We start from the raw sequence: 56914 nt of genomic DNA on the forward strand, positions 1-56914 counted from the left end.
CAGTCGCTGGACAAGCTGCTGCCCATGATCGACTGATCAAACGGGTCGTAATCCAAACGCAAAGGGCGCCAAACCGGCGCCCTTTTTTGCGGTGCGTCGGATGGCCGTTCAGAAACCGATCTGGCCGGTTTCATCGTGAATCACCGCGTCCACGTCGATCTCCACCATCAGACCGGGTTGAGTCAGACCTGCCTGAACGGCGGTCAGGACCGGGTCGATACCCTTGAACACCTCGCCATGCACGCGGGCGAACTCACCTGCCTTTGACAAATCGGTCAGATAGGCCCGCACCCGGCCCACATGGCGCAGCTCGGCCCCCATCTGATTTAGCGCGTCTTCGGTGCGGGACAGGATATAGCGCGTTTGCGCGCCCACATCGCCGGGCGCATGGATGCGGCCCGTGGGTTCGATGGCCGTCGTGCCCGCGACCCAGACAAACGGGCCTATGCGTTTGGCGCGGGAATACGAGGCGACCTCTTCAAACCGTCCGCCGGATTTCCAGATGCGCACCGTCACAGGCCCAGCCTCAGCCGGATGGCATCCGCAGCCGTTTGCAGCGCCGCCTGTTCCGAGGGCGTCAGGCGCAGTTCCTCGACCTCGACCAACCCACCCGCGCCAAGATGGGCGGGCACGCCCAGCACCACGCCATCAATGCCATATTCGCCCTGCAGCATGACCGAGACCGGAACCGGCCCGGTCCGTGCACCCCGGATGTGGTCAATCAACTCGATCGAGGCATGGGCCGGGGCAATCGTCGCGGACCCCGATTTTTTTAGCGCCACAACCTGCCCGCCCCCGGTGATGGCATCCTGCACGCAGGCATCGATCTGTTCGGGGGACAGAAATACATCCAGCGGACGGCCCTTGATGCGGGCGCGGCTGGGGATCGGGGCCATCTCATCGCCATGGCTGCCAAGCGTAAACGCCTCGACGTCCGCAGGCGTGACACCGGCGGCCATCGCCAGTGCGTTGCGGAACCGGCTGCTGTCCAGCGTGCCCGCCATGCCCAGCACCCGTTCGCGCGGAAAGCCCGTGGCGCGCAGCATCTCGACCGTCATTTCGTCCAGCGGGTTGGTGACTACGATCACGATGGCATCGGGGGCGGCGGACCGGATCGCCTCAGCCGCCTGACGGATCACGCGGGCGTTCACGTCGATCAGATCGGCGCGGCTCATGCCCGGACGGCGGGCGCGGCCTGCGGTGACGACGACAACCTCGGCCCCGGCCACCAGATCCAGCGATTCTCCGCCGGTACACCGGGCACGGGCCCCGGTGATGCCGGATGTGTGGTTGAGGTCCAGCGCGGTCGAGGCCGCCAGCCCCGGCGCGATGTCGATCAGCGCAATCTCATCCGCGACATCCGCCATCGCCGCCAGATGCGCGATATTGCCGCCAACGCCCCCGGCCCCCACCAGCGCCAGTTTGCCCAGCCTGCGCGCCTTGCGCGGCGCGCGCGAAGGGGCGACCCATTTGGGTGAGCGGCGATAGAGCACCCGGCGCATTGATACCGCACCATCGGTGCGCGGCGGTTGTGGGCGTTCCAGCGGCCCATCCACCAATGTGATGCCCACCCGTTCCGCCGTTTCGCGGGCCAATGCAGTCACGATGTCACCGGGCAAAACCTCGAACACGATCCTGCCGCGGCGGCGGGCGTCTTCGACCGCGTCCGAACCTATGACGCGCGGGGTGGCCATTAGCCAGCCTGCCCGTCTACGGCCTCAATGGCGCGGGTGGCGGCCTCGACAGCGGTTTTGACCGAGTTTTCCGAACCAGAGATGAACAGACGCCCGAACCGCCCCACCGCACGCACCTCGACAATGTCGATCTCGGCGGCTTTTTCGGCCTCATTCGCGGCGATTGAGATATAGGCGGCGGGCGCGCATTCCACGATACCCAGCGTTTGCCCAGGCACGATCAACGCCCCTTTGCGCCATTTGTTCAGCAATTGCGCCTGATAGGGTTCGACGCTGGTGATGATCTGCGTCGAACTGATTGCGGGCTTCAGCCGGTCCGACATCGACGCGCCCAGTTCCGCCAGCATCGCATCGCGCGCGGCGGACACTTCGGCATTCGAGGGCGAGCGCAGGATGAAAAACCCGAACTCGCGTTCCACCATCTGCGTCGTCGCCTCGACCGAGGATGCCTTGAGCGCCCGGTCGATCAGCGAGAACACCCCGTTGCCCGGCGCAAACTCACCAATCAGCACGGTGTCGCCGGACAAGGGCACCGAGCCCTGCACCGTCGCGCCGTTATAGGCGGCAAATTTAGGTTGCAGGTTGTCGATCTGCATCAGCGCCCGGATGGTGATCTCGCTCATGCGCCATACTCCTCGTAAATGTCGCGCCAGGGTCTGCTTTCGTAGGCGACCCGCTTGATATTGATCAGATGCAGGGCCGTGACATTGTCAGAGGTGATCGAGCCCGACCACGTGCCCGTGCCCAGCATGAAGGATGGTTCCAGATCGGTGGAATAGCCCATGCCCCCCATGATCCCCGGCGTGTTCACCAGCACCCGGCCCGTGGGCACGGTTGAGAACCGGGCCACCACCTCGGGGTCATCGGAATGGATGACCGAGGAATGGCCCCAGCCTTCGAATTTGGCGATGGATTGCGCCAGCTCGATACCGTGATCGGTGGATTTCGCCTCATAAAACGCCAGAACCGGGTTCAGCTTTTCCGCCGAAAGCGGGCGGTGCCAGCCCACTTCAACCTCTTCCGACACCAGACAGCGGGTGCGCGGCGGGATCGAAAATCCGGCGGCATCGGCCAGCGCCTGCGGGCTTTGCCCGACCCGTTCCGGGTCCATCATCTGCGCGCCCTTGAAGATCACTTTGGCCAGCCGGTCGGCCTCGGCCGGGGTGCAGAAATAGGCCCCTTTGAGTTTCAGTTCATGCCGCAGGTCGCGTGCGATTTCGGGGTCGGCGACCACCGCCTGTTCGCTAACGCAGGCGGTGCCATAATCGAAGCTTTTTGAGGTCACGATCATCTCGGCCACTTCGGCCAGAACGCGGGCTTTGGATTTATGCACATAGCAGGGCACATTGCCCGCCCCAACTGCCAGCGTCGGCTTGCCGCTGGAATAGGCGGCCTTGACCATCGCAGGGCCGCCCGTTGCCATCACGACCGAGGTGCGGCGGTGTTTCATCAACTCGGCTGTGCCCTGAATGGTCACCGCATCAAGGCACTGGATCAGCCCCTTGGGCGCACCCATCTGCTCGGCCACGCGGGCCATGATGCGCACGGTTTCGATCCCGCATTTCACGCCGCGCGGATGCGGGGCGCAAACGATGGCATTGCCCGCCTTCACCGCCGACAGCACCTTGTAGATGATGGTCGAGGTTGGGTTCGTAACCGGGATCAGCGCGGCCACCACGCCCATCGGTTCACCAAAGGCGGCGACCTTGGTGGCATCGTCGCGCCAGAGCAGGCCAAGGGTGGTCACGTCCCGCAGATAATCCGCAACCGACAGGGCGTTGAACAGGTTCTTGACCCGCTTGTCGGGCACATTGCCATACCCGGTTTCCTCGACCGCCAGTTGCCCCAGCCGTTCAGCCTCGGGCTCGATGGCGCGGGCCATGGCATCGACGATGGCATCCACCTGCGCCGGGTCGGTGCCCAGAAAGGCGCGGTAGGCCTCGAACGCGGTTTCAGCAGCGCGGCGCGCGGCAGCGATGGAGTTCAGGTCAGCGTCCATCACGCGCCTCCGGTGGCTATGGTGTCAAAGATGCGGCGGGCCTGATCGACGTCGCCTGCAGATACCCCGATCGTTTCCAACCGACGACCTGCGGCGGCCACGTCCGCGCCCAGTATCCGGTCGGACATGGCGATCAGGCTGCTGGTCAGCGGCGTCGGAATGCCTGCCAGTTCCCCGGCCGACACAAGCGGCACCAGCGAGCCCAGCACCCCGTCGCGCATCAAACCGCGCGCGGCCTGCTGATCCGGGATCGGACGCGCACCGGCGCCCCGCTCGGCCCCGGCAAAGGTCGAGACCCAGTCTTCGGTCTGCGGCAGGTTGCGTACACCAAAGGCGGCGGCTATGCGCCGCCTCTCGTCGGCAAGCCCGTGAATCACCGCCATCTGGTCGGCACCGATCAACGCGGCAAAGGTCTGGTTCTCCGCAAGCGGAACACCACCCATCGGCACGGTGGGACCGCCGGTGCCCATCGCCGCACCGCCAAGGATCAGCGCCGGGATCTCAACGGCGGCAGACAGGTCACTGAACCCCGATGCCAGAACCGACTCGACCGGGTGCAGGTTCGGCAGGTAGCGCGACAGCGCGTCCAGGACCTGATCGCGCCCGCGCGGCAAGGTCGCCGCAGCCATCGGTGCGGCCTGCGAAAGCGTCAGGCCCGACCCCTCGGCCCGGTACCAGTAAGGCAAGCCCTGAACTTCGACCAGCGTGACATCGGCGGTGCATCCCCCGATCCGCAGCAGCCAGGCGGTTTCAACCGCACCCAGCGACCGGCCCGGCACCAGAACCAGTATCTGCCCGTCGCTCAGGTGATCGGCCAGCACCATGGCATAGGTACGTTGCTTGTGGATCGGACCGGTCAGGAAAATCGCCTGAGCGTCCCGCACCGCCGCATCCAGTTCCGCCGTGGTGCGCACCGATGGCCCGTCGCGGTCCACCTGATAGGTGCCCACCGGCCCATCGCCCTGAATGCCGATGCCCGAGGATTGGGCCAGCAAGGCCAATTCGGCCCCATATGCCGAAAACAGGGTGACCTCGGCCCCTTCGGCCAGACACAGCGCCGCCAGCAGGCGGGCGTCCGGCCCGCCGCCCAGAACGCAAATACGGTCGAGCCGAGGCGGCTCGGGCGCGTCCCGCGTGGCGCCGCGTGTCACGGCGCGGGTGAAATCCTCGAATCCGGCTGACATGAGACCTCCTCAGACGGGATCAGGCCGTCGATCCGGAACCGAGGCTGTCGATGATCCCCTCAAGCTCGTCATGAGGGCGGGCGATGACGTGGACCGAGACCACTTCGCCGACCTTGTTGGCCGCTGTCGCGCCCGCGTCGGTGGCCGCCTTGACCGCGCCGACCTCGCCGCGCACAAGCGTAGTGACCAGCCCGCCACCGGCCTTGGTCTGGCCCACAATTGCAACGCTGGCCGCTTTGACCATCGCATCCGCCGCTTCGATTGCACCGACCAGACCCCGGGTCTCGATCATGCCAAGGGCCATCTGCCCTGCCACTGGTTTCGCCATTTTCTGTTCCTCCGAAGATAAAAGTTCCGCGTGTTGTGACTCAGGTGATCGAAACGCGATCCACCACTGCGACGATGGCCAGATCGACCGGAGCCGTGGACAGCCCCGCAGCCATGCGCGCCGCCGATCCGGTGACAAGCAGCACCGTGTCGCCGACCCCCGCGCCGCAGGTGTCAACCGCCACGCGCGCCGGGTCGATCAGTTTGCCCTTGCCGTCGACCAGATCGGTCAGCAGCAGTTTCGACCCCACCAGCTTGGCGTCCTTGGCGGTTGCCGTGACAGTTCCTGCGACCTTGCCCAGATGCATCAGAGCGTCCTCAGATAGCGGTCCAGTTCGACCTGCGTGACCTGCTGGTTGAAGAAATCCATCTCACGCTCGGCCTGTTGCACCACCAGTTGCCACTGCATCTCGCCCAGCACATCGCGCAGCCAGTCCGAGCCCTGCGCCAGCGCGATGGCCGTTGGCAGATCGGTCGGGATCGGATCGCCGATACCTTCTTCATAGGCGTTTCCGGGTGTGGGATCGGTGGGGGTCAGCCCCTGTTCGATCCCGTCCAGTCCGGCTGCAATCTCGGCGGCGAGCAGCAGATACGGGTTCGCATCCGCCCCCGCATCGCGCTTTTCGACGCGCACGGCACTGTCGGAGCCTTCGATCACCCGAATGCCCACGGTGCGGTTGTCATAGCCCCAGCTGGTGTTGATCGGGCAGAACGTATAGGGCTGCCGACGCCGATAGCCGTTGACCGTCCCGCCGCCGCAAATCGACATCTCGCACATGCGCTGTTGCAGACCGGCGATGAAGGATTTTCCGGTGTCGTTGATCTTTCCATTGTCGGCAAAGACGTTCACGCCATCCTTCCACAGTGAATAATGCGTGTGGAACCCGTTGCCGGACTGATCGAAAAACGGCTTGGGCATGAAGGTCGCCAGATAGCCATGGGCAATGCCCAACTGGCGGATCAGGGATTTGAACAGAACCACGCGATCCGCCGCCGCGAGGGCTTCGCCATAGCGGATATTCACCTCGATCTGACCGGCTGCGTATTCCGGGTTCGACTGTTCGATGGGAATGCCGCATTCGTTGATCTGCTGGCGGATCGGGCCGACGATATGTTCCATCCGGGCCGCGCGGCCCAGGCCATAGACCTGAATGCCGCTGTCGCGCGGCTGGCCGGTTTCGGGGTCCAGCAGGTAGAACTCCAGCTCGGTGCCCACATTGACCTCGAACCCCATGTCGCGGGCGCGGTCGACCTGACGGACCAGAGCCTGACGGGGATCGATCGGCACCGGCTTGTGATCCATACCCTCGGCGCGGCCAAAACAGACCGCCACGCCGGGTTCCCACGGCACCGGCACGGGCTGCGTCATCGGGAACACATGCATGTCCGGATAGCCATTGTCGAAATTGACATAAGGCGTGTCCCAGACATCGCAGGTCATGTCGATGGCCAGCAACGCAATCGACAGCGCATTGCCGCTTTGACAGACGTGATCCCAATGGCTGGCTGGAATGCGTTTGCCCCGCATGATGCCGTTCAGATCACCCACACCCAGAATGACGGTATGTATGCCCTCGGGCAGTTCAAACCCCGAACTCATTTGCGCGCGCTCCCTGTTTTTGGCTTTATAATTGCTGTATTCTGTATACAGTATTCACAAAGCCAGCCCGGAAACAAGGAAAATCTGCGCCATGTCCAAAAGCTCTGTCATCGTTGTCGGGGGTGGTATTGCCGGGGTCATGACGGCGCTGACCCTGCAACGGCGCGGCGAGGCCGTGACGCTGATCGACCGGTGGGAACCGGGACATTCCCGTGCATCTTCAACGGATTACAACCGGGTGATCCGCGCCATTTCCGGGCGGGACGAGTTCTATACGCGGTGGGCGCGCGAAAGCCGCCTGCGGTGGCTCGAGCTGCAGGCCGAGAGCGGGCAGAACCTGATGTATGAATGCGGCGCGCTGATTCTGGCGACCGGCGGGCATTGCGACTGGGAAGACGCCACAGCCGAAACCTTCGACCGGGTTGGCGTGCCCTATTACAAGTTTGCCCGACAGGACATCGAGGCCCGGTTTCCGCAATTCCGGGTGCCTGATATCGACTATGCCCTGTTCGAGCCCGAGGCCGGGATGCTGATGGCCCATCGCTGTGTGCTGACCGGGCTGGACCTGTTCCGCCGCGCGGGCGGCACCGTGCGGCGCGGCCGCGTCACCACCGACGGGTCCGAGCGTCCGATGCTGGACGGCAAACCGCTTGAGGCCGATCTGATCGTCATCGCCACCGGCCCCTGGATGGCGGATATGTTCCCCAAAACGATCAAGCCGATCTCGACCGTGGTTGGGGTCAATGTCCTGTATACCTCGACCCCCGACGGGTCCGAGGATTTCGACATGAGCCGGATGCCCTGCTGGATCGATCACGGGCAGGGCTCGTTCGGGCTGCCGTCCTCTGAAGGGTCGGGCGTCAAGGCGGCGGTGGTGATCCCGGACAAGATCGATCTGGACAATGACGAACGGCTGATCCGCCGGGAAACGCTGGGCCGCACCCGCAGCTACATCCGCCACCGCCTGCCGGGGCTGGTTGGGCAACGGGTGGTGGATTCCAAGTTCAACCAGATCATCCTGACGCCTGACACCCATTTCATCGTCGACTGGCACCCCGAGCATGACAACGTGCTGTTCGCCGGTGGGTGTTCGGGGCATCTGTTCAAACATGCCCCGGTGTTCGGAGAGTTCGTGGCAGGCGTAGGACTAAAGGATTTCGGCACCGCCGACCGGTTCAGGATCGCGGGACGCAGAAAGCTGAGCCCCAAGGAAAGCCCCAGCGGGCGTTAACCCGGTTAGTCTGGCCTGTAGGTTCCGTGAAACAGATCAACGGCCTGAGACACCGCCAGATCCAGGGGCACGTCGCTGCTGTGCAGATCGGCCAGACCGGCATCAGCTTCATCCCCGGTCAGGAACACATCGCGCCCGCGCTGGAACAGATCGCGCAGCTGGGCGGCCTGGTATTCGGGATGAAACTGCACCGAACGCGCCGGGAAGTCATAATCCAGCGCCCCAACCGGGCAGTGGCTGGCCGACCCGGTCACCCGCGCGGAAGGCGGCACCTTCGTCACTTGGTCCTGATGCCAGACATAGGCGTCCACATGATCGCCGCCATATTCAAAGCGCCGTGCGCCGACGATATTGCCAACCGCCGCCTTCTCGGCTTTGCCGCCATAGACATCAGCCATGATCTGATGCCCGAAACAGATGCCAAAGACCGGCTTTTGCCCGGCTTTGCACTCCACCAAAAACGCCCGCAAGGGCTGCATCCAATCGGTGTCGTCATAGACCCCAAACTCCGAACCTCCGACGATGACGCCATCGAAATCCTCAAGCGCGGGCAGTGGCGCGCCGTCCACCACGTTGGTTGCGGTAAACCGTGCCTCGGGCAGATGTGGCGCAAGCCAGTCGCGGATCTGCTGCGCGGTACGCGGCAGACCCTGCAACAGCGGCAGCGGATGGCCGGTCAGTTCAAGAAGTGCAATCCTCACCAATCAAACGCGCGGTCGATCCCGGCCATCTTGACGCCGGTAAAGGCCGACGCCTCAAAGCTGAGCGCGCGCAGGTCTTCGACCTCCAGATTATGGACCGAGGATTTGCCGCAGGCCTTGGCCAGTGCGGTGATCTCCATCGTCATCGCGGTCAGATAGCGGGCGATGCGCTCGGCCCCGGCATGGGGGTTCATGCGCGCCTCAAGGTCCGGGTCCTGTGTGGCCACACCCACCGGGCAGCGGCCCGTATGGCAGTGGTGACAAGCACCCGGAGAGGTGCCCAAAGCGGTGTAATCCTCAAGATAGCGCGGGCTGTTGCACCCCAGCGCCACCATCGCCGCGTTGCCGATCATCACCGCATCCGCGCCCAAGGCCAGACATTTGGCCGCGTCCACACCCGACCGGATACCACCGGCGGCCACAAGGGACACTTTGCCGGTCATGCCGCACTCGTCCAACGCCTCGCGCGCGGCGCGAATGGCGCTCATGGTCGGGATGCCGGTGTGGTTCAGCAGCAGTTCGGGCGAGGCCCCGGTGCCACCCTCGGCCCCGTCCACCACAACCACATCCGCGCCCGCTTTGGCGGCCACGGCGACGTCGAACCGGGGGCGGGTTGCGCCCATCTTGATGAAGATTGGAACCTGATAATTCGTCGCGATCCGCAATTCCTCGATCTTCACCGCAAGATCGTCAGCCCCAAGGAAATCCGGGTGCCGGATGGTCGAGCGTTGATCGACCCCTTCAGGCAATGTCCGCATCTGGCTGACACGCGGGCTGACCTTCATACCCAGCAGCAGGCCACCGGTTCCCGGCTTGGCCCCCTGCCCCACCACGATCTCCAACGCATCCGCTCGGCGCAGATGGTCCAGATCGACCCCATAGCGGGCGGGCGACATCTGATAGAGCAGACGTTGCGAGGCTTCGCGCTCTTCCTCCAACATGCCGCCTTCGCCGGTGCAGGTCATGGTGCCCACTTTCGAGGCCCCATAACCCAACGACGCCTTGGCCGAGGCCGACAGCGCGCCGAAGGACATGGAGGCGATGTAGATCGGGATTCTCAGCTCCAGCGGACGTTCGACCAATCCGCGTCCGCCCCCCAGAACGGTGGTGGTGTCGCAGCTTTCACGATAGCCTTCCAGCGGCAAGCGAGTCATGGTCGCGGGAACAAATGTCAGGTCGTCAAAGGTCGGCATCCGCTTGTTGAACGTGTTGTATCCGCGCACCTGATACCGGCCCAACTGCGCTAAGGCGTGAACCTCGGATATCGCCTCGGGCGTCCAGCGGGTCGATCCGCCTTCGTCATATGAGGAGGGCACACCCGCCGGGCGGCCCTCGATTGCGCCTGCGTCGCGGAACCGGATTTCTTCCTCGGGGGCGACATCGAATGGATACTCATAGGGTTTACTCAGATCATGAGCCATGCGCTTGCGTCCCTGCTTTCAAAATACCAAAGGCGTTGACCGGAAACCATCTTGCGCCAGTTCCGGGAGCTGTCGACCAGACCGAGCGGGTCGAGGATCGCGTCGACCTCGGCCACTTCCTCGGCGGTCGGTTCAATCACGTTGACATCGACGCCGACGCTGTCGACCTCGCCCGCAACCCAAACCTCACCTTCCCACAAAGCATCAGCGCAGGACTCGCCTGCCCCGCCCAATGCGATGATCCGCCCGGAATGGGCCATGAAGCCCGATTGATAGCCGATCTTGCCCTCAACCACGATATTGCCACCCTTCATGGCAACACCAACACGCGGCCCGGCATCGCCCTTGACGTGGATCGTGCCGCCAATCATCGCCGCCCCGCAGGACATCCCCGCATAACCGCCAACGGTGATGTGGCCCTTGGCCATGCCTTCCCCCACGGCCCAGCCGCAATTGCGTTCGATGGTGATATTGGCCCCGGTATTCAGCCCGCCGCAGTAATACCCAACCGAGCCTTCAAAGGTGATGTCCACATTGTCCGGCAGGCCCACGCCCAGATTGTGCCGGGACAGCGTATCAACCACCCGGATCGGACGGCCTGTGGCACAGGCGGCCATGATGTCCCGGTTCACCTCGCGGATATGGCGCTTGCCAACCTCGATAACGATCTCATCCATCTGTGCTGCCACCTCGCTCATGCCGCCAGGGTCCGGTTGCCGACGCCCCAGATGCCGGTCAGCGAGGGGCCGTCATAGTTGATCACGTCACATTCCTCGGTCATCACCCGGCGCACCGCCTGTTCCTCGGTCGCGGCGGCCAGATCGCCGTTGCGGTTGACGACGACCAGCGGCTTCATCGCAAAGCGATCCTTGGCAAAGCCGATCCCGTCCGGCGTGGCGATCATATAGGTAAAAACCCCGTCGATCGAGGTGATCGACTTTTTCAGCGCCTGCTCCATCGTCAGGCCCGCTTTCATCTGGTCGCTGACCCAGACCGCGATCAACTCGCTGTCATTCTCGGTCAGGAACCGATAGCCCGCGCGGGTCAGCCGGTCGCGCCATGTGAAATAGTCGGTGATCTGCCCGTTATGGACAATCGCCACATCCGAGAATGGGCGTGCCCAGAACGGGTGCGAAGCATTGGGCAGAACCGAGCTTTCCGTCGCCAGTCGCGCATGGCCCAGCCCATGAGTGCCGATCATGTCGCGCACGCCGTGCTTTTCGGCCACTGCCTCAGCACCACCGATATCCTTGATGATCTCAAGGCTGCGGCCACAGGACTGGACCTCGATCCGGTCGGTCAGTTCATCGGCATCTGCGACCCAGGCCTGCAGGTTCGACGGGTCCGAGATCTCGATCCGAAAACAGTAGTGGCGGTTTTCATCCGTCACGATCCGGGGGTCGGACAGAAAGCTGCTGCCATGTTCACGCAGAACGGATTCAAATGCGGTCAGGTCCGCATCCTGCCGGGATTTGTCAAACCCCATGCCGCGCAGGACATACCCGGTCTCGCGTGGCACGCCATAGACAGCAAACCCGGTGCTGTCCGCGCCCCGGTGTTCCTGCGCATCCATCAGGTCAACCAGATCCGCACCAACCTTGCCGGGCGCGGCCAGTATCCTGCCAGCTATTCCACACATGAAGAGCTCCCTGTTCAATCGCGTCTGTATACTGTATACAGTACACGAGTAATAGCAACCCTATTCGCCTTGGCACCTGTTGGATTTTTGAATACAGAATTCAAAAGACAGAAAGAGAGGCTGCGAGTGGCTCTGAAACAAATAAAGACACAACGCCGACGGCTGGCGGATGAGGTCTACGATCAACTGGTCGAAGCGATCATGAGTCGCGAGATCACGACCGAGGACCGGCTGGTGCAGGAAAAACTGGCCGCCGAACTGAACATCAGCCGCACCCCCGTGCGCGAGGCCTTGATGCGGCTGGAAACCGAAGGCGTGCTTGAGGTTGCGGCCAGCGGCGGTTTTCGTCTCGCCCAGATGGATCGGAACGAGGTCCGGCAACTGTATCAGGCGCGGGCCGCAATCGAAGGGCAGGCAGCTCGAATTCTGGCCGTTCACGCCGAACCGGACGTGCTGAACCGACTGCGAGATTTAATCCGCCGCGAAGAGGATCTGACAGACCCGTCCACCCGCGACTATTTCATCGCCAACCGCCGTATCCACCGGGCCTTCATGGTCGAGGCGGGCAACAAGTTCCTGTTGGACATGTTCGACATGATCTGGGGCAAGGCGATGGCGTTTCATCTGTTTTCGGCCATTGAAAACGTCGATATTTCAAAGTCCCTGGGAAACCATCTGATGCTGGTCGACGCCATTGCTTCGGGTGACGCGACCGAAGCGCTTGAAACCTTTACCGCACATATTCAGGCCGGTTTTGATCTGCAGATCGAAGGGCTAAAGGAAGAACACAAAAGTTAAAGCCGGTGACGGGCAGTCCAGACGGCCAGCCCGTCCGTGGATGACGCGACGATACAAATGCAAAGCAGGGGCCTCCGTGTCATCGTTTGTCAGAAATGACAGAAATGAACGTGAGCGCCATGACCACATCCGCATCAATGAGCCACCTGCCCACGCATGAGGTGCAAAACCAGCCCGTCCCCCGCGATGGTTTTGATCTTTGGGCCACCGACCCGATCCTGCGCGATCACATCGGGCTGAGTCAGGCCGATACCGCCGCGCTGGCCGATATGGGTGCCCGACTGGGCAGCGCCGAGATGCGCGAAGCCGGGCGTGAGGCCAACCGGGTCGAGCCCAAACTGATCAGCTTTGACCGCTCGGGCCGCAGGCTGGACGAGGTGCGGTTTCACCCCGGCTATCACAAGATCATGGATCTGGCGTTTACCTCGGGCATTGCCGCAGCGGCCTGGGACGGGGCCAGGGGTGGGCACACTCACTACATGGCGGGCATGTATATGCTCAGCCAGGTTGAACCGGGAACAAGCTGCCCGGTGACGATGACCTATGCCGCCACGCCCTCGCTGATGGCCGCGCCCGAGCTGGAGCGGATCTGGCGGCCCAAGCTGACCGCGCGGGCCTATGACACGGACATGAAACCGGTACAGCAAAAACGCGCCGCCACCCTTGGCATGGCGATGACCGAGAAACAGGGCGGCTCGGATGTGCGGGCCAACACCACCGTGGCCACGCCCGATGGTGACGCCTATCGGCTGCGCGGGCATAAATGGTTCTGTTCGGCCCCCATGTCCGACGGCTTCCTGACGCTGGCGCAGGCCCCCGGCGGGCTGACCTGTTTTCTGGTGCCCCGCTGGCTTGAGGGCGAGCGCAATTCGCTGCATGTGATGCGCCTTAAAGAGAAGCTGGGCAACAAGGCCAATGCCTCGTCCGAGATCGAATATCACGACACGCTGGCCTATCGCGTGGGTGATGAGGGGCGCGGCGTGCCCACCATCATCGAAATGGTGCAACACACCCGTCTGGGTACCGCCATGGCGCCTGCCGGTTTGATGCGCGGCGCGCTGGCCGAGGCGAAATGGTGGGTCGAAGGACGCTCGACCTTTCAGCGCCGCCTGATCGACCAGCCGATGATGCGGTCGGTTCTGGCCGATCTGACGCTGGATTTCGAAGGCACAACCGCGCTGGCCCTGCACATCGCACGCGCCTTTGACAGCGGCTCGGCAGATGACATGGCCTATGCCCGTATCGCGGTCGCGCTTTCCAAGTTTCTGGGCAACAAGCTTGCGCCAACGATCGTCTATGAAGCGATGGAGTGTCTGGGCGGGGTCGGATACACCGACGACACGCCCCTGCCCTTGCTGTTCCGTGAAACGCCGCTCAATTCGATTTGGGAAGGGTCCGGCAATGTGATCTGTCTGGACGTGTTGCGCGCCCTGACGCGCGAACCGGAAAGCGGTGAGGCACTGCGCGCGGATCTGGACAAGGCGCGCGGGGCCAACACCGCCTTTGACGCTGCACTTGATCAGCATTTTGCCCGCTGGCCTGCCCTTCCGGCAGAAGCGGAGGCCCGGTGGTTTGCCGAAAGCCTGGCCACGCTGATGACTGCGTCGGTGCTGCTGCGTCATTCACCCGCCGCAATGTCGGATGCCTATGTCGCAACCCGCCTGAACCCGGAAGGGCGCGGCCGGATCTACGGGGCCGTCAGCGGCATGGACACCAGCGCCATTCTTGAGCGGCTGGGGTAACCCCCAATAACCAACCGGTCCAGCCGTGCGCCGCGCGGCTGGGTAGCTTGCCTGATGCCTGAAGGCTACCCATACATGCGCAAGACTTAGCTGTGCCCTTCCCAACCTGACCTGAACTCATCAGCGCCAGGATACCCCCCGTTGCACCCCTGAATGACGCAATCGACAAACAGCTCAACTGCGCGCCGTTGCAGGTTGGACGCCCGCGTCGCCAGAAAAAAGGTCGAGGTCCAGTGCAACCGGTCAGGGGCCAGCGCCTTTAGGTTCTTCTTACGGCCCATGCTCTCGGCGTAATGAACCGGCAAAGGGCCCAGATAGGCTCCGGTCTCGATCAGCGTCGCCATCGCCTCCATGTTTGCCACAACGGCCTTGGGATCGCTGGGTTGAAGTTCGGGCGGCATCAGCGCGCTGTACGAGCGCTGGCAAATCTCGAAACGTGACGCGACACTTAGGTCAATATCCTCGTCCGGCCAGTCGAACAGCGGATGACCCCGACCGCAATACAGCCGGTGCTCCTCATCACACAGTTTGGTATAGCGCAATTCGGGTACCTGGCTTCGGAACGGCGCAATGGCCACGTGCACATCGCCCGAGATCAGCCTTTGCGTCAATTCGGTCGGTGAGGCCACCACCATTTCCAGCCTGACCTCATTCGGGCGGTCCAGGAATTGTTGCAGGGACCGGGTCAGGTGCAGATCGGTCAGGGTATTTATCGCGTCTACGATGCCGATCCGCAGATCGCCTGTGACGGCATCCCGAAGCTCCAGCAATTCGGCATCGAAATCCCGGATATTGCGCAGGATCTCACCAGCCTTGCGATAGGCGATCTCACCCCGCTCGGTCAGGCGAAACCCACCGCGCCCACGTTCGCAGATCCGGTACCCCAACGCCTCTTCCAGATCACGGATTCGGATGCTGATCGCGGATTGGGTGATGCCCAAAGCGTATTGCGCATCCGTGAAGCCACCGCATTCCACGACGGTCACGAAAGTTTCCAGCAGTGTATTTCTGAACAGTTTCAACGGCGTCAGCTCTGGCAAGTTGTGCCGCTTACTTACACAACTTTTATTTATGTGAACATAAGCAATGTGATATTTTTTCGTGTAATGATCTGTGCTGTGCTTCTTCCCAACAAGACCCCCAAAAGGATAAAAGGGAGGACCCCCGCATGACCTTCACTCTACGACAAATGCGCACGACCGCAGCCGCCGCCCTGCTTGGCCTTGCCCCATTCACCGCCTTGGCTGAGGACTGGAAATTCGCCATCGAGGAAATTCCGGGCTCGATCATGGATGCCTACGCGCAAGAGTTCAAATCGCGCATCGAGGCCGCAACCGACGGCGAAGTCACCGTCACTGTCTTTCCGATGGGTACGCTGGGCACGCCCACCGAAACCGTGGAACAGGCCGCTGATGGCGTGATCCAGTTCACCAACGTCTCGATCGGCAACCTGGGTACTGTTGTGCCGGAAAGCCAGGTGTTCCTGCTGCCCTATCTGCTGCCCTCCGACCCGGCAGCGATTTCAGAGGTGCTGAGCAGCTCGGAAACCATCTATGGTCCGCTGAATGACGATTTCCGCAAGCGCGGTCTGGAAGTTCTGACCATGTACTCCGAAGGTCCTCAGGTCTGGACCACCAACCGTGAAATCCGCACCCCCGAGGATTTCGATAACTTCAAAATGCGTGTGATGGTCTCGCCTATTCTGGTCGAAACCTACAACAACATGGGCGCCAGCCCGACCCCGCTGCCGTTCGGCGAAGTGTTCGGCGCGCTGCAACTGGGTGCCATCGACGGTCAGGTCAACCCGATCCCGACCATCGAAGAGATGAAGTTCTACGAGGTTACCAGCCACCTGATCTGGGCTGGCGAGCAGGAACTGGTCACCACCGTTGTCGCCGGGTCCGACTGGTTCGAAACCCTGACCCCCGACCGTCAGCAACTTGTGCGCGACACCATGGCCGACATGACCGGCTTTATCGACGGCGTTGTCACCGATTTCAACCAGCAGCGTCTGGACATTATCAAGGAAGCCAAGCCCGATATCGGTCTGGTCGTCCTGAGCGAAGAAGAGCGTGACGCCTTCCGCGCACGCAGCACCGGCACATCGGCAGCCTATGTCGAGACCGTAGGCCCCCGCGGTCAGGAATTGCTGGACGCCCTGCAGGCCGAACTGGCCGGAAATTAACCACTCCCCCACCACTCACTCCAAACTTCCTCACGCGCTCTGCGCGTGAGGCTTTCTAAAAAGGGGGGACACCATGGAAAACGGGACTGCCACTCCTTTCGGCATTTTGGGAAAGGTCGACGCCGTCATAGGCCGGATCGAAGTCTGGATCCTGGGCTGGGGTGTTATTCTGATGGCCGTCAACACAATCGCCAATGTCTTTGGCCGCTATGTGTTCAACCAATCCATCTATTTTTCCGAAGAATTGAATGAGTTCCTGATCGTGATCGTCACCTTCATGGGGCTGGGCTATGCCACCCGCAAAGGCATCCATATCCGCATGTCGGCGATCTATGACGCGCTGCCGATCAAGATTCGCAAGGGCCTGATGGTCGTCATCGCCGCCACCACCGCCGTCGTCATGGCTGTTCTGGCCTGGTACGCGCTGGAATACGTGCAGAAAGTCGCCTCGCGCGGGCGGATCACCCCGGCGCTGCAACTGCCGCTTTATCTGACGTATGTCTGGGTGGTGATCGGTCTGGCGCTGGCCTCGTTCCAGTATCTGCTCACCGCGATCCGGAACCTGAATTTCGCCGAGGAAGATGTCTACGTCTCATACCTCGAAATTGACAGCTACGAAGACCCCGAAACCGCAGCCGCCATCAAGAAATTCGAGGAGGCCGACAAATGACCGAGTTGATGCTGGCCGTCATGATCGTCCTGCTGCTGGCGGGCTTTCCGATGAAAATGCCGCTGATCTCGGCTGCGGTGCTGGGGTTTGTGGTTTATTTCCCCACAATGAACATGCAGATCCTGATCCAGCAGATGATCGGAGGGGTCAAACCCGCCGCGCTGATCGCGGTGCCGATGTTCATTCTGGCCGCCGACATCATCACGCGCGGCCATTCCGCCAACCGTCTGATCGACCTTGTCATGAGTTTCATGGGCCATATCAAGGGTGGTCTGGCCATATCTGTCACCTCGGCCTGCGCCCTGTTCGGCGCAGTCTGCGGCTCGACCCAGGCGACCGTTGTGGCCATTGGTGGCGCGATGCGGCCCCGGATGCTGAAATCGGGCTATAGCGACAGTTTCTCGATCGGTCTGATCGTGAACGCCGCCGACCTTGCCTATCTGATCCCACCATCCATCGGCATGATCATCTATGGCGTGGTCTCGGGCACCTCGATCTCGCAATTGTTCATTGCGGGCATCCTGCCGGGGCTGCTGATCGTGGTGCTGTTTTCGGCCTATTGCATGTTCTACGCTTATCGCCATGACATCCCCGTGCTGCCGCGCGAGGGCTGGGGCACGCGTTTCACTGCCCTGCGCAGGGCGCTGTGGCCCATGGGCTTCCCGGCCATCATCGTCGGCGGCATCTATGGCGGCGTGTTCTCCCCCACCGAGGCGGCGGCGATCTGCGTGCTTTATGCGGTGATCCTTGAGGTCGTGATCTTCCGCTCGATCAAGGTAAAAGACCTGTTCGACATCGCGTTGTCCACCGGGGCCATCACCTCGGTCGTGTTCATCCTGATCGCGGCGGGTGCGGCGTTCAGCTGGACGCTGAGCTTTGCGCAGGTGCCGCAGACCATCATCGCCGCGCTGGGTCTGGAAAGCGCCAGCCCGCTGATGGTGCTGCTGGCGATCAACGTGGCCTTCTTTGTGGGCTGCATGTTCGTGGACTCGATTGTGGTGATCCTGATCCTGGTCCCGATCTTTGCCCCGATGATCAAGTCCAGCGGGCTGGATCCGGTGCTGGTCGGCGTGCTGATCACGCTGCAGGTCGCCATCGGCGCGGCCACGCCGCCCTTCGGCTGCAACCTGTTCACGGCCATCGCCGTGTTCCGCCGCCCGTTCATCGAAGTGGTCCGCGGCGTGCCCCCGTTCCTGATCATTTTGTTGATTGTGACAGGGTTGCTGATAGCTTTTCCCCAAATCGCGCTGTTCCTTCCGGAATTGGCCTATCGTTAAACCATAAGAAACGGAGAAATCATGTCGGGACATGGTTATGAATCTGGTCGTCTGAACCTGCCTTTTGTCGGCATTTCGACCTTTGGCAAGAAACCCTATGTCGAAAACTGGGACGAGATCGACGCCGATGTGGCGATCCTGGGCGCGCCGTTTGATTTCGGCTGTCAGTTCCGCTCGGGCGCGCGGTTTGGCCCGCGCTCGGTGCGTGAGGCATCGACCCTGTTCAGCTTTGGCCATGCAGGCGCTTATGACCACGAGGATGACGCCACCTATCTGGGCGAAGACGTGCGCATCGTCGATCTGGGCGACGCCGACATCATCCACACCAAGACCGAGGAAAGCCACGCCAATATCGAATATGGCGTCAAGAAAATCCTCGACGCGGGCGCGATCCCGGTCACCATCGGTGGCGACCATTCGGTCAACATCCCCTGCATCAACGCCTATGCCGAGGATTGCGAAAAGAACGGCCCGATCCACGTGATCCAGATCGACGCGCATCTGGACTTTGTCGATGAGCGCCACGGCGTCACCATCGGCCACGGCAACCCGATGCGCCGCGCCATCGAAAAGGATTACGTCTCGGGCATGACCCAACTGGGCATCCGCAACGTGTCCTCGACCGCGAAAGAGGGGTATGACGACGCCCGCGCCCGCGGCTCGGACATTCTGTCGGTGCGTCAGGTGCGCAAGCTGGGCACCGAGGGCGTGCTGGACCGCATCCCCGAAGGTGTACGGTATTACGTCACCATCGACATCGACGCCTTCTGCCCCTCAATCGCGCCGGGCACCGGCACGCCCAGCCATGGCGGGTTCCAGTATTACGACGTTCTGGAAATTCTGCAGGGCCTCAGCAAACGCGGTGACGTGGTGGGCATCGACCTGGTCGAAGTTGCGCCCGCCTATGACCCCAGCGAAAGCACGCAGATTCTGGCGGCACAATTGCTGCTGAATTTCATCGGGTTCATCTTCCACAACAAGTAAGACGCACTGATACGAAAAACGACAGGCCCGCCAGATCACTGGCGGGCCTTTTTCTTGGACCAACGCGCGTCCGAACCACCAATGGATCCGGACGCAGGTATAGCTTGCGGCGTCAGAACTTCAGCTCATATTCGCCGCCCAGGCTCAAATACCCGGCCGCATCCACACCGGCGCGGGCAGTGACCTGCCCCAGCTGCAATCGCCGTGACACGTCAGCGGCAACAGACAGGGTCGAGAACCCGTTTCCACGCTCTCCGCTGATGCGGATGCCGTGCTGCCAGCCATGTGCTGTTTCATTGAAGCTTTCGTATTCAAGCTCGGCCCCAAGGCTGCAGGCATTGTCGAAACTTCCCGACGAGGCATAGCACGCCACAACCGGAGTGAAGGCCAGAAGCGACGCGCCGTCGTTCACCTCGCGCTCGATCCGCAGTTCTGCAAAAAGCCGCGTGTTGGTCAGCGAGGCCAGTTCCACCAGACCCGATTCAGTGATGCTCTGGAACCGTGCAACCACATCCACATCGACCGACGGCGAATACGCATAGTCGATACCCGCGCGCGGGACGAAACGATAGGTCTCGCGGTCGATCTCACCCGACAGGGCCACGCCCGCGAAACCGGCAAAATACCTGTAATCGCCAGTCGCCGCGATGGTGCCAAAGCTTCTTTCGAAATCCAGATCGAAATCATGACGCCCGACGGCACCGCCCAGATAATAATCGAGATAAAGACCATTGCTGAACCGGTTCGCACCGAAGATACCGGCATTGACGCCAAAGCCCTGAATCTCGCCCTCCGCTCTGCTGGTCACGTCACCGGTGCTTCCATAAATCCTGACAAAGTAGCCGCGCACCCGGTTGTCGCTGACAAAGCGCTCTCGACGGTATGACAGGTTCAGCAGGGTCTGCGACAGGCCGCTGTCTGTCTCGAGGAAGTTCAATGAGCCTTCGATGGTTTCCCACACGTCGCGGGCGCAATTGTAGTTCTGGTGAAACAGCCCACCATCCACCGTCACGTCCGAGCCATTGGCCTGCAAATTGAAGGTTCGGTCCAGGTCCGATGTGCTCTTGCAGGTGTCATACTGTTCCTGCGCTTCGATCGGAGTGAATTCGACCCGGCGATTGCGTGCCTTGCCTTGGGCCGTCGCGTTTGTGTCGATCGGACGGCTTTCGCCATACCCGCGTGCACGATACCCGACTGTGTCCACGCCGCGGGCCGTCAGGGCCTGCAAAACCGCATCAACCCGCCGTTGGCTGAGCGCCAGATTGTAGGCATCCGATGCGTCGCTGTCGGTATGGCCCGCAATCTCGAATGCGCTGCCCTCACAGCTTCCCAGAATCTCGGCGATCTGGTCCAAAATTGGGTCGCTTTCCGGCTTGATGATTGCCTTATCGGTATCAAACAGGATCGGCCGGTCGTTCAGATGATCGTTAACGGCGGTCGCACATTGACGCGCGCCGCGCTGTCTGAGGCGATCCAGCGCTCCGGCGGCAAAATCCCGGGCCTGCTGGCTTTGCAATTCCACAGTCGTGTCGCGATCTTCCTCCAGAATTGCAATCAGGTCCTCGGCGATCTCGTCAATCAGCGATGGGTTCGACACTTCCACACTCATCCGCGCCGTATCACAGTTCGTGGGGTTCAGTGTCTCGCAAATCTCGTAGGTGAAGACATAGGTGCCTGCGGTCGTGCCCGGAGCCACCTCGATCTCGCCCGCCGCGTTCATGGAGATGGAACCCGTCGCCGGGGCCACGTCCAGACCCAGAGCGGTGACACCGTCGCTGGCCGTGCCCGTGTTGGTCAACGTGACATCCGCCGGGTTCAGGGCGATGCCGTTCAGCGTGTCGTTGTCCATAACCGAGGCCGTTGTTGCGCCGGTGATCCCATTCACAGCCGTCAGTGCATCATCCACCGCGTCAATCGCCGCCGCATCCACCACAACCGTCGCCTGCGCCGTGTCGCAGTTGGTGGAGTTCAGCGTCTCGCAGATCTCATAGGTGAACACATAGGTGCCTGCGGTCGTGCCCGCAGCGACCTCGATCTCGCCTGCCGCGTTCATGGTGATGGAACCCGCCGTCGGGGTCACATCCAGACCCAGAACGGTGACACCATCGCTGGCCGTACCGGTGTTGGTCAACGTGATATCCGCCGGGTCCAGAACAGAGCCGTTCAGCGTATCATTGTCCAGAACCGAGGCGGTTGTCGCCCCACTCGCCCCATTCACTGCCGTCGGCGCATCATCCACCGCGTCAATCGCCGCTGCATCGACCATAACCGTCGCCTGCGCCGTGTCGCAGTTGGTGGAGTTCAACGTCTCACAGATCTCATAGGTGAACACATAGGTCCCCGCCGTGGTGCCCGCAGCGACCTCGATCTCACCCGCCGCATTCATGGTGATGGAACCCGCCGCCGGGGTCACATCCGGACCCAGCACAGTCACCCCGTCATTCGCCGTGCCGGAGGTGCCCAGCGAGACATCCGCAGGGTCAAGAACAGAGCCGTTCAGAGTATCATTATCCAGAACCGAGGCGGTCGTCGCACCGCTCACCCCATTTACAGCTGTCGGCGCATCGTCCACCGCGTCAATCGCCGCAGCGTCCACCACAACCGTCGCCTGCGCCGTGTCGCAGTTCGTGGAGTTCAGCGTCTCGCAGATCTCATAGGTGAACACATAGGTGCCTGCAGTGGTTCCCGCAGCGACCTCGATCTCGCCCGCGGCGTTCATCGTGATGGATCCGGCTGCCGGGGTCACGTCCAGACCCAGAACGGTGACACCATCGCTGGCCGTACCGGTGTTGGTCAACGTGATATCCGCCGGGTCAAGAACAGAGCCGTTCAGCGTGTCATTGTCCAGAACCGAGGCCGTTGTTGCGCCACTCGCCCCTTTCACCGCCGTTGGCGCATCATCCACCGCGTCAATTGCCGCTGCATCCACCACAACCGTCGCCTGCGCCGTGTCGCAGTTGGTGGAGTTCAGCGTCTCGCAAATCTCGTAGGTGAAGACATAGGTGCCTGCGGTCGTGCCCGCAGCGACCTCGATCTCGCCTGCCGCGTTCATGGTGATGGAACCCGCCGCCGGGGTCACATCCGGACCCAGCACAGTCACCCCGTCATTCGCCGTGCCGGAGGTGCCCAGCGAGATATCCGCCGGGTCCAGAACAGAGCCGTTCAGAGTATCATTATCCAGAACCGAGGCGGTCGTCGCACCGCTCACCCCATTTACAGCTGTCGGCGCATCGTCCACCGCGTCGATGACCGGGATCGGCAACACAATCGGGGTCGGTGTGCCCGGCCCGCCGGGGTTCGACGTTGGGTTGGTTCCGTTGTCGGACGCATCGGATACCGTCGTGCCGCCCAGATCATCCCCGCTGGCGGTCGCCATGTTGTTCAGGCTGGCCGGCGCCCCTGCCGCAGTGGGGTCCACGTTCACGGTGAATTCGACCTGATAGCTGTCACCCGGCGCCAGAACGCCGTCGCTGCCCACAAGCAGGTCATTTGTGCCGTCATAAGACGCGCCATTGCTCGTCGGCAGGCTGGATCCTGCGCCGATGGTCACAGCACTGACCACCGGGGCTGACGTCACCCCATTGAAGGTCGAGCCGAGCTGATCCGATGCTGTCAGGTCATCCACCAGGCTCAGCGTATCCAGCGTCAGGTTCCCGGTGTTCTGCACGACGATCGTATAGGTCACATTCGCGGTGCGATCGGCCAGCAATGCCCCCACAGAGGCCGATTTTGCAACGCCAAGCTGCGGGGCGGGCGTCAGTGTGAAGCGGGTCGGATCATCGGCCCCTGCCCCTTCGCCAAAGGCGGATTCATCCGACAAATCCGACTGGGGCGACCCCTCGGCGTCGATTGCATTGGCCGAGGCCTGGTTGTCCACAAATCCGGCAACAATGTCTGCTTCGGTAATGGCATAGGTCGCCCGGTGAACCGTTGTCTGGGCCAGCGTGAACGGATCTGTCGGCTCGGTGCGACCGACGAGGTCTGCCTCGTCGCCATCACCATCGACATTCCCGCCACCTCTGACAAAGGCAGGGACCGGAGGTGTGCCGGTGCCCGTAAAGCTGGATCCGTCCTCGATCACATCGATGTCGAACATCGTCACGTTACGCAGGTTGCGCGTGGTGTATGTATAGGTGACGATTTCACCGGCCTGAGGCGGTGAGGACAATGCGGATGTATCCACCGCCTTGGTCACGGCGATGAACTGGTTGGGCTCATCGTGGTCAAGGAAACCGTTCTGGTCCCAATCCGCGCCGGGAAAGATGACCGAGATATCGTCAAACGTGAAATTGTCGCCGGTACCGGCTCCGTTATAGGTAATGGTCACGTTGCTGACAGGATTTGACAGATCGTAATTTCCGATAAACCCAAAGACCTGATTGCCCAGCGTCACCGAAGCGCCGGTAATCGAATCTGTTACGGTGCCGACAAGATTGCTTCCCACCCAATCCGTGCTGTCCCAAACCGGTGTGCCATCGAAGGAAATCTGCAGGTTCGAGATCGCACCGCCATCATGAATATCGCCCAGATACAGACCGAACCCTACAACGGGTTGATTGAAATTGATCGACACGGTTGCGGTCTCGCTTGGCGACCCGCCGATCTGGACCGTTGCCTGACGCGATCCGGTTCTTGGGGATGTGCCGTACTCGGCGTTGTCGATATCCAGATCGCGGGGAAGGGCGCTGGAATGTGTCGCGGTGATCGAGAACCGGGAGTTGCTGAACCCGTTCAGCGGTGAGTCGATTGCCGCGCCTTCGAAACTTTCGGAAAAGAACTGGCTGGAGGGCAAAGCGGCAAGCACGCTGTCCCACGCCGCCCCGTCCGTAAGGGTTCCGGTGCCGACGATGTTGGAGATTGGCGTACCGTCCGGCAAGGTGCCGAACCCTTCCAGAGCGTCAGAGACACCGTCGCCGTCGCTGTCCTGCGCAAGGGTCTCGACCGGAGACAGAATCAGCCCCAGCAACAGCGCCCAAACGAACAGGGTTTTGGCCAGGAAACCACCGCGCAAAGGCAACGCGTTCACCTTCATTCTCATCACCATTTAACAGGCCCGCCGGGGGGCACAATTCACTTTGCCAAGGCGCCAGACATCAGAGATCTGACCGCCGTTTCCGTTGTTAAGATGCTGGAGTTGCAGGTTGAATTTCGAAAAAAGCTACCGCAGAAGCGCCGCAGTTGCGGTCGCTTTCCTTAGGAAAACGCAATTTCGAAACGGATTTTTTTCAGCGCAATCAGAGTGTATTTGGTGCTGCCGAACGTTACTTGCACGCCCCATCTTGAAGGGCTGGCTTCTACTGACATTTTGTTAAGATCGCGACCAAATGCGGTTTTTGTGACTAAAATTTAGGCAATGTCGCGGCGCAGCATCGCCGCGACACGGCGGTCGGCTGTTGATCCCAGGGCTGAGGGCGCCGCACTAGCATCCGTGTGCCGGGCCACCCGCTGAATTCAGGATCTGTCCTTCTTGTCTTTAACCCACTGATCTGACATTTGTTTCTGCCCCGTTGCCGTCGTCATTCGACCGGGGACAGCAACCGATAAACAGGCAAAAGCCGTCGGAAATCATCGATGGATCGCCGCACCAGGTCCGGCCTGATAACACTTTCGTGATCAGTCCGGTCAATCCATGCCGAATACCCCTTGCGGCGCAGCGCATCTTGATTGGGGTGATCTTTGTCGAAACCGGATGGTACGCGTTTCAGATCGGGTTCGCTGACCCAAATGCCAGCGCCCTGCAACTCGGCAGTCAGTTTCAGCAACTCGGCCCCTTGTGGCCCCGCCATCGCGGTCCGAAACGCGGCCAACGCGGTTTTGTCATACTGGAACACTCCGCATCCCAGCGACAGCTTGCCCGGTGACAGCCCAAAGAACCACATCGGCGGCTGGCCCGCCTGCCCCTCGGGCGTGAAGGCAATGTGGAGATGCGCGTTGTACGGAGTCTTATCCTTGGAAAAACGCACGTCCCGATGGGTGCGAAAGATCTTGCTGGAATGGCTCTGACCGGTCAGGCCATGCAAAGCCGTTGCCACGTCGCCTGCAAACTGTTTGCCGGGCTCTTTCAGGTGACGTTCATAGATTGTCTTGTTCGCGGCAAACCATTCTCGCGTGTTGTTCGCCTTCAACCCCTCAAGAAAGCCAAGCGCCTCGGGCGAGAAACAGTTGAATCCGGTCATCATTTCCTCCGTTCAGTCTTTTGCGGGCAGGGCTGCGGCGTGTTCAAGGCACATCTGCAACCAGTGCTGCAGGGCATCGTCGTCACAATTCCCCTCATCAACACGGATAAAACCGCCCAGTTTGCGGGTTCCGTGAATCACCGTTTGGGCCGTTGGGTCCGTCAGCGCCGTGGCCTCGTTCGCCTTGCCGACCCGTAACATGAACCGGCCCACGCCGTCCTTGTGCCGTCGCACGCCGCCGAGCATGTTGCTGTTCAAAAAGAAACATTGCCCGCCCATCATCTGTTTCTCGGAAATCCCCACATGCGCGGCCAAAGCGTCACGCATGCGGGCGTTCAGTGCTTCGTCCACTGGCATCAGACGCCCGCGCCAAGGTGCCAGAGGATCGCCAGCGCCAGCACGAGCATGGTCAAGGTCGTCAGCCCGGCCCCAATCGCGCGGCCCTTGCCGTTGGTCGAGGCGCGCAGGCTGAAATAGTGAATCAACCGCGCAAGCAGCAAAACACCGCCACAAGTCGCCACCAGCCAGGTCGGGGTTCCCGCAACCTCGGCCCCCGCAAGGGCCAACAGGGCCAGCGGGACATATTCGACAAAGTTCCCATGCGCCCGCATCAGGCGCAGCAGCCCTTCATCCTCGCCATGCAGCAATTGGATCCCGGTCTGGGCGCGGCGCACTCCGACGGCGATGGCCATCGGAATGCTGATCAACACAAACACCGCCGTCACGGCGAGGGTGATTTCGGGGATATGTACCATCTGAACCCTCCTTCCACGCTGCGCTTAAGACGCCATGCTTTCATATGTGATCAGCGCGAACCGGGCTCCCTGAGGGTCGGTCAGCGTGACCATGCGCCCAACGCCCGGCATGTCCATCACCGGCTGAATGACCGTGGCACCCTTGGCCTGCGCCGTGGCAATACTTGCGTCCACATCTGCAACGGTGAAGAAGATCGTCCAGCTGCCATCGTCCTCGGGCATCGGGGAAAAGCCGCCAATGGCGGTTTCACCGACCACCGCAGCCGAATAGCTTGACCCGTCCTGCATCGGCATGTCGTTGATCGCCCAGCCCAGAACGTCCTGATAAAACGCCTTGGCCTTGCCCTGATCCGGGCCGGAATGGCCGATCCAGCCGGAATTGCCGATTGCGGTCATCTCAAGAATACTCATGGCTTTCTCCCTTGGTTGCGCCCGCCACATGCGGGTCTGATCCAAGGACGCATGAGGGGGCCGTATCCCTACATCTCGCCCAATTCTTTTTTACTGATTGCGATTTTATCTGTGATTGCAACGCGTTCCGGGCCTGTTGGGGCGAGGGTCAGCGCCGTCTCAAACGCTGCAATCGCCGCCTTGTGGTCGCCGATGTCCTGCAAAAGACCCCCTCGCATCGCGTGAAACCAGCGATACGAGGACAAATCCGCAGCCAGCACTTCCATAGCCTTCAGGGCATCGCGCGGCCCGTACAGCTTGGCTTGCGCAGCGATCTGGTTCAGCCGCACAACCGGGGTTGGTTGCAGGGCGTAAAGGGCAGCATAGTGACTTTCGATGAAGGTCCAATCCGTCTGATCAGACGAGGCCGCGCGGGCGTGTTCCGCCGCAATCGAAGCCTGAATGATATAAACACCCCGATGGCCAATCCGCTGCGCTTTTTGCAAATGCGCCGTCGCCTCTGCGATGTTGGCCTTGTCCCACAGGCTGCGGTCCTGATCGTCCAACGCAACCAGCTTGCCCTGCCCGTCCATCCGCGCGCGCCGTCTGGCGTGTTGCAGCAACAAAAGCGCCAGCAGCGACGCCTGTTCGCCCATCGCAGGAAACAAACCCGCCAGCAGGCGGGCAAGGCGGATGGCCTCTTCACACAAGGTCAGCTTCATCTGCGTCGGCCCGGCGGAAGAGGACCAGCCTTCGCTGAACATCAGGTAGATCATCAGCGACACCTCACCCAACCGCGCGCCGCGTTCCGTCGGGCTGGGCGTTTCAAAGGCGACCCGGTTGCTGGCGATCTTCTTCTTGGCGCGGGTGATACGTTGTTCCATCGTCTTGGGTTTGACCAGAAAGCTACTGGCAATCTCATCCACGCTCAGCCCCGCCACGATCCGCAGGGCGATGGCGATCTGGTCGCGCCGGTCCAGTTCCGGGTGGCAGCAGATGAACAACAGCCGCAAGACATCGTCGCGCAGCTCATCAGGGTCAGGCGTTTCGGCGGGCATCGGCTGAAACTCCTCGGCGTGGCGCGACAGGATTGCGCTGCGGCGGCTGGACTTGCGCACGTGGTCCAGACCCGCGTTCCGGGCGGTGGCCAGCAACCACGCCAGCGGATCGCGTGGCGCACCGTCCTTTGGCCAAACCGTCAGCGCCTTTACACACGCATCGGCAAAGGCTTCTTCGGCCATGTCGATATCGCCAAACACCCGCGTCAGCGCCGCAAGGGCGCGCGGGCGGTGTTGGGAAAATGTGGCCTCCAGCCAATCCGACATAGGCTATTCCGACGAAATCAGACCCCCGGCCCAGGCAACAGGGCGCACTTCTAGCCGTGCAACGGGTGACGAGATAATCTTTGCATACTCCAGCGCCTCATCAAGATCCCTGAAATCTGCGGCGTAGAATCCCAGAAAACTCTCTTTGGTTTCCGAGAACGGCCCATCCGTGATCAGCGGCGCAGCACCCTCGGCCGTTGCAGGTTCCACCGTGACGGCTGCGGTGGGCGGCATCAGTTTCATCGTCACAAACTCTCCCCGCGCCTTCAGGGCGGTTTGCAGCGCGCCGTGGCCCGACATCACCTCATCCTGGCGATCCTTTGGCAATGCCTCGAACACGCCCGCCTGCCCGTAAATCGAGATTACATAGATCATTTCAGCCTCCGCAGTTCGGTTACATGCTGCAAGGACGCGCGAAGACTTGCAAATCCGACAGCGTGTTTTGGCTTCGACAAAACCGTCCGGCACGCCCAAGTGCAAATCGTGGTGATTGTTCCAAGCTATGTACCCGTGGCGATGAAGATGCCGTAAGCTGGGGCCAAATGCCTGCAAGGGAACCTTCAGAATGATTGCCTATGTCACCATTGGTGTCGACGATATCGAACGGGCCGAGCGGTTTTATTCCGCGTTTCTGCCTGCCCTTGGCTACTCGTTAGAAAGGTATCACGGGGACCTCAGCTATGCGCTGCCAGTGGAACCCGGCCAGCCCCCCTTGCCAGAGTTCTACGTCAAATCACCGTTTGACGGAGACACTGCCTCGGCCGGGAACGGGACCATGGTCGCGTTCGAGGCACAAACCCAGCGCCAGGTTCGCGATCTTCACGCGGCAGCCCTTGCAGCTGGGGGATCTGACGAAGGGCAGCCGGGGTTTCGCGCCTCTTACGGCCCGCAATTCTATGTTGGCTACCTTCGGGACCCTCAGGGCAACAAGATCGCTTTGTTTTCCAGCAATCCGAATGAGCCCGGACGGGACGACTAGGCCGAGCGCGATCAGTCGCTGTGACGGGCAAGGATTTGCCCTAGGTAGCTTGTCGAATGCCATGTCTGGCTGGCACAGAATATCCCCGCACAGCCTTTCAGTTTCAAACTGTGCCCGGATGCAGCGCGAATGGATCCCTGAAACCTTCGCCCGGTTTCAGGGTCAAGCAACGCACCCCTCCAAACGGCCCCGTCCAATGTAAGGTCAGTCAGGATCACATCGCCAATGCGCGCATGGGGGGTCTTGTCCTGATCCCAGACCCAAACCAGACGACCGCATTTGGTGGTGGCCTCTGCCGTGCAGGGTTCAAACCTGACAATGACGCCCAGCCCCGGTGAGGCGTAGCTGCCGGAAAGCTCGAACGCATCTCCCCGGTCTGCCAGACACATACCGAAGATGGCAAAAACCAGCGCCCCGGCTTTGAGGCGGTTCCCTGAGATCCGAGGGGCCGCCTTAGCGAACGCCTGCAGATAGTGCGGATGCTCGGTTTTCATCAGGCGATCCCACCACGAGAAGTAGAGGCCAAGGTTATAACCCGTATGGGCGTGGTGCAGATCGTGATGCGTCACCGTGGTCATCCAGCCGAAAACGGGGCGTCCTGTGGCTGTTGCGGGAAAGACCTCGACCCCGCAATGACCCACTGCGTTTCGCAACATCATATGAGTCACGAAGATGAACAGCGCCACGGGATGTGCTGGGATCAGGATCAGTACCAAAGGCAGATAGGCGGCGTTCACCACAGCCTCGCCCACATCAAAGCTGTAGGACGTAAACGGTGTCGGCTGATGCGATCTGTGGTGCAACCGGTGAAACCTCCGAAACAGAGGCGGATAGTGAAGGGCGCGATGGGTCCAGTAGAACCACGCGTCGTGCAGGACGATCAACAAGACTGTGCTGAGCAGGAAATGGCCCCACCCATAGGCCGCGACGTCCGGGTAGATTGTCATCAGACCGGCTTTGGCCCCCAACGCGATTGACGTTCCGGCGGCCGCAAAGATCAGAACAGTGCGCAGGCTGGCCAGAACCTCTCGCCTGATCTGGCCTTTTGGCGGTTCCGTGGCTCTGATTTTCTGACCACGCAGACGGCGGGACAGGAAAACGCAGATCACCAGATAAGTGCCGCCCGCGCCCACAACGTATCGCAGCAGGTCCGCGCCGAAGATATCGGCATAGATGGATGGTATTTCTGAAAGGGCTGTCATTGTTCGCTCCGTCATCAAATGGGATATGGGCGGAACATGCGCGGGCGTGGTGAGCGCTGGCGCGCCGATTTCGAAACACGGCGCGGATTCTTCAGGATCGGTCAGGATTTTTCACAATCGGCAAGCCTGTGCCGTTGACCCGCGCGGGAAACCGGAATTTGCTTATGGCCACGATGCCGGACACAGCGATCTTTGATCTTTTCCTTCGGGGAAGCGCCTTCGGTGCGCTTGCGCTTTGCGCCCTGGTGTTTCTGACCAACGGCGCGCGGACGCGCAAAAGCGTGTCAGTTGCTCTGCTATGCCTAAGCCTTGGCCCTTACCTTGTCCTGTCGTCCCCAAATATCGAGCTGGCCCCAGCCGCGCAGTCCGCGCTTATTATGGTGGCCTCAACCATTCCCGTTTTGGTGTACTGGGCCGCCATTGAACTGTTTCAGGACAGCGTTGGGATCAGGCCATGGCAGATTGTCATTGCCGCAATCCTTGTGGTCTCGGCCTGGCTGGCACATTTGGGCCATTCTACAGGTTTCATACGGGGTGCCTGCGCTTTGGTTCTTTTTGCGCATATCCTTGGCGTTGTCATAAAGGGCGACGCGGATGATCTGGTGGCCACCCGCCGCCAGTTCCGGCGCTGGTTTCTGGCCTGGGTTCTGTGCCTCGGCATCATCATTACAGCGCTTGAGATCACGCAATTGGACCGTGCCCTGCCGCATTGGGTCTACATGTCCCAAGCGACGCTCATCTTTCTGTCGGCAGGCGCATTCCTGCTGTGGTCCGTGCGATTGCGATCGGATATCTGGATCGTCCAACCTGCCGGGCAACCAGAGGACGTGACGCTCAGCCCCGCGCAGGCCGCACTGATCAGGCGGATCGAAAAGACAATGTCAGACGGGCTGTGGCGCGAGGAAGGTCTGACCGTGACGAGAATGGCCGCCCATCTTGATACACCCGAACACCGTATCCGGGCGGCCATCAATCAGGGCATGGGCCACCGGAACTTTCCCAGCTACGTCAACACCTTTCGCATTGACGAGGCTCGGAAACTGCTGATCGCGCCGGACATGGAGGACAGCACCGTGCTAAGCATCGCGTATGATGTCGGGTTTTCGTCTATCGGCCCGTTCAACCGGGCGTTTCGGGCCAGCACAGGCATGACACCGACCGAGTTCAGAAAACAACACGGCCAGGGCACCACCCCGACCCCGGCTTAACGGCGGCAGAGCTTCCTTTGCACGTCAATCTCCTAGCCCGTGTCGCCCGACATCTCGGCGTCCAGAAACGCTTCGGCGCTATCGACTTCCTTCAGCTTTCGGCCCTTGATCCACCAGAACCGGGTTCCGACAGTGCGGATGAACTGCCTGTCATGGCTGACCAGTAGACAGGTGGTATCCTGGGCGATCAACTCTGCCTCCAACAGTTCTTGCCCGGCGATGTCCAGGTGGTTCGTGGGCTCGTCCAGCAGATAGAAATTGGGATTATCTAGCCGCAGGACCAGCATGGCCAGACGCGCTTTTTGCCCACCTGAAAGCTGATCGATCGGGCGGTCCTGCCGCGCAATCTCGATCCCTGCCCCGGCCAGAACCTGACGCGCGCGCCGGTCGCCAATGTCGGACCGGTGCGTGACAGCGATCATCGGCGTTGTTGCATCGTTCAATTGCTCAAAACTCTGACCTGAATAAGCCGGAATGATCGAGGATGCGCATCGGATCTGCCCCTCTTCACCAGTCAACGCACGCCGGACCGCCTGGATCAGCCGGGTTTTCCCGGCCCCGTTTGTGCCCAGCAAAACCACGCGGTCGCCCTTGGTGATCCATTTTTGACCGGTTCGGTACAAGGGTGCGCCATCGGGTTTGGTGATGGTCATATCATCCAGTGACAGCAGTGCCCTTGCATGGGTGCCGCTATTTGCCAACCTGATTTGCCCCGCATCCTTTTCCTGATGTGCTGGCCTTGCCATCTCCTCAAGCCGTTCGGCACGTTCGGTCAGGCGCTTTGTCTTGGTCAGCAACAGGTCCGAGCCCGAGTTGATCCCGACATTCTTGAGTTTTGCCGCCTGGCGCCGCAATTGCCGCACCTTGTTCATGTCATTGGAATACTGCCGCGCATCGGCCGCGTCCGCCTCGTCCAATGCCTCCCGCGCTGCAGAAAACGGCAGGTTGAACACGCGCGAATTGTCCGGTCGGATGAACAGCGTCCTGTTCGTTGTTTCGTCCAGAAAGGCCCGGTCATGCGAGGTCATCAAAATGGCGACACTGTGCGGCAGGGCTGCAAGCCAATCCTGCAACAGGGCGATCCGGCGCAGGTCCAGATGGTTGGTGGGTTCGTCCAGTAACAGAAGATCCGGCTGATTGACCCAAACCGCGGCAAGCAGCGCCGTTCGCTGCCAGCCTCCGCTAAGTTCGGTCAAAGGGACCTGCTGAACCTCGAACGGCACCTGCAAATCCGCAAGGGCCACGTCGACTTTCCAGCTTTCATATTCTGCCACCTCGGGCGGCAGGTTGCGAAGTACCCAGTCATACAACGTAACCGACAGCGCAGCATCAGGGACATCTTGCGGAACATATCCGACGCGCAGCCCCCTGCTGCGCGTGATTTCGCCGGATGTTTGTTCGATCAAACCAGCAAGGCATTTCAGAAGCGTGGATTTACCACGGCCATTGGCTGCGATCAGGCCAATGCGGTCACCTTTTGAGATGGTCAGATCAAGGTTCTGAAAAAGAGGAGTCCCCAGCGTTACGCCAAGCGACTTTGTATTGAGAAGAGTCATAACGGTCTCGTGTCACAAGAAATGCGCCGCCACGCGGCTTTGGGCAGACCGTCAATCGGATAAGGATTTGGTCAGCCCTGCAAACGGATTTGCAGGGCAAAACGGGGACCATGCTGAAGTCGGCGTGTGATGCGCATGCTCAGCAATTGCCCTCCTCTTGTGACCGTTCAGACAGGGAAAGATTAGCCGGGCTGTGGTGGTCAGGCAAGTCGCAGCGCAGGTCTTGATCTTGCATTCTTGCTGAAACAGGGGTGATGTTCGGGTGTCTACGGCGTGATTGCGACAGGAGCAGGCAGTGGATTCGCGTTCAATCGTCCTGACAATCGGATTTGGTCTGGTCCTGATCAACACCATGCCGGTCTGGATTGGCGATCTGGCGTCAAATGCCCGTCTGTCTGACGCCCAGGCCGGGGGTATCGGCAGTCTGGTCCTGTTGTCCGCCGCAGTGGCCTGCGCCACTGCCAGACACGCAAGCCGTGCCGGTCTGGCAAAGATCGGCGTGCCGGTGTGCCTTGTCTATCTGGCCCTCAGCCCGCCGTTGAACGCTGTCTTCACGGCGGTCGCCTGCTGTATTCTCGGGCTGGCGATCGGGTCTTTGGCCGGGTTGGCGACACGCGGTTTGGGCAGTCTTGGCACAGGGCTTCGCGTTATCAGCACGGCGATGACGGTCGGGTTGGTGGTCTCACTGATCGTCTATCTGGTATTGCCAGTTTTGGGTATTTCGTCCTTCTGGGTTCTGGCTGTGATCTCTCTCGGCCTGCTCGCAGCCCCGCTGCAGACATCACCCACCGGGCAGCACGTCAACTGGCGCAACATCATCGCGGATGTGCCAGCCCGTTACCTTCCCTTTTTCGTGCTGATGGGTGCGTATTGGACCTATCTGGAGCTTTTTGGAGGCCGGTTCGAGAACGCGCAGAACCTGCCCTTCTGGCTGTTTGCCAGTCTTGTAACAGGGGCGTTGGGGTCAATCCTTGCCTCGCAGGTGCCAGCAAACTGGCGCGGCAGGGCCCAATCCCTGTCGATGTTTGCCGCAGCGCTGATCGGGGCGCTGAGCTACGTGGCGCCAACCCTGTTCCTGTTCGGCCTGACAATACTCTTGAACGGGTTCGCCCTGTTTCTGTTCTTTCCCCTCTATTTGGGAACCGCCGGGGACCGGGCACCGGGGGCGATGGCCGGATACCTGCTTGGATTCGCTATCGGAGGGGTGGCCGGGGCCGTGCTGGTTCATGTTGCGGGATACGCATCGCTTGCGGCCGCGATCCTGCTGTCCGGCGTTATTGGCCTTCTGCCGCGCCGGTAATGGTCAACCCTGCCCTGCGCCAGCTTGACAAGGCCTGCTCGACAAGGTCCGAGTTCGCCTCCCACATCGCCAGTTCCTGAAAGACGCGGGTCTCGAAATCCGGGAAAGCCTGTTTCAGGGCCAAAACCTCTTGCCGCGCCGCGTCCAGATCGTCGAGGGCGACATACAGCCAGACAAGATGCGCATGGTACCAATAAAACCCCGGCATCGGGACTTTCTGAAGCTCGACCAACGCCGCCTCGTTCAGTCCCAGTCTGGCGTATCTCCAGACCTTGGCGAAATGGTACCAACCGGGATGTTCCGGGCTGATGTCCATGGCCCGGTCCAACAGCTGCAAGGCCTCATCTTCCCGACCCAGAAATGCGCAGCAATGGCCGATTTCCGACAGCACATCCGAATGCCCCGGATTCAAGGCTAGCGCCTTTTGCGCCGCCTGATCAAAAGCGGCGACATCCATTGCGAACAACCGGCACATAGCCAGTGCAACCCAGGCAAACGCATTGCGCGGGTCTGAGACAGTCGCCTTTTCTGCCGCCTCCGTCGCCAAGGTCAGGGCATCTATACCGGGCCTTTCGTTGACGTGATACCGAAACTCTTCCAGCAAGATGACAGAATAGGCCGCCCATCCGTCCGAGGCATCCGGGTGGCGATCCAATGCCTGCGGCAGTTCCTCGCGCAAACGGGCGTGCAATTCTATGTCGTAGGTGCGGTAAAACCGGCGAAACTCTGACACCAGACGAAACATCGTCCAACTGGAATGGGACGTTTCGGTTCGGATTTCTGCGGCGATCCTGTCGGCCACCGGCCCATGCGGGCCAGCAAGTCGGCCTGCGCAGGTCAGGGCGATCTTGTCCTGCACATCAAACAGCGACGCAACCGTGGCCTCGCTATCGAACTGATCGGTGACCACAATCGCGCCGGTTTCTGTCGATACCAGTTGCACGCTGACCCGCAATCTGGCTTCGGTCTGACGAACGCTGCCTTCGATGACAAACTCTGCCCCATAGCGGCGGCGGATCTCGTCATGATCCAGTTGCGCAGCCTGAATGGCGTCTGCGGTGGTGCGGGACAATACCTTGAAGTCCCGGAACCGGGACAGGCTTGCAATGATCTCATCCGTGATCCCGTCGCAGATGAACTGGGCCTCTGCATCCCGGCTGGTGTTCTTGAAGGCCAAGACAACCAGACAAGGGACAGCCGGTTCAGGTCTGCCCCCCTCAGCCACCGGGGCGGGATCAAGGGCCATTCGGAAGCCCACACCATGAACCGTCTTGATGACCCGCTGCGCCGTGCCGCTGTCCCCGACAGCACGCCGCGCTTCTTTTATGGCGGTCGAAAGGGTGGCGTCCGTGACAATGCGATCCCCCCAGACCCTGAGAATCAGGTCATCCTTGCTGACGACAGCTCCGCCAGCCTCAAAAAGCGCGCGCAATATCCCAAGCGACTGCCGGGTCAGCCTAAGGGTCTGACCGCCATGGGTGGCCGTCACCTGATCAAAATCGATCTCGGCATCTGAAATCCGGACTTTCATGACCTCACACTAGCTGCACTGCAAATCCACGCAAAGCCTCAGACATTCTCAGGGTTTTCTCAGGTTTGCCTCAAGCCCGCATCGCGCCGCCGGGGTAGCACATCCTCATCACTGAACGAAGACACCCCATTCTCAGGAGGGAGGAAAGATGAAATACCGAAACGCTCTGCCGCAATTGTCCGGACATTCGATGATCACCGATGGTGGGTTAGAGACCTTTCTGATTTTCCAGAAGGGGATCGACCTGCCGCTGTTTGCCTCTTTCAAGGCGCTGGAGACCGAAGAGGGCGTGGCCGCCCTGGACGCCTACATGATGCAGTTCGCCGAGATGGCCGTCGCGGAAAAACGCGGATTTGTCATGGACACTCCGACCTGGCGCGCCAGTGCCCGTTGGGCCGCCGAACTGGGCATCAGCCATGACACTTTGCGCGCGGTACACCGGGAAGCCATCTGCAACCTCAGCAAGCTACGCGACCGGATGGAAATTGAAGGTCAATCCCCCTTTGTCATCAACGGCGTCCTTGGGCCGCAGGATGATGGGTATGCACCAACGCGCATTCTGACACCGGATCAGGCCCAAGCCTACCATGACGCGCAGGTCGGTTGGTTCGAAGAGTTCGGGGCTGACATGGTGTCGGCCATCACGATGACCTACTCGGCCGAGGCTTTGGGTATCGCACGGGCCGCCAAGGCACGGGGCATTCCGGTGGCCATCGCCTTCACGCTTGAAACCGACGGGCTGTTGCCCTCGGGCGAGACCTTGCAGCAGGCGACTGAGGCGGTTGATGCCGATACCGACGCCTACCCTGCCTACTACATGATCAATTGCGCCCACCCGGACCATTTCGCCCATGTTTTGAACGGCGACTGGACCCGACGGATCATGGGGTTGCGTGCCAACGCGTCACGGCAAAGCCACGCCGAACTGGATGCTGCCGAGACGCTGGATGACGGCAACCCGGCCGAGCTTGGGGCGCTTTATGCAGGACTGTCGGCGATGCTGCCGAACCTGACCGTCATGGGCGGGTGCTGCGGCACGGACCACCGCCATGTCTCTGCGATCTGCAAGGCAACGGAACCCGCCTGAGATCGCCCAACCCTTCGGGCTTTTGGCCCTGACCAGATCGTCGCCTGCGGACAGGTCCGCGGGCGGGTGATGACCCATTGAAATCTGAAACTGAAAGGAAAATTCAATGTCCAAATCAATTCTCTCAATGCTCGCCATTCTGGCGTCCACCGGAATGGCCTATGCGCAAGAGCCGCTGATGGCGTTCGATGTGGCCGAAGATCACACGCGGATCTTCATGGCGGCGGACCCTGTGCACGAAAACGGGATGCCAGCCCATGGCAACGCATTCGTAAGCCAGGGTTACATCTACCCCGCCGGCACGCTCAGCGATCAGACCAAAGGCGTCAATCAGGATGGCAGCCCGGCCTTTCCCGGACTGGTTCTGGGGACCTGGACCTGTGATGGGTACTTTGTCGGCGAAGGCGGCAACGCGACCTCGGGTGTCTGGGTCATCAGCCGACAGGTTTTTGAATTCAACGACGGGGACACCGTGATCACGCAAGGCCCCGAAATCGCTGATATCGGCAAGGAAAACCTGCGCCCGGTCACCGGATCGACAGGCGAATTTGTCGGGATTGAGGGCGGGCTGGTTCAAACCACCCTGGGCTTCAACGAATTCATGGCCATCAACGCGACTTTCAAGTTTGAAACCGCCGAGAAGGATCACGCGTCTTACAAAGCCGAGGACGGTGACTTTCTGGAATGGGACTCGGGCGTGCCCGTTGGCCCGATCGAGTTCACAGCCGACGCCAATTCCTGATCGCCCTTACCAGTGCCATGCCCGGTATCCGACCGGGCATGGTGCCTTGCGCAAAATCATCCAACTCACGCGTGGACGTTATGAAAGACACAACACTCCCTGAAATTCGACCTGCGTCCAGAAACGACGCAAGGGACCTTGCCAAGCTGATCGACATTGCAGGCGAGGGTATCCCCTCATGGCTGTGGGCAAAGTCAGTGGCCCCCGGACAAACCGTGCTGGACGTCGGCATGGCGCGGGCGCAACGCACCAGCGGCGGCTTTTCCTATACCAACGCCATTCTTGCCCAGGACCAGAACCACGTGTTGGGCATGGCGCTGACCTATCCGATTGAAACGGTGCCCGAAGGAAACATCGCGGACCTTCCGGATCCGATCAAACCCTTCGTCGAGCTTGAGGCGCTGTCGACCGGAACCTGGTTTATCAACGCGCTGGCCGTCTACGCCTCGGCCCGAAACCGGGGCATCGGAAGCGCGCTGCTGGCCGAGGTCGAGAACACCGCGCTCCGGGCCGGGTACCAAAAGCTGAGCATTCAGGTCTATGGCCAAAATACCGGCGCGCTGCGGCTGTATCGCAGGCTTGGCTTTGAACCGGTCGCGCAGGCGCCTGTGCGGAACCACCCTTGCCAGCCCTACTACACCGGCGACGTCGTTTTGCTGATCCGCAACCTGCCCTGACCCGCCGTTTGACCGGGTCTGCACCCGCCCAGTGCTTGCCCCAGCCATTTCAGGAGTTGAAAACAATGCGCACCAGTTTGAGATCTTTGATTGTGACGCCCTTTTTGGGCGTCATGCTTTCGACCTTCGCCCTGCCGCAGGTTTCCTGGGCCGAGCATTGGTTGCCCTTGCCCGATCCGCTGGAGGACACGGATTTCCTGTATGACGGTGCACCCTCGGACACGTTGGTCGAGTTGGGCCGCAACCTGTTTTTCGACCCGATCCTGTCCGGAAACCAGAACATATCCTGTGGCACCTGCCATGACCCCAGCCTGGGTTCGGGGGATGGTTTGGCCTTGGGCATTGGCGAAGGCGGTACCGGGGCCGGGGCGCATCGCGTCACGCATGATGCCGTCAACGGGCGCATTCCGCGCAACGCTCAGGCGCTTTGGAACATCGGGGCACGGGCCTACACAAGCATGTTTCACGATGGGCGGGTCGAGGCGATGGGCGCAACCATTCGAAACCCGGCCGGATCAGCCCTTCCGCCTGATCTGAGCAGCATTCTGGCGGCTCAGGCGTTTTTCCCGGTGACATCTCCGCTGGAAATGGCCGGTCAGTATGGCGAGAACCCAGTCGCCGATGCCGCAGCAACCGAGGACAGAGCGACAGTCTGGGCGCTGCTTGCCAAGACGGTTTCCGAAATTCCCGCATATGTGGCCCTTTTTGATGCCGCCTTTCACGAGATCAGGCAGCCGTCAGACATTACCTACGCGCATATTGCCGAAGCACTTGCAGCCTTTCAGACCGTAGTTTTTCGATCCGACAACAGCCCGTTTGATCTGGTATTGCGGACAGGGGATATGTCGCATCTGTCCCGCGATGCGCAGGCAGGTCTGCAGCTGTTTTTCGGCAAGGCGGGCTGTTCCGGCTGCCATAGCGGGCCGCTTTTGACCGATCATGGTTTTCACGCCATCGCCATGCCGCAGATTGGGCCCGGCAAGGGCCACGGGGCGGATCTGGAATACTGGCGCGAGACCGGGTTCTTTGCCCGAACCGAGGATGAAGGCCGATACCGGGTCAGCAAACGCAGCGAAGATCTGTTTGCGTTTCGCACCCCGTCTTTGCGAAACGTCGCGATTACAGGTCCGTGGGGGCATAGCGGCGCGTATGACACGCTTGAAGACGTCATCCGTCACCACCTTGACCCGGTCGGCAGCCTGAACCGCTATGGCCTAAAACCCGATGTCTTGCCTGAACTGAAGCATGTCCAACGGCTTTCGGCGCGTGGGTCGGCCTTGAGTTTCACCGCAGTCGAACCCGACCGCCGGGGCGCTTTCGATACCCGCGATGGCTGGGTTCTTGAAACCCCCAACCTGAAAGCGCGCATCGCCGCCGCGAACCAGCTCGAGCCGCGCCCCGATCTAACAGATCGCGACGTTGCGCATCTGGTGGCCTTTCTGAACGCGTTGACGGATCCGGCTACGAACACCCTGCGCCACTGGGTTCCCGATGAAGTACCCTCGGGGCTTGATCCGCAGCCAAACTAGGTTGGAATTGGGGTTGCCGCACCCGGTCGGATCGAGACGGGCCGAGATGCCATTCTGAAACAGCACCTTGCCGATTTCGGATACCGCAAGGCTGGTGATTTTGGCTCGTCCCGAGGTGTCAGCTGGTGTCCTTTCTGTCTCATGCTGAGGCTCAGCAAGATGCGAGCAAAGACGTCAGGGCTTTACGAACAGTTTCCGGGGGCGGTTGCAAAAACATTCTGCCGGGCCGGACTCGCGGATCAGAATGGATTCGGTGATCTCCAGACCCCAATCCTGCATCCACAGACCCGGCATGAAGTGGAAGGTCATTCCGGGTTCCAGGATGGTCTCGTCTTCATCCCTCAGAGAAATTGTCCGCTCGCCCCAATCCGGCGGGTAACTCAGGCCAATCGGATAGCCGCACCGCGCGCCGCGTTCGATCCCGGCGCGTTCCAGAGGGGCTGCCAGAGCGGCTGCAATATCCCGCGCCCGGTTGCCGGCGCGCGCCGCGTCCAGCCCGGCCTCCAACCCTTCGACCAGCGCCGCTTCGGCCCGTTTCATCTGCTCCGGCGGCTCGCCCAGAAAGACCGAGCGGCAGAATGGGGCGTGGTAGCGCCGGTAACACCCTGACAGTTCAAAGAACGTGCATTCACCAGATTTGAACACGTCACCGTTCCAGGTCAGATGCGGCGCAGCTGCATCCGATCCGGACGGCAACAGCGGCACAATCGCAGCGTAATCGCCCCAATCCTCACCAACTCCGGTGATCGCGTCGTGATAGATCTGCGCGACCAGTTCGTTCTTGCGCAGGCCCGGTTCGACCCTGTCCAGCACACCATCGACAATATGCTCGGAAATCCGCGCCGCCTTGCGCATCAGGGCGATTTCTTCGCCGGATTTAACCGCCCGCTGCCAGTTGACCATGGCGGTGGAATCCACAAAACGCGCGTTGGGCAGTTCGGCCTCTAACGTCTGATGGGCCTTGGCCGAGTAGTAGTAATTGTCCATCTCGACACCGATACGGCTTTTGCCATGACCGAACCGGTCGATGACCTGCGCCAGATCCTGCATCGGATGACGGGTTGTGGATTGCACAAAGTGATCGGCATATCCCAGAATGCGATCATCCCCCATCCACACCGTCCGCAGTGCGCCGTTGCTGTCTTGCTGCCGCCCCCACCAGACCGGATCTGCATCGAGGAAGACCAGCACCCCCTGATGCACATAGAAGGACCACCCCTCATACCCTGTCAGCCAGGCCATGTTGGACGGGTCCTGAACGAACAGACAATCCAGACCTTTCGCCGCCATCGCGGTGCGGGTCTTGGCCAGGCGGCGGTTATATTCGTCTTGAGTGAACGCAGGGTCGGAATGAGTCATCGCCACCTCGGGTTATGAAACAGTTTGCGTTGACACAACCGCACCAAATGGCTCAGGTCAACGCAACGCAACGCAACGCAACGCAACGCAACGAAACGAAACGAAACGAAACGAAACGAAACGAAACGAAACGAAACGAAACGTCGGAGGTCCCATGCACACTGTCAACAACCCGCATCGGCGGGGTCAGAAACTGGCACCATCCGCCCCTTATCCATCGACAGATGCGGCGCGCGTGGCCGACCTGCTAGCGCAGTGCCCGGCAGCCAGGGAAACGCCATTGGTCGAGGTTTCAGGTCTGGCGCCGGTCGCGCGTCTGTGGGTCAAGGATGAACGCGGGCGGATGAACCTGGGATCGTTCAAGGCGCTTGGTGCGGCTTATGTGATCGCCCGGCATGCTGCCGAAGAAAAAGGCAAGCCGGACGCGACAACATTGCAGGGGCGTACTTACGTGACCGCCAGTGCAGGCAATCACGGGATGAGTGTCGCAGCCGGAGCCAGAATGTTCGGCGCGAAGGCTGTCGTTTACATTGCCGACAAGGTGCCCGAAACCTTTGCCGACCGCCTGCGCGCGCAGAATGCGCAGGTTGTGCGTGAAGGCACGGACTATGCCGCCAGCATGGACGGCGCAAGCACGGCTGCCCGCGACAACGGCTGGATCCTGCTGTCCGACAGTTCGTGGGAGGGGTATTTTGACCTGCCTCACACGTTGATGGAGGGCTATTTGCAGATGGCCGCCGAAGCAGTGGAGCAATGCCCCGAGCCCCCGACTCATATCCTGCTGCAAGCTGGCGTCGGCGGGCTGGCCGGGGCGGTCGCGGCGTATGCGCGTACCGTGTGGGGAAACGCGCCGAAGATCATCGTGGTCGAGCCCGAAGATGCGCCCGCCCTTCAGGCCAGCATTTCAGCAGGCGAATGCGTTTTCGCCGATGGCCCGGACAGCGTCATGGGGCGGCTGGACTGCAAGGAACCCTCGCTGATTGCGCTGAACGGGCTGGCCCGCGATGCGGATCAGTTCCTGACCCTCAGCGATGACGAAGTGACGAGACATCTGGATGCGATGGCGGATGCGGGGCTGGCAACAACGGCCTCGGGCGGGGCCGGGGTTGCTGCCGTGATGAGCGCCGAGGCTCGGGCCGCAACGGGCATCGACGAAAACGCGCGCGTTCTCTGCATCCTGTCCGAGGTCGCGGAATGAGGGGGTTTGACCCGACCGAATTTCAGGCCCGAACCGAGCGTGCTCAACGACTGATGGATCAGGCGGGCCTGTCGGCGCTGCTTTTGACCACGGAAACAGATGTCCGGTATTTCACCGGCTTCCTGACCCGGTTCTGGGAAAGCCCGACCCGGCCCTGGTTTCTGATTGTGCCTGCCAGCGGCAAACCGGTTGCGGTGATCCCTTCGATCGGCGCGGCCCTGATGGCACAGAGCTGGATCGACGATATCCGAACGTGGTCCTCACCGGATTTACAGGATGATGGCGTCTCGCTTCTGGTTGACGCGCTGGCCGAACTGGCCCCTTCGGACGGTGTCATAGGGCTGCCGGATGGGCATGAGACCCACGCCCGAATGCCGCTGGCCGATCTGGAGCGGGTGCGTCAGGCCATCACTCCGCGCAGCCTGTCCGGCGATCATGGCATCCTGCGCCAGTTGCGCATGGTCAAATCTGCCGCGGAAATCACCAAGCTCGAAACCGCTTGCGGGATCGCCGGGCGCGCCTTTGCCCGAGTCCCGGAAATCGCGCGGGAAGGCGTGGCGCTGGATGAGGTGTTTCGCAAGTTCCAGATGCTCTGTCTGGAGGAAGGCGCGGATTGGGTTCCCTACCTTGCCGGGGGCGCAGAGCAAGGCGGATATAGCGATGTGATCTCGCCAGCCAGTCCCACCCCGCTGGCCAAGGGCGATGTGCTGATGCTGGACACCGGACTGGTCTGGGACGGGTATTTCTCGGATTTCGACCGCAACTGGTCAGTCGGACCGGCAACGCCCGCTGTCCGCGCGGCCCATGCGCGGCTGATCGAAGCCTCGGACGCGGCGTTTCAGATCGCCCGACCCGGTGCCACGGCATCGGATCTGTTCTATGCCATGAACACCATTCTGACCGCAGATAGCGAAGGAACCGACGCCGGGCGGCTTGGCCACGGGCTGGGCATGTCGCTGACCGAATGGCCCTCGCTCATCCCGACGGATCATACGGTGCTGGAACCCGGAATGGTTCTGACGCTGGAACCCGGCATCGCCGTGGCGGACAAGATACTGGTGCACGAGGAAAACATCGTGATCACCGAAGATGCACCGCGTTTCATCAGCCCCCGCAAAGGGCCGGAGGTGACCCAGCTATGACACCTATCCCCTATACTCTGGACGCTGACGATCCGGCTGCCACGCCGATGGGCCTGATCGTGCTGCAAACCGACGAAACGCTTGAGCCCGAGTTCAGCGACTATTTCTCGGACCGGAAATATCCGATCTACGTCACCCGCATTCCCAGCGGAATCCAAGTGACGACCGGCACGCTGGCCGAGATGGAAAACGCCCTGCCCGCCGCTGCCGATTTATTGCCCAAGGCGCGGCCATACAAAGTTGTCGGTTATGGCTGCACCTCGGCCAGTTCGGTGATTGGATCAGATCGTGTTGCCCAAATGGTCAAGAAGACCTGCAACACGGCCGAAGTGACAAACCCGTTGCGGGCCGCCGTGGCCTGCGCCGCGAATCACGGTGTTTCGAAATTCGCGCTTCTGTCGCCTTATATTGAGGAGGTGAACATCCCTCTGCGGCGCGCATTTGCTGAAAACGGAATCTCGACCGATGTTTTTGGCACATTCGGCGAATCAGAAGAGGCAAAGGTTGTGCGGATTTCCAATGATTCGGTTGTCTCGGCAGCCGTTGAATTGGGGTCTGATCCACAGGTGGATGCTGTTTTCTTAAGCTGTACCAACCTCAAAACTTTGTCAGCACTGCCGGAAATACGGGCGCGGCTTGGAAAGCCTGTATTATCAAGCAATCAAAGCCTTGCGTGGCACATGCGGCGCCTGAATTCCGTCAATTGAATTGTCAATTCGAGACCCCAGGAACAAAAAACGACATTCCTTGTTGCAAAACGTATTCGGCTTGGTCTTAATTCATGCGGACAGATCAATGAAATCCGGAGAAACCGGATAATCATTTGACGAAACAGGGGGTCTTGTGACCGAAGCAATGAATGACGCCGCGTTTGTCGAGTTTCAACGCGTTCAGAAGTCTTATGATGGCGAAAACCTCGTCGTTAAAGATCTTAACCTAGCAATGCCAAAAGGCGAATTTCTGACCATGCTCGGGCCGTCGGGCTCTGGCAAGACCACATGCCTTATGATGTTGGCCGGGTTCGAAACTGCCACCCATGGCGAGATTTTGCTGGACGGCAAACCCATCAACAACATTCCACCGCACAAGCGCGGAATTGGCATGGTGTTCCAGAACTACGCGCTGTTCCCGCACATGACCGTGGCCGAGAACCTCTCGTTCCCGCTGGAAGTGCGCAAGCTGGGCAAGTCCGAACGAGAGGCCAAGGTCAAACGTGCGCTGGACATGGTTCAGATGGGTGCCTTTGGCGGACGTCGTCCGGCGCAACTGTCCGGTGGTCAGCAACAGCGGATCGCACTGGCGCGCGCGCTGGTGTTCGAACCCGAACTGGTTCTGATGGACGAACCGCTGGGTGCGTTGGACAAGCAGCTGCGCGAGCATATGCAGTTCGAGATCACCCGCCTTGCGCATGAGCTGGGAATTACCACCGTTTACGTAACCCACGACCAGACCGAAGCGCTGACCATGTCAGACCGTGTCGCGGTGTTCGACGATGGCCGCATTCAGCAGCTTGCACCGCCGGATCAATTGTATGAAGAGCCGGAAAACAGCTTCGTTGCGCAGTTCATTGGCGAGAACAACACGCTGGAAGGCGTGGTCAAGTCAATCGACGGCGACACCTGCCTGATCCAGCTGGACGACGGCTCGGAAATCGATGCGGTGCCGATCAACGTGCACAATCCGGGCGAACGGACCAAGGTCTCGATCCGGCCCGAGCGGGTCGAGTTCAACAAGGACCGCCTGCACGCCGACGCGCATACGCTGAAAGCGACGGTCAAGGAATTCATCTATATGGGCGATGTCTTCCGCTTCCGCATGTCGGTTGCCGGAAACGACGATTTTATCGTCAAAACACGGAACGCCCCCGACGCCATTCGCCTGCAGGCCGGTCAGGAGATCGAGATCGGCTGGCTGGCACAGGATTGTCGTGCGCTCGACGCATAGACCAAGCCGCGCAAAACAAGCGGAGCTATACGAGAGGGACCGGCTGATGAAGACCCGTGCATCAGCTGACCACATACATAAACGGGATGAACTGGGAGTTACACATGAAAGCAACCAAAACCCTTCTGACCACTGCCGCCGTTGCAATCGCTGCGGGCGGCGTGTCCGCGCAGGAAATGACGATCGTTTCCTGGGGTGGCGCATATTCCAAGTCGCAGCTTAAGGCATATCACGAGCCCTATTCGGAAAAGACCGGCGTCACCATTCTGAACGATGACAGCTCGGCCGAAGCGGTTGCCAAACTGCGCGCGATGAACGAAGCGGGCAACATTACATGGGATGTGGTCGATGTTGTTGCCGCCGATGCGATCCGTCTGTGCGACGAAGGTCTGGCGATGGAAATCGACCCTGACACCATGCTGGCCCCTGCCCCCGATGGCACGCCCGCGTCCGAAGACTTTGGCGACCTGCTGGTCAGCGACTGCTTTATCCCGCAGATCGTGTATTCGACCACATTCGGCTACCGCACCGATCTGGTTGGTGACACACCGCCTACCGATGTCTGCGCCGTATTTGATCTGGAAGCCTATCCGGGCAAACGCTCGCTGGAGAAGCGCCCGATCAACAACATGGAATGGGCCCTGATCTGCGATGGCGTTGCGAAGGACGATGTCTATGACGTTCTGGCAACCCCGGAAGGTCAGGATCAGGCACTGGCCAAGCTGGACACCATCAAGGACAGCGTTGTCTGGTGGTCTGCCGGTGCTGACACGCCGCAGCTGCTGGCGGATGGCGAGGTCATCATGGGCTCGACCTATAACGGTCGTCTGTTCAGCGTGATCGAAGAGCAGAACCAGCCCGTCGCCATGCTGTGGGACGCGCAGGTGTTCGATCTGGACGGATGGATCATCCCGGCTGGTCTGAGCGAAGAGCGTCAGAAGCAGGCGCTGGACTACATCATGTTCGCCACCGACACTCAGCGTCTGGCGGATCAGGCCAAGTGGATCTCGTACGGTCCGGCCCGTGCCTCGTCGGCTCCGCTGGTGGGTCAGCATGCCGATCTGGGCATCGACATGGCACCGCACATGCCGACCGATCCGGAAAACGCAAAGAACACGTTCCTGTATAACTACGAGTTCTGGGCGGACTACCGCGACGACATCGACGCCAAATTCCAGGCGTGGCTGGCACAATAAGCCGGACCTGACGACATAGGATTGTCGGGGGCGGTGCGCCGCCCCCAGACCAAGACAAAACAGGGAATAACGATGACGGACGCAAGCGATAATGCAGGGCCAATGCTGGCGGCAGATGGGACGCCGCTGAAACAGTCGCTGGCCCGTTCTTTGCGGCGACAGAAAATGCGGGCTTTGCTGCTGATTGCCCCTTTGCTGCTGTTCGTGATGTTCTCGTTCATCATTCCCATTGCCTCGATGCTGTTCCGCTCGGTCGAAAACAGCATTGTTGCGGACACGCTGCCTCTGACCGTCGAAGCCCTCAAGGATTGGGACGACACGTCGGGCGAGTTGCCGGATGAGGCCGTCTATGATGCATTCGTGCGCGATATGCTTGTCGCCATCGACAACAAACAGCACACCCGTCTGGGCTCGCGTCTGAACTACGAAGAAACCGGCATGTCTTCGATGTTCCGCAGATCCGGGCGGCAAATCAACAAAATGGATCCGGAAACGGACGGTCCATTCAAGGAAAAACTGATCGACGTGCACGATGGCTGGGGGGACCCAAAGACCTGGGCCGTGATCAAAACCCACTCGCCTGCTGTTACCAACGGTTATTTCCTGAACGCGGTCGACATGCGCCGCACGCCCGAAGGCGCGCAGGCCCAGCCCGAGGACAAACAGATTCTGATCAAGCTGTTCGGGCGCACGCTGTTCATGTCTTTGGTGATTACGGGGGCCTGTATTCTGCTGGCCTATCCGGTCAGTTACCTGTTGGCGACCTTGCCGATGCGGGTGTCGAACCTGCTGATGATCCTTGTCCTGCTGCCCTTCTGGACCTCATTGCTGGTGCGAACTTCGGCGTGGAAAGTAATGCTGCAACAACAGGGGGTGATCAACGAAACCCTTGTCTGGCTAGGGCTGGTGGCGGATGACGCGCGGCTTGTGATCATCAACAACCAGATCGGTACGATCATTGCGATGACGCATATCCTGCTGCCGTTCATGATCCTGCCGATGTATTCGGTGATGCAGACCATCCCGCCCTCTTACACCCGCGCGGCGAAATCGATGGGCGCCACCAACTGGACCACGTTCTGGCGCATCTACTTCCCGCAATCCATTCCGGGTATCGGCGCGGGATCGATCCTCGTGTTCATTCTGTCGATCGGCTACTACATCACGCCCGAGATCGTGGGCGGCACCAAGGGCGTCTTTATCTCGAACCGGATCGCCTATCACATCTCGTCCTCGCTGAACTGGGGGCTGGCCGCGGCACTGGGGACGATCCTTCTGGGCGTCGTGCTGTTACTCTACTGGGTCTACGACAAGATCGTCGGCATCGATAACGTGAAGCTGGGATAATCAAAATGGCCGCACTGACTCCGATTTCCCGCAAACCCATGTCCATGGTCCTGCCCAGCGTCGCGCTGGCAGGGGCCTTCGCCGGTATCTTTGTCGGCGCAGGCAACGGATCGATCCTTCTGGGCCTTCTGGGCGGCGCTGTCCTGATTGCCGGGCTGGCCTGGGTTTACATCAACCTGCTCAAGAACGAGAAGCTGGCCCGCTGGGTCAACATCCTGGGTTTCGGCATTGTTGGCTTTCTGGTCGCCGGCCCGATGGGCGGCGTTCTGGGCCTGCTGGGCGGCTGGTTCTTTGCCTGGTTCACCTACTGGCTGTACGAGGGGCGTTATCGGCAGAAACTGCTGCCCTATTTGACCCCGAAACAGGTATTCTACCACTATCTGTTCCGGGTGATCTGCGGTGCAATCTTTGTGTTCCTGATCACGCCGATCCTTGTGGTTCTGCCCCTGTCGTTCAACGCACAGGACTTCTTTACCTTCACGCCCGAGATGCTGCGGCTGGACCCGGAAGGTTATTCGCTGAAACACTATCGCGACTTCTTCACCAACAATGAATGGCAGCGCAGCTTCAAGAACTCGCTGATCATCGCGCCGATTGCGACGGTCATCTCGGTCTCACTGGGAACACTGGCCGCCATCGGGCTCAGCCAGTCCCACGTGCCGGGACGGCGGGCGATCATGGGGATCCTGATTTCGCCGATGATCGTGCCCCTGATCATCTCGGCCACCGGCATGTTCTTTTTCTACAGCGACATCGGGAACTTCCTCGAAGGGACGCTGGGTATGAACAAGAACTTCGTGGGTTACGTAAAAGTGATCCTAGCGCACGCCGTTCTGGGCATCCCCTTCGTCATCATCACCGTGACCGCGACGCTGGTGGGCTTTGACCGGTCGCTGACGCGGGCGGCGGCCAATATGGGTGCAGGCCCGGTGCGGACCTTCTTCAAGATCCAGATGCCGCTGATCCTGCCGGGCGTGATCTCGGGCGGCCTGTTTGCCTTCATCACCTCGTTTGACGAGGTTGTGGTGGTGCTGTTCGTCGGCTCGGCCAGCCAAAAGACGCTGCCCTGGCAGATGTTCACCGGCCTGCGCGAGCAGATCAGCCCGACCATTCTGGCGGTCGCCACGATCCTTGTGGTGTTGTCGATTGCTCTGCTGACCACGGTTGAACTGCTGCGCCGCCGGTCCGAGCGTTTGCGGGGTCTCTCGCCCGCTTGACGCAGGGACAAAGCTGATCTAACGATTCACCTGTTCACCCCAGCCGCGATGGCGTCGCGGACGCACTGGGGCGAACGGCTCTCGGAACCCGAGACCGCCTGTCCTGAACGCCGGGACAAGTGGCCGGGCTTTGCATACCCGGCAAAGATGAGAGACCAAGGATGAACGATATAGCTCAACGCCCCGAATTCTTCACTTGCCACAATGGTGACAAGGCCCCCCTGCCCTTTAGCAAAGCCGAATACAGCCGCCGCCTGAGCGCCCTGCGCGCCATCATGGCCAAGCGCGATATTCCGGCGGTGCTGCTGACCTCGATGCAGAACATCGCCTATTACTCGGGCTTTCTGTATTGCTCGTTCGGCCGCCCCTATGGCTGCGTTGTCACGCAGGACGCCTGCACCACCGTTTCGGCCAATATCGATGCGGGCCAGCCCTGGCGACGCTCGGTTGACGAGAATGTGATCTACACCGACTGGAAGCGTGACAATTACTGGCGCGCCGTGGCCAGCCTGATCGGCGGCGCGAAGCGGATCGGGATTGAAGGCGATCACATGACCCTGGCCGCACGCGACACCGCGCTGCGGATGCTGGACACACCTGAACTGATCGATATCGCACCCGACACGATGTTCGCCCGTATGGTGAAATCCGCGGAAGAGATCGAACTGATCAAAGGCGGCGCGCGCACCGCTGATGTCGGCGGCGCCGCCATCCACGCGGCCATCCGCGAAGGCGCGACCGAGATCGAGATCGCCATGGCCGGACGCGACGCGATGGAAGAGGAAATCGCGCGGGCATATCCCGACTCCGAAATTCGCGACACATGGGTCTGGTTCCAGTCCGGGCTGAACACGGATGGTGCCCACAACCCGGTCACCAAACGGGCGCTGCAAAAGGGCGATATCCTGTCGCTGAACACCTTCCCGATGATCTCGGGCTATTACACCGCGCTGGAACGCACCCTGTTCCTGGGCGAGCCGGACACCGACAGCCTGCGCCTGTGGAAGGCCAACGTGGCCGCGCATGAACTAGGCCTCAGCCTGATCAAACCCGGCGCGACCTGCTCGGGCATCACCGCCGAGATCAACCGGTTCTTCGCGGATGAGGGCCTGCTGCAGTATCGCTCGTTCGGCTATGGCCACTCGTTCGGGATCCTCAGCCACTATTACGGGCGTGAGGCCGGTCTGGAACTGCGCGAAGATATCGACACCGTTCTGGAGCCCGGCATGGTCGTCTCGATCGAGCCGATGCTGTGGATCCCCGAAGGCCAGCCCGGCGCGGGTGGCTATCGCGAGCATGATATTCTGGTCGTGGGCGAAGACGGGGCCGAGAATATCACCGGCTTCCCCTATGGGCCGGGCCACAACATCATCGGTGCCTGACCGATCCGGGGTGGGGCCTGTGCCCCACCCCATTTTCCTGCGGCTGCGCGCTGAAAGCCCTATAAATAGTCAGCAATACAACCGTTTCGGGGCCATTTCGGCCGTTCCCCTTGCAAACTCGGATATGTTCGTCAAACTTCCTGCATGGGAGAATTCTTTGACGAAATGTACAATGGCGACGGATCTCTGCGCGGTCCTTACGAAGAAATCGGTCGCTGGTTTAATCACGAAGATGTCGCCAGATTACGGGCAAAACAGCGCGAAGCCGAAGAGGTCTTTCGCCTGACAGGCATCACTTTCAACGTCTACGGCAAGGCCGAAGCGGAAGAAAGACTGATCCCCTTCGACATCATCCCCCGCATCATCTCGGGCCGCGAATGGCAACGGCTGGAACGCGGGATCGAACAACGCGTACGCGCGATCAACGCCTTTCTTTACGACATCTATCACCGGCAGGAAATTGTCCGCGCCGGTCGCCTACCGCCCGAGATGATTGCCGCGAACGAGGCGTTCCTGCCCCAGATGATCGGTGTCGCCCCTCCGGGCAAGATCTACACTCATATCGTCGGCATCGATCTGGTCCGCACCGGGCCGGATGAGTTTTACGTGCTGGAAGACAATGCGCGCACGCCCTCAGGCGTCAGCTATATGCTGGAAAACCGCGAGACGATGCTGAAGATGTTCCCGGAACTGTTCAGCGCCAACAATGTGCGCAACGTCTCGGACTATCCGCGCAATCTGCGGCGGTCGCTTGCCGCCTGCGCGCCCGATTGTGCCGAAGGTGAGCCGAGCGTGGCTGTTCTGACGCCCGGCATCTATAACTCGGCCTATTACGAGCATGCGTTCCTGGCCGATCAGATGGCGGTGGAACTGGTCGAAGGCCACGATCTGCGCGTGGTCGATGGGCGCGTCTGTATGCGCACCACGCGCGGATATCGGCCCATCGATGTGCTCTATCGCCGGGTCGATGACGATTTTCTGGACCCGCTAAACTTCAACCCCGACAGCGCACTTGGCGTTCCGGGCATTCTGGACGTCTACCGCGCAGGCGGCATCACCATCGCCAACGCGCCGGGCACGGGCATCTCGGACGACAAGGCAATCTATTCCTACATGCCCGAAATCGTCGAGTTCTACACCGGCGAAAAGCCGATCCTGCAAAACGTCCCGACCTGGCGTTGCGCCGATCCGAAATCCCTGTCCTACGTCCTCGACAACCTGTCCGATCTGGTGGTGAAAGAGGTTCACGGTTCGGGCGGCTACGGGATGCTGATCGGCCCGACCGCCAGCAAGAAAGAGATCGCAGCCTTCAAAGCAAAGCTAAAGGCGCGCCCGGCCAACTATATCGCGCAACCTACGTTGTCGCTGTCCACGGTTCCGATCTTTGCCCGCTCGGGGCTGGCCCCCCGCCATGTGGACTTGCGCCCCTTCGTGCTGGTCTCGCCCGACGGGATCAAGATCACGCCCGGCGGGTTGACGCGGGTTGCACTAAAAAAGGGATCGCTGGTGGTGAATTCCAGCCAGGGTGGCGGGACCAAAGACACCTGGGTACTGGAGGACTAAGCCATGCTGGGAAAAACTGCAGGTGGATTGTTTTGGATGTCCCGCTACCTGGAACGCGCGGAAAGCACGGCCAGATTGCTGGAAACCGGCCAACGCATGGCGCTGACCCGCACCCAGAACTCGGTCGAGGAATGGAGTTCGGTCCTGCGCACGGCGGGCGTTCTGGGCACCTATCAGGAGAAATATGACGAGGTCACCCGCGACAATGCGGTCGACTGGGTGCTACGCGATGGGGATAACCCGTCATCGGTCTGGTCCGTTGTCAAACAGGCGCGCGAGAATGCAAAACTGGTGCGCACGGCGCTGACCCATGATGTCTGGAGCGCAGTGAACGCCACATGGATGCAACTGGACGAGGCCCTTCGGCGCAAGGTGAACGAACGCGACTTGCCCGGCCTGCTGGAACTGATCCGCCATCAATCGGCGCTTGTGCGCGGCGCCATACTTGGCACCATGCTGCGCAACGACATGTTCGACTTCACCCGCATCGGCACCTTCATCGAACGCGCCGATAACACCGGGCGCATTCTGGACGTCAAATATTATGTGCTGTTGCCAACGGCATTCTCGGTGGGATCGTCGCTGGACAATATCCAATGGGAAAGCATCCTGCGATCCGTCGGCGCTGGCGGGGGCTATCGGATGACGCATGGCCAAAAAACCTCGCCTTCGGACATCGCGCAATTCCTCATACTGGACCAGCGCATGCCGCGCAGCCTACATTTCTGTTGCCGCAAGATTCAGGAGAATCTGTCGTACCTGAAAAAAGATTACGGCTTCGCCGGTCCATCCTGCGAGGCGTCCAATGCGCTGTACGACAAATATCTGGATCGCGACATCGCAGATATCTTCGAGTTTGGCCTGCATGAGTACATTCAGGAATTCCAGAACGATCTCGCCGGGCTGAGCCGACAGATCGAAATCGATTATCGTTTCTATGAGTAAGCCATGAAACTGCACATCCGACACGAAACCCGATACGATTTCGACGCCCCGGTGCCCTTTGGCCTGCAACAGCTGAGGAAAACGCCCAAGTCGTTCCGCAACCAGAAAATCGACAGCTGGACCACGCAAGTCCTTGGTGGCCGCAAAGAGCTGAGCTTTGAGGATTATCACCGCAACACGGTGGAACTGATCAGTTTCGAGCCTAACACGCAAAGCGTCTCGCTGATCTCGGAAGGCGTGGTCGATATCTCGGACACCCACGGCGTTCTGGGGCCTCATGAAGGGTCGATCCCGCTGTGGCTGTTTCAGCGCGACACGCATCAAACCAAGCCCGGCAAGGGCGTGGCCGCACTGATCAAATCCCTGCCCGATGGCGAACCGCTGGACCGGTTGCACGCGCTGTCGGCCGCGATCCGCGATCATGTGACCTACAAGATCGGATGCTCGGAACCCGACTGGACAGCCGAAGACGCGTTGGAGGCTGGCTGCGGCGTCTGTCAGGACCATAGCCACATTTTTATCACCTGCGCCCGCGCACTTGGCATTCCGGCCCGCTATGTCTCGGGCTATCTGATGATGAGCGATACCGAGGTTCAGGACGCCACCCACGCCTGGGCCGAAGCGCATCTGGACGGGCTGGGATGGGTCGGATTTGACATATCGAACGGAATATCCCCCGACAGCCGCTACGTCCGTGTTGCAACCGGTCTGGACTATGCGCAGGCTGCCCCGGTAAGAGGAAGCAGAATTGGGGCAGCGGGCGAGCAATTGACAGTGCAATTGCAGGTCGCACAGCAGTAACGGAGACCAAGATGACCTATGCTGTGGGGATGCGGCTGAACCGTGGGCTGGTGTTCATGTCCGATACCCGCACCAATGCAGGCGTTGACAATGTCTCGACCTTCAACAAGATGTTCAACTGGACGGTCGAGGGCGACCGTTCGATCACCATTCTGACCGCTGGCAATCTGGCCACGACGCAGGCGACGATCAGCCTGCTGGAAGAACGCACCAAGGTGCCCGCAGACCGATCCCCTTCGATCCTCGAAGCACCGACGATGTTTCAGGTCGCGCAACTGGTTGCCGATACGCTGAACGACGTCATCGAACAGCACGCCCGCTCGGGCCAACAGGCCGACAGCGCCTTTCACGCCACGCTGATCCTGGGCGGCCAGATCAAGGGCGGACCATCGCGCCTGTTTCTGATCTACCCCGAGGGCAATTTCATCGAGGCGGGCGACGAAACGCCGTTCTTCCAGATTGGCGAAACCAAATACGGACGCCCCATTCTGGTGCGTGCCTATGATCCCGACATGAGCTTTGCCGAAACGGTGAAACTGCTGCTTGTCAGCTTTGATTCGACCATCAAGGCCAACCTGTCCGTCGGCGCACCGCTCGACCTGTTTCTTTATGACGAAGACAGTTTCGAACCCGGTCAGCGCACCCGGTTCGAAGGGGACGATCCCTATTTCCGAACCATCTCGGATGGGTGGGGGGACGCGCTGAAATCTGCGCTGTCGAAACTGCCGGAATATGCACCTGATTAACGGGGGGTGTTCGGACCTTTGGGTCTGACAGACGGCAAGCCGAATCTCTTCCTTTTCGAAGGTGAAAACCGCAGTCGGAGATGATGACTGCGGTTAATTTTTCATTTTCGGTAATTTCAGCCACATTTTTGAAAAAATACGCAGGCCCTGATTTTCAACGCGTTAAGGCATTTTTTCACTCAGCAAAAAACATTTTCGAGAAAATTGCAGTTTCCCCCGCCCGATAAGACAATTTCGTCAAAGCGGAGGAAGCGAAAATGTCCAACCAGAACCCGGTCTTTATTCCCGGTCCAACGAACATCCCCGACAGGTTGCGGCTGGCGATGCAGGTGCAGACTCAGGACCACCGCGCCCCCGATTTTGTACAGACCTTCGCGCCGGTGCTGGAAGACACCAAGAAGGTTTTTGGCACAACCGAAGGTCAAATCATCACCTTCCCCGCCAGCGGAACCGGAGGGTGGGAGGCGTCGATCACCAACACGCTCAGCCCCGGCGATACCGTCCTGGTCGCGCGGTATGGCATGTTCAGCCATCGCTGGATCGACCTGTGTCAGCGCCACGGTCTGGATGTGCGGATCATCGAATGCCCCTGGGGCAGTGGCGCACCGGCGGATAAATTCGCCGAGACTCTGGCTGCGGATAAGAGCCATGAGATCAAGGCCGTTCTGGTTACTCATAACGAGACGGCCACCGGCGTGCGTTCGGATATTGCGGCGGTGCGCAAGGCGATGGATGCCAGTGACCACCCAGCGATGCTGTTTGTGGATTGCGTCAGTTCGCTGGCCTCAATGCCTTTTGCCTTTGATGACTGGGGCGTCGATATTGCGGTTTCGGGCTCGCAGAAGGGGTTCATGCTGGCGACCGGCATGGCGATCCTGTGCGTCAGCCCCAAGGCGCTGGCAGCGATGGAAACGGCCCAACTGCCGCGCACCTTCTTTGATTTCCGCGACATGATGAACGCCAACGCCTCGGGCGGCTTTCCCTACACCCCGCCGCTGCAATTGATCTATGGCATGCGCGAAAGCCTGAAGATGCTGTTCGAGGAAGGCTTGGACAACGTCTATGCCCGTCATTTCCGTCTCGCCGAGGGCGTGCGCAAAGCCACCGCCGCATGGGGGCTGGATCTGGTGGCGCAGTCCCCCGATCTTTATTCGGATACGGTCAGCGCGATCTATGTGCCCGAAGGCTTCGACAGCAATGCCCTGACCGACCACGCCTTCAACGCCTATGGCGTCAGCTTTGGCATCGGGTTGGGCGAGATGAACGGCAAGGCCTTCCGCATTGGCCATCTGGGCAGTCTGACGGATGTGATGGTTCTGTCTGGCCTCGCGACCATCGAAATGGCGATGGCCGACCTGAATTATCCAATCGAGTTGGGCAGCGGTGTTGCAGCGGCTCAGGAGTACTTCCGTCTGGGCCACGCCAATCCCATGCAATCCGCAGCGTAAGGACCCAAGGATGCTAGATTCAATGACCACAGCCGATTGCCTGACCCTTGCCGATATGCGCGAAGCGCATGAGCGGATCAGGCCACATATCAACCGCACCCCGGTGCTGCGCTCGGCCTATCTGGACGATCTGACGGGCGCCCAGCTGTTTTTCAAATGCGAGAACTTTCAAGAGGCCGGTGCCTTCAAGGTGCGCGGGGCCTGCAACGCGGTATTCGGTCTGAATGACGAGGTCGCCAAGCGCGGTGTTTGTACGCATTCTTCCGGCAATCACGCGCTCAGCCTGTCTTGTGCCGCCGGTCGCCGGGGCATCCTCTGCAACGTGGTGATGCCGCGCACCGCGCCACAAGCCAAGAAAGACGCGGTGCGCCGCTATGGCGGGATCATCACCGAATGCGAGCCTTCGACCACCTCGCGCGAGGCGGTGTTTGCCGAGGTGCAGGCGCGGACGGGTGGCGAGTTCGTGCACCCCTATAACGACCCGCGCGTGATTGCGGGGCAGGCGACCTGCTCGGCGGAACTGCTGGAGCAGACCGACGGTCTGGACGCGGTGGTCGCGCCGATTGGCGGCGGCGGCATGATCTCGGGCACCTGCCTGACCCTGTCGAACCTCGCGCCCGAGGTGAAGATCTATGCCGCGGAACCGGAACAGGCCGATGACGCCTATCGCAGTTTCAAGGCCAGTCACATCATCGCCGATGACGCGCCGGTCACCAT

General features: G+C 60.7%; 52 protein-coding genes (1 of these 52 cut by a window edge). 28 read left to right on the forward strand and 24 right to left on the reverse strand.

From position 1 onward, the window contains the following. Positions 1 to 108: 108 nt before the first annotated feature. The 8 genes from ACR0LW_RS04930 to ACR0LW_RS04965 are packed head-to-tail and all read right to left on the reverse strand — an operon-like array spanning position 109 to position 6804. Entirely contained in the window at positions 109 to 516 is a 408-nt protein-coding gene (locus ACR0LW_RS04930) for a Rid family hydrolase (RefSeq protein WP_480881759.1), read from the reverse strand. Continuing rightward, complete coding sequence (locus tag ACR0LW_RS04935) at positions 513 to 1694, reverse strand: malate dehydrogenase (protein WP_480881760.1); 1182 nt, start codon at positions 1692 to 1694, stop codon at positions 513 to 515. The genes ACR0LW_RS04930 and ACR0LW_RS04935 overlap by 4 nt, the downstream gene beginning before the upstream one ends. Then, the gene (locus ACR0LW_RS04940) at positions 1694 to 2317 is read right to left on the reverse strand and encodes a BMC domain-containing protein (protein WP_170611731.1); all 624 of its coding nucleotides are present in this window, start codon (positions 2315 to 2317) and stop codon (positions 1694 to 1696) included. The genes ACR0LW_RS04935 and ACR0LW_RS04940 overlap by 1 nt, the downstream gene beginning before the upstream one ends. Beyond that, positions 2314 to 3693 carry an aldehyde dehydrogenase family protein gene (locus ACR0LW_RS04945; RefSeq protein ID WP_480881761.1) on the reverse strand — a complete coding sequence of 460 codons (1380 nt, stop codon included), beginning with the start codon at positions 3691 to 3693 and terminating at the stop codon, positions 2314 to 2316. The genes ACR0LW_RS04940 and ACR0LW_RS04945 overlap by 4 nt, the downstream gene beginning before the upstream one ends. Beyond that, entirely contained in the window at positions 3693 to 4877 is a 1185-nt protein-coding gene (locus ACR0LW_RS04950; protein WP_480881762.1) for a hypothetical protein, read from the reverse strand. Before ACR0LW_RS04950 ends, ACR0LW_RS04945 begins: the two co-directional genes overlap by 1 nt. Positions 4878 to 4896: 19 nt before the next feature. Next, complete coding sequence (locus ACR0LW_RS04955; protein WP_170630867.1) at positions 4897 to 5205, reverse strand: BMC domain-containing protein; 309 nt, start codon at positions 5203 to 5205, stop codon at positions 4897 to 4899. Positions 5206 to 5245: 40 nt separating this feature from the next. After that, on the reverse strand, positions 5246 to 5512 hold the full coding sequence (locus ACR0LW_RS04960) for a EutN/CcmL family microcompartment protein (protein WP_170630865.1): 267 nt from the start codon (positions 5510 to 5512) through the stop codon (positions 5246 to 5248). Beyond that, the gene (locus ACR0LW_RS04965; protein WP_480881763.1) at positions 5512 to 6804 is read right to left on the reverse strand and encodes a glutamine synthetase family protein; all 1293 of its coding nucleotides are present in this window, start codon (positions 6802 to 6804) and stop codon (positions 5512 to 5514) included. The genes ACR0LW_RS04960 and ACR0LW_RS04965 overlap by 1 nt, the downstream gene beginning before the upstream one ends. Before the next feature lie 91 nt (positions 6805 to 6895). On the opposite strand from ACR0LW_RS04965, the gene ACR0LW_RS04970 reads away from it, so the two are divergent. After that, positions 6896 to 8035 (forward strand): FAD-dependent oxidoreductase, encoded by a 1140-nt coding sequence (locus ACR0LW_RS04970; protein WP_480881764.1) that lies wholly within the window; start codon positions 6896 to 6898, stop codon positions 8033 to 8035. A gap of 5 nt (positions 8036 to 8040) precedes the next feature. Here ACR0LW_RS04970 and ACR0LW_RS04975 read toward each other — a convergent pair whose 3' ends face one another. From ACR0LW_RS04975 to ACR0LW_RS04990, 4 genes are read right to left on the reverse strand one after another with little or no spacing between them, the layout of a single operon-like run. Further along, positions 8041 to 8736 carry a type 1 glutamine amidotransferase gene (locus ACR0LW_RS04975; RefSeq protein WP_480881765.1) on the reverse strand — a complete coding sequence of 232 codons (696 nt, stop codon included), beginning with the start codon at positions 8734 to 8736 and terminating at the stop codon, positions 8041 to 8043. After that, positions 8733 to 10157, reverse strand: a complete 1425-nt coding sequence (locus ACR0LW_RS04980) for an FMN-binding glutamate synthase family protein (RefSeq protein WP_480881766.1) — start codon at positions 10155 to 10157, stop codon at positions 8733 to 8735. The genes ACR0LW_RS04975 and ACR0LW_RS04980 overlap by 4 nt, the downstream gene beginning before the upstream one ends. After that, a complete protein-coding gene (locus tag ACR0LW_RS04985; protein WP_480881767.1) occupies positions 10142 to 10855 on the reverse strand; it encodes a GltB/FmdC/FwdC-like GXGXG domain-containing protein in 714 nt (237 codons plus the stop codon). The genes ACR0LW_RS04980 and ACR0LW_RS04985 overlap by 16 nt, the downstream gene beginning before the upstream one ends. After that, positions 10852 to 11796, reverse strand: a complete 945-nt coding sequence (locus tag ACR0LW_RS04990) for a class II glutamine amidotransferase domain-containing protein (RefSeq protein WP_170622402.1) — start codon at positions 11794 to 11796, stop codon at positions 10852 to 10854. The genes ACR0LW_RS04985 and ACR0LW_RS04990 overlap by 4 nt, the downstream gene beginning before the upstream one ends. 126 nt (positions 11797 to 11922) lie before the next feature. Here ACR0LW_RS04990 and ACR0LW_RS04995 point away from each other — a divergent pair, with 126 nt between their 5' ends. Both ACR0LW_RS04995 and ACR0LW_RS05000 read left to right on the forward strand, forming a co-directional pair. Continuing rightward, positions 11923 to 12594, forward strand: a complete 672-nt coding sequence (locus ACR0LW_RS04995; protein WP_480881768.1) for a GntR family transcriptional regulator — start codon at positions 11923 to 11925, stop codon at positions 12592 to 12594. A 95-nt stretch (positions 12595 to 12689) separates the two neighbouring features. Further along, on the forward strand, positions 12690 to 14336 hold the full coding sequence (locus tag ACR0LW_RS05000) for an acyl-CoA dehydrogenase family protein (protein WP_480881769.1): 1647 nt from the start codon (positions 12690 to 12692) through the stop codon (positions 14334 to 14336). An 86-nt stretch (positions 14337 to 14422) separates the two neighbouring features. Here ACR0LW_RS05000 and ACR0LW_RS05005 read toward each other — a convergent pair whose 3' ends face one another. Continuing rightward, on the reverse strand, positions 14423 to 15358 hold the full coding sequence (locus ACR0LW_RS05005; protein ID WP_480881770.1) for a LysR family transcriptional regulator: 936 nt from the start codon (positions 15356 to 15358) through the stop codon (positions 14423 to 14425). Between the two features lie 146 nt (positions 15359 to 15504). Between ACR0LW_RS05005 and ACR0LW_RS05010 the strand changes: the two genes are divergently transcribed. The 4 genes from ACR0LW_RS05010 to speB all read left to right on the forward strand — a co-directional run bounded on the left by ACR0LW_RS05010 (position 15505) and on the right by speB (position 19452). Beyond that, positions 15505 to 16521, forward strand: a complete 1017-nt coding sequence (locus ACR0LW_RS05010) for a TRAP transporter substrate-binding protein (RefSeq protein ID WP_480881771.1) — start codon at positions 15505 to 15507, stop codon at positions 16519 to 16521. A gap of 73 nt (positions 16522 to 16594) precedes the next feature. Further along, on the forward strand, positions 16595 to 17191 hold the full coding sequence (locus ACR0LW_RS05015) for a TRAP transporter small permease (protein ID WP_480881772.1): 597 nt from the start codon (positions 16595 to 16597) through the stop codon (positions 17189 to 17191). Then, complete coding sequence (locus tag ACR0LW_RS05020) at positions 17188 to 18468, forward strand: TRAP transporter large permease (protein WP_480881773.1); 1281 nt, start codon at positions 17188 to 17190, stop codon at positions 18466 to 18468. The genes ACR0LW_RS05015 and ACR0LW_RS05020 overlap by 4 nt, the downstream gene beginning before the upstream one ends. Positions 18469 to 18489: 21 nt before the next feature. Then, positions 18490 to 19452 (forward strand): agmatinase, encoded by a 963-nt coding sequence (speB, locus tag ACR0LW_RS05025; protein ID WP_480584453.1) that lies wholly within the window; start codon positions 18490 to 18492, stop codon positions 19450 to 19452. A 112-nt stretch (positions 19453 to 19564) separates the two neighbouring features. Here speB and ACR0LW_RS05030 read toward each other — a convergent pair whose 3' ends face one another. From ACR0LW_RS05030 to ACR0LW_RS05060, 7 genes are all read right to left on the reverse strand, one after another. Continuing rightward, positions 19565 to 24484, reverse strand: a complete 4920-nt coding sequence (locus ACR0LW_RS05030) for an OmpA family protein (protein ID WP_480881774.1) — start codon at positions 24482 to 24484, stop codon at positions 19565 to 19567. 484 nt (positions 24485 to 24968) lie between these two features. Next, positions 24969 to 25628 carry a DUF2461 domain-containing protein gene (locus ACR0LW_RS05035; RefSeq protein ID WP_480881775.1) on the reverse strand — a complete coding sequence of 220 codons (660 nt, stop codon included), beginning with the start codon at positions 25626 to 25628 and terminating at the stop codon, positions 24969 to 24971. A 12-nt stretch (positions 25629 to 25640) separates the two neighbouring features. Beyond that, positions 25641 to 25985, reverse strand: a complete 345-nt coding sequence (locus ACR0LW_RS05040; RefSeq protein ID WP_480881776.1) for a TfoX/Sxy family protein — start codon at positions 25983 to 25985, stop codon at positions 25641 to 25643. Continuing rightward, on the reverse strand, positions 25985 to 26383 hold the full coding sequence (locus tag ACR0LW_RS05045) for an MAPEG family protein (RefSeq protein WP_170622413.1): 399 nt from the start codon (positions 26381 to 26383) through the stop codon (positions 25985 to 25987). Before ACR0LW_RS05045 ends, ACR0LW_RS05040 begins: the two co-directional genes overlap by 1 nt. A gap of 24 nt (positions 26384 to 26407) precedes the next feature. Then, entirely contained in the window at positions 26408 to 26794 is a 387-nt protein-coding gene (locus ACR0LW_RS05050; RefSeq protein WP_170622414.1) for a VOC family protein, read from the reverse strand. A gap of 68 nt (positions 26795 to 26862) precedes the next feature. After that, positions 26863 to 28098: an RNA polymerase sigma factor gene (locus ACR0LW_RS05055; RefSeq protein WP_480881777.1), complete on the reverse strand. Its 1236-nt coding sequence runs from the start codon at positions 28096 to 28098 to the stop codon at positions 26863 to 26865. A 3-nt stretch (positions 28099 to 28101) separates the two neighbouring features. Beyond that, complete coding sequence (locus ACR0LW_RS05060) at positions 28102 to 28473, reverse strand: YciI family protein (RefSeq protein ID WP_480881778.1); 372 nt, start codon at positions 28471 to 28473, stop codon at positions 28102 to 28104. 190 nt (positions 28474 to 28663) lie between these two features. Here ACR0LW_RS05060 and ACR0LW_RS05065 point away from each other — a divergent pair, with 190 nt between their 5' ends. Beyond that, positions 28664 to 29077, forward strand: a complete 414-nt coding sequence (locus tag ACR0LW_RS05065) for a VOC family protein (RefSeq protein ID WP_480881779.1) — start codon at positions 28664 to 28666, stop codon at positions 29075 to 29077. Between the two features lie 11 nt (positions 29078 to 29088). Here the strand turns inward: ACR0LW_RS05065 and ACR0LW_RS05070 are convergent, their stop codons facing one another. Next, positions 29089 to 30279: a sterol desaturase family protein gene (locus ACR0LW_RS05070; protein WP_480881780.1), complete on the reverse strand. Its 1191-nt coding sequence runs from the start codon at positions 30277 to 30279 to the stop codon at positions 29089 to 29091. A 164-nt stretch (positions 30280 to 30443) separates the two neighbouring features. On the opposite strand from ACR0LW_RS05070, the gene ACR0LW_RS05075 reads away from it, so the two are divergent. Further along, complete coding sequence (locus tag ACR0LW_RS05075) at positions 30444 to 31487, forward strand: helix-turn-helix domain-containing protein (RefSeq protein WP_480881781.1); 1044 nt, start codon at positions 30444 to 30446, stop codon at positions 31485 to 31487. 32 nt (positions 31488 to 31519) lie between these two features. Here the strand turns inward: ACR0LW_RS05075 and ACR0LW_RS05080 are convergent, their stop codons facing one another. Continuing rightward, on the reverse strand, positions 31520 to 33043 hold the full coding sequence (locus ACR0LW_RS05080; protein WP_480881782.1) for an ABC-F family ATP-binding cassette domain-containing protein: 1524 nt from the start codon (positions 33041 to 33043) through the stop codon (positions 31520 to 31522). Positions 33044 to 33338: 295 nt separating this feature from the next. On the opposite strand from ACR0LW_RS05080, the gene ACR0LW_RS05085 reads away from it, so the two are divergent. Beyond that, entirely contained in the window at positions 33339 to 34343 is a 1005-nt protein-coding gene (locus ACR0LW_RS05085) for an MFS transporter (protein WP_480881783.1), read from the forward strand. Here the strand turns inward: ACR0LW_RS05085 and ACR0LW_RS05090 are convergent. Continuing rightward, complete coding sequence (locus ACR0LW_RS05090) at positions 34318 to 35874, reverse strand: winged helix-turn-helix domain-containing tetratricopeptide repeat protein (protein WP_480881784.1); 1557 nt, start codon at positions 35872 to 35874, stop codon at positions 34318 to 34320. The genes ACR0LW_RS05085 and ACR0LW_RS05090 overlap by 26 nt on opposite strands. Positions 35875 to 36022: 148 nt before the next feature. On the opposite strand from ACR0LW_RS05090, the gene ACR0LW_RS05095 reads away from it, so the two are divergent. The 4 genes from ACR0LW_RS05095 to ACR0LW_RS05110 all read left to right on the forward strand — a co-directional run bounded on the left by ACR0LW_RS05095 (position 36023) and on the right by ACR0LW_RS05110 (position 39909). After that, complete coding sequence (locus ACR0LW_RS05095; RefSeq protein ID WP_480881785.1) at positions 36023 to 36961, forward strand: homocysteine S-methyltransferase family protein; 939 nt, start codon at positions 36023 to 36025, stop codon at positions 36959 to 36961. A 106-nt stretch (positions 36962 to 37067) separates the two neighbouring features. Further along, positions 37068 to 37703, forward strand: a complete 636-nt coding sequence (locus ACR0LW_RS05100) for a hypothetical protein (RefSeq protein ID WP_480881786.1) — start codon at positions 37068 to 37070, stop codon at positions 37701 to 37703. Positions 37704 to 37783: 80 nt separating this feature from the next. Next, a complete protein-coding gene (locus tag ACR0LW_RS05105) occupies positions 37784 to 38380 on the forward strand; it encodes a GNAT family N-acetyltransferase (RefSeq protein ID WP_480881787.1) in 597 nt (198 codons plus the stop codon). A 65-nt stretch (positions 38381 to 38445) separates the two neighbouring features. Further along, a complete protein-coding gene (locus ACR0LW_RS05110) occupies positions 38446 to 39909 on the forward strand; it encodes a cytochrome-c peroxidase (protein ID WP_480881788.1) in 1464 nt (487 codons plus the stop codon). 174 nt (positions 39910 to 40083) lie between these two features. Here the strand turns inward: ACR0LW_RS05110 and ACR0LW_RS05115 are convergent, their stop codons facing one another. Then, entirely contained in the window at positions 40084 to 41268 is a 1185-nt protein-coding gene (locus tag ACR0LW_RS05115) for a M24 family metallopeptidase (protein ID WP_480881789.1), read from the reverse strand. Between the two features lie 154 nt (positions 41269 to 41422). Here ACR0LW_RS05115 and ACR0LW_RS05120 point away from each other — a divergent pair, with 154 nt between their 5' ends. The 14 genes from ACR0LW_RS05120 to bhcB all read left to right on the forward strand — a co-directional run. Next, positions 41423 to 42466 (forward strand): pyridoxal-phosphate dependent enzyme, encoded by a 1044-nt coding sequence (locus ACR0LW_RS05120; RefSeq protein ID WP_480584415.1) that lies wholly within the window; start codon positions 41423 to 41425, stop codon positions 42464 to 42466. After that, positions 42463 to 43608 (forward strand): M24 family metallopeptidase, encoded by a 1146-nt coding sequence (locus ACR0LW_RS05125; protein WP_480881790.1) that lies wholly within the window; start codon positions 42463 to 42465, stop codon positions 43606 to 43608. Before ACR0LW_RS05120 ends, ACR0LW_RS05125 begins: the two co-directional genes overlap by 4 nt. Beyond that, on the forward strand, positions 43605 to 44315 hold the full coding sequence (locus ACR0LW_RS05130; RefSeq protein ID WP_480881791.1) for a maleate cis-trans isomerase family protein: 711 nt from the start codon (positions 43605 to 43607) through the stop codon (positions 44313 to 44315). Before ACR0LW_RS05125 ends, ACR0LW_RS05130 begins: the two co-directional genes overlap by 4 nt. A 148-nt stretch (positions 44316 to 44463) precedes the next feature. Beyond that, entirely contained in the window at positions 44464 to 45552 is a 1089-nt protein-coding gene (locus ACR0LW_RS05135) for an ABC transporter ATP-binding protein (RefSeq protein WP_480881979.1), read from the forward strand. Between the two features lie 104 nt (positions 45553 to 45656). Further along, positions 45657 to 46748, forward strand: a complete 1092-nt coding sequence (locus tag ACR0LW_RS05140) for an extracellular solute-binding protein (protein ID WP_170622430.1) — start codon at positions 45657 to 45659, stop codon at positions 46746 to 46748. Between the two features lie 72 nt (positions 46749 to 46820). Next, the gene (locus ACR0LW_RS05145; RefSeq protein WP_170622431.1) at positions 46821 to 48095 is read left to right on the forward strand and encodes an ABC transporter permease; all 1275 of its coding nucleotides are present in this window, start codon (positions 46821 to 46823) and stop codon (positions 48093 to 48095) included. Between the two features lie 5 nt (positions 48096 to 48100). Then, the gene (locus tag ACR0LW_RS05150) at positions 48101 to 49312 is read left to right on the forward strand and encodes an ABC transporter permease (protein WP_170630803.1); all 1212 of its coding nucleotides are present in this window, start codon (positions 48101 to 48103) and stop codon (positions 49310 to 49312) included. A gap of 161 nt (positions 49313 to 49473) precedes the next feature. Then, positions 49474 to 50694 (forward strand): aminopeptidase P family protein, encoded by a 1221-nt coding sequence (locus tag ACR0LW_RS05155; protein ID WP_480881792.1) that lies wholly within the window; start codon positions 49474 to 49476, stop codon positions 50692 to 50694. A 144-nt stretch (positions 50695 to 50838) separates the two neighbouring features. Then, on the forward strand, positions 50839 to 52257 hold the full coding sequence (locus tag ACR0LW_RS05160) for a circularly permuted type 2 ATP-grasp protein (protein ID WP_480881793.1): 1419 nt from the start codon (positions 50839 to 50841) through the stop codon (positions 52255 to 52257). Positions 52258 to 52260: 3 nt separating this feature from the next. Next, positions 52261 to 53202 carry an alpha-E domain-containing protein gene (locus ACR0LW_RS05165; RefSeq protein WP_170622435.1) on the forward strand — a complete coding sequence of 314 codons (942 nt, stop codon included), beginning with the start codon at positions 52261 to 52263 and terminating at the stop codon, positions 53200 to 53202. Between the two features lie 3 nt (positions 53203 to 53205). After that, on the forward strand, positions 53206 to 54003 hold the full coding sequence (locus tag ACR0LW_RS05170) for a transglutaminase family protein (protein WP_480584403.1): 798 nt from the start codon (positions 53206 to 53208) through the stop codon (positions 54001 to 54003). An 11-nt stretch (positions 54004 to 54014) separates the two neighbouring features. Beyond that, positions 54015 to 54749, forward strand: a complete 735-nt coding sequence (locus tag ACR0LW_RS05175) for a proteasome-type protease (protein WP_480584401.1) — start codon at positions 54015 to 54017, stop codon at positions 54747 to 54749. Positions 54750 to 55006: 257 nt separating this feature from the next. Then, on the forward strand, positions 55007 to 56197 hold the full coding sequence (gene bhcA, locus ACR0LW_RS05180; protein WP_480584399.1) for an L-aspartate--glyoxylate aminotransferase BhcA: 1191 nt from the start codon (positions 55007 to 55009) through the stop codon (positions 56195 to 56197). Between the two features lie 10 nt (positions 56198 to 56207). Next, positions 56208 to 56914, forward strand: partial view of a beta-hydroxyaspartate dehydratase BhcB gene (gene bhcB, locus ACR0LW_RS05185; protein WP_480881794.1) — the 5' portion only. Its footprint extends 268 nt past the window's final position; 707 of the gene's 975 nt are visible here — the first part of the coding sequence; the start codon lies at positions 56208 to 56210; the stop codon falls past the right edge of the window.

The sequence above is a fragment of the Ruegeria sp. N4 genome, from assembly GCF_056531425.1.

What these genes read in the sequence shown, in the direction of transcription:
- ACR0LW_RS04935 (WP_480881760.1), bottom strand. Translation starts at nt 1,694, where the DNA reads ATGGCCACCCCGCGCGTCATAGGTTCGGACGCGGTCGAAGACGCCCGC.
- ACR0LW_RS04940 (WP_170611731.1), bottom strand. Translation starts at nt 2,317, where the DNA reads ATGAGCGAGATCACCATCCGGGCGCTGATGCAGATCGACAACCTGCAA.
- ACR0LW_RS04945 (WP_480881761.1), bottom strand. Translation starts at nt 3,693, where the DNA reads ATGGACGCTGACCTGAACTCCATCGCTGCCGCGCGCCGCGCTGCTGAA.
- ACR0LW_RS04950 (WP_480881762.1), bottom strand. Translation starts at nt 4,877, where the DNA reads ATGTCAGCCGGATTCGAGGATTTCACCCGCGCCGTGACACGCGGCGCC.
- ACR0LW_RS04955 (WP_170630867.1), bottom strand. Translation starts at nt 5,205, where the DNA reads ATGGCGAAACCAGTGGCAGGGCAGATGGCCCTTGGCATGATCGAGACC.
- ACR0LW_RS04960 (WP_170630865.1), bottom strand. Translation starts at nt 5,512, where the DNA reads ATGCATCTGGGCAAGGTCGCAGGAACTGTCACGGCAACCGCCAAGGAC.
- ACR0LW_RS04965 (WP_480881763.1), bottom strand. Translation starts at nt 6,804, where the DNA reads ATGAGTTCGGGGTTTGAACTGCCCGAGGGCATACATACCGTCATTCTG.
- ACR0LW_RS04970 (WP_480881764.1), top strand. Translation starts at nt 6,896, where the DNA reads ATGTCCAAAAGCTCTGTCATCGTTGTCGGGGGTGGTATTGCCGGGGTC.
- ACR0LW_RS04980 (WP_480881766.1), bottom strand. Translation starts at nt 10,157, where the DNA reads ATGGCTCATGATCTGAGTAAACCCTATGAGTATCCATTCGATGTCGCC.
- ACR0LW_RS04985 (WP_480881767.1), bottom strand. Translation starts at nt 10,855, where the DNA reads ATGAGCGAGGTGGCAGCACAGATGGATGAGATCGTTATCGAGGTTGGC.
- ACR0LW_RS04990 (WP_170622402.1), bottom strand. Translation starts at nt 11,796, where the DNA reads ATGTGTGGAATAGCTGGCAGGATACTGGCCGCGCCCGGCAAGGTTGGT.
- ACR0LW_RS05000 (WP_480881769.1), top strand. Translation starts at nt 12,690, where the DNA reads ATGACAGAAATGAACGTGAGCGCCATGACCACATCCGCATCAATGAGC.
- ACR0LW_RS05010 (WP_480881771.1), top strand. Translation starts at nt 15,505, where the DNA reads ATGACCTTCACTCTACGACAAATGCGCACGACCGCAGCCGCCGCCCTG.
- ACR0LW_RS05015 (WP_480881772.1), top strand. Translation starts at nt 16,595, where the DNA reads ATGGAAAACGGGACTGCCACTCCTTTCGGCATTTTGGGAAAGGTCGAC.
- ACR0LW_RS05020 (WP_480881773.1), top strand. Translation starts at nt 17,188, where the DNA reads ATGACCGAGTTGATGCTGGCCGTCATGATCGTCCTGCTGCTGGCGGGC.
- speB (WP_480584453.1), top strand. Translation starts at nt 18,490, where the DNA reads ATGTCGGGACATGGTTATGAATCTGGTCGTCTGAACCTGCCTTTTGTC.
- ACR0LW_RS05030 (WP_480881774.1), bottom strand. Translation starts at nt 24,484, where the DNA reads ATGAAGGTGAACGCGTTGCCTTTGCGCGGTGGTTTCCTGGCCAAAACC.
- ACR0LW_RS05035 (WP_480881775.1), bottom strand. Translation starts at nt 25,628, where the DNA reads ATGACCGGATTCAACTGTTTCTCGCCCGAGGCGCTTGGCTTTCTTGAG.
- ACR0LW_RS05040 (WP_480881776.1), bottom strand. Translation starts at nt 25,985, where the DNA reads ATGCCAGTGGACGAAGCACTGAACGCCCGCATGCGTGACGCTTTGGCC.
- ACR0LW_RS05045 (WP_170622413.1), bottom strand. Translation starts at nt 26,383, where the DNA reads ATGGTACATATCCCCGAAATCACCCTCGCCGTGACGGCGGTGTTTGTG.
- ACR0LW_RS05050 (WP_170622414.1), bottom strand. Translation starts at nt 26,794, where the DNA reads ATGAGTATTCTTGAGATGACCGCAATCGGCAATTCCGGCTGGATCGGC.
- ACR0LW_RS05055 (WP_480881777.1), bottom strand. Translation starts at nt 28,098, where the DNA reads ATGTCGGATTGGCTGGAGGCCACATTTTCCCAACACCGCCCGCGCGCC.
- ACR0LW_RS05060 (WP_480881778.1), bottom strand. Translation starts at nt 28,473, where the DNA reads ATGATCTATGTAATCTCGATTTACGGGCAGGCGGGCGTGTTCGAGGCA.
- ACR0LW_RS05065 (WP_480881779.1), top strand. Translation starts at nt 28,664, where the DNA reads ATGATTGCCTATGTCACCATTGGTGTCGACGATATCGAACGGGCCGAG.
- ACR0LW_RS05070 (WP_480881780.1), bottom strand. Translation starts at nt 30,279, where the DNA reads ATGACAGCCCTTTCAGAAATACCATCCATCTATGCCGATATCTTCGGC.
- ACR0LW_RS05075 (WP_480881781.1), top strand. Translation starts at nt 30,444, where the DNA reads ATGGCCACGATGCCGGACACAGCGATCTTTGATCTTTTCCTTCGGGGA.
- ACR0LW_RS05080 (WP_480881782.1), bottom strand. Translation starts at nt 33,043, where the DNA reads ATGACTCTTCTCAATACAAAGTCGCTTGGCGTAACGCTGGGGACTCCT.
- ACR0LW_RS05090 (WP_480881784.1), bottom strand. Translation starts at nt 35,874, where the DNA reads ATGAAAGTCCGGATTTCAGATGCCGAGATCGATTTTGATCAGGTGACG.
- ACR0LW_RS05095 (WP_480881785.1), top strand. Translation starts at nt 36,023, where the DNA reads ATGAAATACCGAAACGCTCTGCCGCAATTGTCCGGACATTCGATGATC.
- ACR0LW_RS05100 (WP_480881786.1), top strand. Translation starts at nt 37,068, where the DNA reads ATGTCCAAATCAATTCTCTCAATGCTCGCCATTCTGGCGTCCACCGGA.
- ACR0LW_RS05105 (WP_480881787.1), top strand. Translation starts at nt 37,784, where the DNA reads ATGAAAGACACAACACTCCCTGAAATTCGACCTGCGTCCAGAAACGAC.
- ACR0LW_RS05110 (WP_480881788.1), top strand. Translation starts at nt 38,446, where the DNA reads ATGCGCACCAGTTTGAGATCTTTGATTGTGACGCCCTTTTTGGGCGTC.
- ACR0LW_RS05115 (WP_480881789.1), bottom strand. Translation starts at nt 41,268, where the DNA reads ATGACTCATTCCGACCCTGCGTTCACTCAAGACGAATATAACCGCCGC.
- ACR0LW_RS05120 (WP_480584415.1), top strand. Translation starts at nt 41,423, where the DNA reads ATGCACACTGTCAACAACCCGCATCGGCGGGGTCAGAAACTGGCACCA.
- ACR0LW_RS05125 (WP_480881790.1), top strand. Translation starts at nt 42,463, where the DNA reads ATGAGGGGGTTTGACCCGACCGAATTTCAGGCCCGAACCGAGCGTGCT.
- ACR0LW_RS05130 (WP_480881791.1), top strand. Translation starts at nt 43,605, where the DNA reads ATGACACCTATCCCCTATACTCTGGACGCTGACGATCCGGCTGCCACG.
- ACR0LW_RS05135 (WP_480881979.1), top strand. Translation starts at nt 44,464, where the DNA reads ATGAATGACGCCGCGTTTGTCGAGTTTCAACGCGTTCAGAAGTCTTAT.
- ACR0LW_RS05140 (WP_170622430.1), top strand. Translation starts at nt 45,657, where the DNA reads ATGAAAGCAACCAAAACCCTTCTGACCACTGCCGCCGTTGCAATCGCT.
- ACR0LW_RS05145 (WP_170622431.1), top strand. Translation starts at nt 46,821, where the DNA reads ATGACGGACGCAAGCGATAATGCAGGGCCAATGCTGGCGGCAGATGGG.
- ACR0LW_RS05150 (WP_170630803.1), top strand. Translation starts at nt 48,101, where the DNA reads ATGGCCGCACTGACTCCGATTTCCCGCAAACCCATGTCCATGGTCCTG.
- ACR0LW_RS05155 (WP_480881792.1), top strand. Translation starts at nt 49,474, where the DNA reads ATGAACGATATAGCTCAACGCCCCGAATTCTTCACTTGCCACAATGGT.
- ACR0LW_RS05160 (WP_480881793.1), top strand. Translation starts at nt 50,839, where the DNA reads ATGGGAGAATTCTTTGACGAAATGTACAATGGCGACGGATCTCTGCGC.
- ACR0LW_RS05165 (WP_170622435.1), top strand. Translation starts at nt 52,261, where the DNA reads ATGCTGGGAAAAACTGCAGGTGGATTGTTTTGGATGTCCCGCTACCTG.
- ACR0LW_RS05170 (WP_480584403.1), top strand. Translation starts at nt 53,206, where the DNA reads ATGAAACTGCACATCCGACACGAAACCCGATACGATTTCGACGCCCCG.
- ACR0LW_RS05175 (WP_480584401.1), top strand. Translation starts at nt 54,015, where the DNA reads ATGACCTATGCTGTGGGGATGCGGCTGAACCGTGGGCTGGTGTTCATG.
- bhcA (WP_480584399.1), top strand. Translation starts at nt 55,007, where the DNA reads ATGTCCAACCAGAACCCGGTCTTTATTCCCGGTCCAACGAACATCCCC.